The organism is Variovorax sp. OAS795 (assembly GCF_040546685.1).
Classification (GTDB): Bacteria; Pseudomonadota; Gammaproteobacteria; order Burkholderiales; family Burkholderiaceae_C; genus Variovorax.
The window spans coordinates 112549-168497 of the sequence record NZ_JBEPOH010000002.1; the positions used below are offsets into that span (position 1 = coordinate 112549).

General features: G+C 65.5%; 51 protein-coding genes and 3 pseudogenes. 36 read left to right on the plus strand and 18 right to left on the minus strand.

Annotation, left to right across the window (positions count from 1 at the left end; all coding sequences use genetic code 11):
- The first annotated feature begins 21 nt into the window (after nucleotides 1-21).
- Nucleotides 22-1758, plus strand: a complete 1737-nt coding sequence (locus ABID97_RS25945) for a carboxylesterase/lipase family protein (protein ID WP_354402014.1) — start codon at nucleotides 22-24, stop codon at nucleotides 1756-1758.
- Between the two features lie 129 nt (nucleotides 1759-1887).
- Nucleotides 1888-2415: a hypothetical protein gene (locus ABID97_RS25950; RefSeq protein ID WP_354402016.1), complete on the plus strand. Its 528-nt coding sequence runs from the start codon at nucleotides 1888-1890 to the stop codon at nucleotides 2413-2415.
- A 173-nt stretch (nucleotides 2416-2588) separates the two neighbouring features.
- On the opposite strand, the gene ABID97_RS25955 is transcribed toward ABID97_RS25950, so the two are convergent.
- From ABID97_RS25955 to ABID97_RS25980, 6 genes are all read right to left on the minus strand, one after another.
- A complete protein-coding gene (locus ABID97_RS25955) occupies nucleotides 2589-3269 on the minus strand; it encodes a hypothetical protein (protein WP_354402018.1) in 681 nt (226 codons plus the stop codon).
- Nucleotides 3270-3397: 128 nt separating this feature from the next.
- Entirely contained in the window at nucleotides 3398-3619 is a 222-nt protein-coding gene (locus tag ABID97_RS25960) for a TonB family protein (RefSeq protein ID WP_354402019.1), read from the minus strand.
- Nucleotides 3620-3632: 13 nt separating this feature from the next.
- Entirely contained in the window at nucleotides 3633-4718 is a 1086-nt protein-coding gene (locus ABID97_RS25965) for a MaoC family dehydratase (protein ID WP_354402020.1), read from the minus strand.
- Between the two features lie 14 nt (nucleotides 4719-4732).
- Nucleotides 4733-5599 carry an HTD2 family dehydratase gene (locus tag ABID97_RS25970; protein WP_354402022.1) on the minus strand — a complete coding sequence of 289 codons (867 nt, stop codon included), beginning with the start codon at nucleotides 5597-5599 and terminating at the stop codon, nucleotides 4733-4735.
- Nucleotides 5596-6831: a CoA transferase gene (locus tag ABID97_RS25975; protein WP_354402023.1), complete on the minus strand. Its 1236-nt coding sequence runs from the start codon at nucleotides 6829-6831 to the stop codon at nucleotides 5596-5598. Before ABID97_RS25975 ends, ABID97_RS25970 begins: the two co-directional genes overlap by 4 nt.
- A gap of 146 nt (nucleotides 6832-6977) precedes the next feature.
- Complete coding sequence (locus tag ABID97_RS25980; protein ID WP_354402025.1) at nucleotides 6978-7940, minus strand: LysR family transcriptional regulator; 963 nt, start codon at nucleotides 7938-7940, stop codon at nucleotides 6978-6980.
- Nucleotides 7941-8090: 150 nt separating this feature from the next.
- Between ABID97_RS25980 and ABID97_RS25985 the strand changes: the two genes are divergently transcribed.
- The 13 genes and pseudogenes from ABID97_RS25985 to ABID97_RS26045 all read left to right on the plus strand — a co-directional run bounded on the left by ABID97_RS25985 (nucleotide 8091) and on the right by ABID97_RS26045 (nucleotide 22314).
- Nucleotides 8091-9332 (plus strand): CaiB/BaiF CoA transferase family protein, encoded by a 1242-nt coding sequence (locus tag ABID97_RS25985; protein ID WP_354402027.1) that lies wholly within the window; start codon nucleotides 8091-8093, stop codon nucleotides 9330-9332.
- A gap of 26 nt (nucleotides 9333-9358) precedes the next feature.
- Complete coding sequence (locus ABID97_RS25990) at nucleotides 9359-10849, plus strand: aldehyde dehydrogenase (RefSeq protein WP_354402028.1); 1491 nt, start codon at nucleotides 9359-9361, stop codon at nucleotides 10847-10849.
- A gap of 31 nt (nucleotides 10850-10880) precedes the next feature.
- Nucleotides 10881-11669: an SDR family NAD(P)-dependent oxidoreductase gene (locus ABID97_RS25995; protein WP_354402030.1), complete on the plus strand. Its 789-nt coding sequence runs from the start codon at nucleotides 10881-10883 to the stop codon at nucleotides 11667-11669.
- 27 nt (nucleotides 11670-11696) lie between these two features.
- Nucleotides 11697-12680, plus strand: coding sequence for a quinone oxidoreductase family protein (locus ABID97_RS26000; protein ID WP_354402031.1), 984 nt, complete (start codon nucleotides 11697-11699; stop codon nucleotides 12678-12680).
- A gap of 24 nt (nucleotides 12681-12704) precedes the next feature.
- Nucleotides 12705-13454, plus strand: a complete 750-nt coding sequence (locus tag ABID97_RS26005; RefSeq protein WP_354402033.1) for an SDR family NAD(P)-dependent oxidoreductase — start codon at nucleotides 12705-12707, stop codon at nucleotides 13452-13454.
- A 45-nt stretch (nucleotides 13455-13499) separates the two neighbouring features.
- Nucleotides 13500-14660, plus strand: a complete 1161-nt coding sequence (locus ABID97_RS26010) for an ABC transporter substrate-binding protein (protein ID WP_354402035.1) — start codon at nucleotides 13500-13502, stop codon at nucleotides 14658-14660.
- Nucleotides 14661-14791: 131 nt separating this feature from the next.
- Nucleotides 14792-15662 (plus strand): annotated as a pseudogene (locus ABID97_RS26015) (branched-chain amino acid ABC transporter permease).
- 1 nt (nucleotide 15663) lies between these two features.
- Nucleotides 15664-17637 carry a branched-chain amino acid ABC transporter ATP-binding protein/permease gene (locus ABID97_RS26020; protein ID WP_354402036.1) on the plus strand — a complete coding sequence of 658 codons (1974 nt, stop codon included), beginning with the start codon at nucleotides 15664-15666 and terminating at the stop codon, nucleotides 17635-17637.
- Between the two features lie 11 nt (nucleotides 17638-17648).
- Nucleotides 17649-18371: an ABC transporter ATP-binding protein gene (locus tag ABID97_RS26025; RefSeq protein ID WP_354402037.1), complete on the plus strand. Its 723-nt coding sequence runs from the start codon at nucleotides 17649-17651 to the stop codon at nucleotides 18369-18371.
- Nucleotides 18372-18392: 21 nt separating this feature from the next.
- Complete coding sequence (locus ABID97_RS26030; RefSeq protein ID WP_354402038.1) at nucleotides 18393-18719, plus strand: DUF1330 domain-containing protein; 327 nt, start codon at nucleotides 18393-18395, stop codon at nucleotides 18717-18719.
- Nucleotides 18720-18738: 19 nt separating this feature from the next.
- Complete coding sequence (locus tag ABID97_RS26035; RefSeq protein ID WP_354402040.1) at nucleotides 18739-20406, plus strand: GMC family oxidoreductase; 1668 nt, start codon at nucleotides 18739-18741, stop codon at nucleotides 20404-20406.
- A gap of 11 nt (nucleotides 20407-20417) precedes the next feature.
- Nucleotides 20418-21407, plus strand: coding sequence for an HpcH/HpaI aldolase/citrate lyase family protein (locus ABID97_RS26040; protein WP_354402042.1), 990 nt, complete (start codon nucleotides 20418-20420; stop codon nucleotides 21405-21407).
- Nucleotides 21408-21471: 64 nt separating this feature from the next.
- Nucleotides 21472-22314 carry an HpcH/HpaI aldolase/citrate lyase family protein gene (locus ABID97_RS26045; RefSeq protein ID WP_354402043.1) on the plus strand — a complete coding sequence of 281 codons (843 nt, stop codon included), beginning with the start codon at nucleotides 21472-21474 and terminating at the stop codon, nucleotides 22312-22314.
- A 188-nt stretch (nucleotides 22315-22502) separates the two neighbouring features.
- On the opposite strand, the gene ABID97_RS26050 is transcribed toward ABID97_RS26045, so the two are convergent.
- Complete coding sequence (locus ABID97_RS26050; RefSeq protein WP_354402045.1) at nucleotides 22503-23282, minus strand: IclR family transcriptional regulator; 780 nt, start codon at nucleotides 23280-23282, stop codon at nucleotides 22503-22505.
- A gap of 205 nt (nucleotides 23283-23487) precedes the next feature.
- On the opposite strand from ABID97_RS26050, the gene ABID97_RS26055 reads away from it, so the two are divergent.
- Genes ABID97_RS26055 through ABID97_RS26075 form a run of 5 tightly spaced genes read left to right on the plus strand, consistent with a single transcriptional unit; the run spans nucleotide 23488 to nucleotide 27535 of the window.
- A complete protein-coding gene (locus ABID97_RS26055) occupies nucleotides 23488-24510 on the plus strand; it encodes a TRAP transporter substrate-binding protein (RefSeq protein WP_354402047.1) in 1023 nt (340 codons plus the stop codon).
- A 5-nt stretch (nucleotides 24511-24515) separates the two neighbouring features.
- Nucleotides 24516-24974, plus strand: coding sequence for a type II 3-dehydroquinate dehydratase (locus ABID97_RS26060; protein WP_354402048.1), 459 nt, complete (start codon nucleotides 24516-24518; stop codon nucleotides 24972-24974).
- 1 nt (nucleotide 24975) lies between these two features.
- Entirely contained in the window at nucleotides 24976-25548 is a 573-nt protein-coding gene (locus ABID97_RS26065) for a TRAP transporter small permease (protein WP_354403059.1), read from the plus strand.
- Nucleotides 25545-26822 carry a TRAP transporter large permease subunit gene (locus ABID97_RS26070; RefSeq protein ID WP_354402049.1) on the plus strand — a complete coding sequence of 426 codons (1278 nt, stop codon included), beginning with the start codon at nucleotides 25545-25547 and terminating at the stop codon, nucleotides 26820-26822. Before ABID97_RS26065 ends, ABID97_RS26070 begins: the two co-directional genes overlap by 4 nt.
- Nucleotides 26823-26830: 8 nt before the next feature.
- Nucleotides 26831-27535 (plus strand): hypothetical protein, encoded by a 705-nt coding sequence (locus tag ABID97_RS26075; protein WP_354402050.1) that lies wholly within the window; start codon nucleotides 26831-26833, stop codon nucleotides 27533-27535.
- Between the two features lie 43 nt (nucleotides 27536-27578).
- On the opposite strand, the gene ABID97_RS26080 is transcribed toward ABID97_RS26075, so the two are convergent.
- Both ABID97_RS26080 and ABID97_RS26085 read right to left on the minus strand, forming a co-directional pair.
- Complete coding sequence (locus ABID97_RS26080; RefSeq protein WP_354402051.1) at nucleotides 27579-28373, minus strand: LytR/AlgR family response regulator transcription factor; 795 nt, start codon at nucleotides 28371-28373, stop codon at nucleotides 27579-27581.
- Nucleotides 28370-29434, minus strand: coding sequence for a sensor histidine kinase (locus ABID97_RS26085; RefSeq protein ID WP_354402052.1), 1065 nt, complete (start codon nucleotides 29432-29434; stop codon nucleotides 28370-28372). Before ABID97_RS26085 ends, ABID97_RS26080 begins: the two co-directional genes overlap by 4 nt.
- A gap of 232 nt (nucleotides 29435-29666) precedes the next feature.
- On the opposite strand from ABID97_RS26085, the gene ABID97_RS26090 reads away from it, so the two are divergent.
- Nucleotides 29667-30848 (plus strand): alpha/beta fold hydrolase, encoded by a 1182-nt coding sequence (locus ABID97_RS26090; RefSeq protein ID WP_354402053.1) that lies wholly within the window; start codon nucleotides 29667-29669, stop codon nucleotides 30846-30848.
- A 142-nt stretch (nucleotides 30849-30990) separates the two neighbouring features.
- Nucleotides 30991-31440, plus strand: a complete 450-nt coding sequence (locus ABID97_RS26095; protein ID WP_354402054.1) for an SRPBCC family protein — start codon at nucleotides 30991-30993, stop codon at nucleotides 31438-31440.
- A 10-nt stretch (nucleotides 31441-31450) separates the two neighbouring features.
- On the opposite strand, the gene ABID97_RS26100 is transcribed toward ABID97_RS26095, so the two are convergent.
- A complete protein-coding gene (locus ABID97_RS26100) occupies nucleotides 31451-32347 on the minus strand; it encodes a LysR family transcriptional regulator (RefSeq protein WP_354402055.1) in 897 nt (298 codons plus the stop codon).
- A 152-nt stretch (nucleotides 32348-32499) separates the two neighbouring features.
- Between ABID97_RS26100 and ABID97_RS26105 the strand changes: the two genes are divergently transcribed.
- From ABID97_RS26105 to ABID97_RS26115, 3 genes are all read left to right on the plus strand, one after another.
- A complete protein-coding gene (locus ABID97_RS26105) occupies nucleotides 32500-33405 on the plus strand; it encodes a sterol desaturase family protein (RefSeq protein WP_354403061.1) in 906 nt (301 codons plus the stop codon).
- Nucleotides 33402-34853: a coniferyl aldehyde dehydrogenase gene (locus ABID97_RS26110; protein ID WP_354402056.1), complete on the plus strand. Its 1452-nt coding sequence runs from the start codon at nucleotides 33402-33404 to the stop codon at nucleotides 34851-34853. Before ABID97_RS26105 ends, ABID97_RS26110 begins: the two co-directional genes overlap by 4 nt.
- 108 nt (nucleotides 34854-34961) lie before the next feature.
- Nucleotides 34962-35306 carry a hypothetical protein gene (locus tag ABID97_RS26115; RefSeq protein WP_354402057.1) on the plus strand — a complete coding sequence of 115 codons (345 nt, stop codon included), beginning with the start codon at nucleotides 34962-34964 and terminating at the stop codon, nucleotides 35304-35306.
- 51 nt (nucleotides 35307-35357) lie between these two features.
- Here the strand turns inward: ABID97_RS26115 and ABID97_RS26120 are convergent, their stop codons facing one another.
- Nucleotides 35358-36689 (minus strand): alpha/beta hydrolase, encoded by a 1332-nt coding sequence (locus ABID97_RS26120; protein ID WP_354403062.1) that lies wholly within the window; start codon nucleotides 36687-36689, stop codon nucleotides 35358-35360.
- A 242-nt stretch (nucleotides 36690-36931) separates the two neighbouring features.
- On the opposite strand from ABID97_RS26120, the gene ABID97_RS26125 reads away from it, so the two are divergent.
- The 3 genes and pseudogenes from ABID97_RS26125 to ABID97_RS26135 all read left to right on the plus strand — a co-directional run.
- Nucleotides 36932-37864, plus strand: coding sequence for an ABC transporter substrate-binding protein (locus tag ABID97_RS26125; protein WP_354402059.1), 933 nt, complete (start codon nucleotides 36932-36934; stop codon nucleotides 37862-37864).
- 56 nt (nucleotides 37865-37920) lie between these two features.
- Nucleotides 37921-39567 carry an amino acid ABC transporter permease/ATP-binding protein gene (locus ABID97_RS26130; protein WP_354402061.1) on the plus strand — a complete coding sequence of 549 codons (1647 nt, stop codon included), beginning with the start codon at nucleotides 37921-37923 and terminating at the stop codon, nucleotides 39565-39567.
- A gap of 24 nt (nucleotides 39568-39591) precedes the next feature.
- A pseudogene (locus ABID97_RS26135) lies at nucleotides 39592-40830 on the plus strand (acetamidase/formamidase family protein); the annotation flags it as partial.
- On the opposite strand, the gene ABID97_RS26140 reads toward ABID97_RS26135, so the two are convergent.
- Nucleotides 40817-43225: an acetamidase/formamidase family protein gene (locus ABID97_RS26140; protein WP_354402065.1), complete on the minus strand. Its 2409-nt coding sequence runs from the start codon at nucleotides 43223-43225 to the stop codon at nucleotides 40817-40819. The pseudogene ABID97_RS26135 and the gene ABID97_RS26140 sit on opposite strands and share 14 nt — an antisense overlap.
- A 110-nt stretch (nucleotides 43226-43335) precedes the next feature.
- Here ABID97_RS26140 and ABID97_RS26145 point away from each other — a divergent pair, with 110 nt between their 5' ends.
- Nucleotides 43336-43734: a RidA family protein gene (locus tag ABID97_RS26145; protein WP_354402067.1), complete on the plus strand. Its 399-nt coding sequence runs from the start codon at nucleotides 43336-43338 to the stop codon at nucleotides 43732-43734.
- A gap of 16 nt (nucleotides 43735-43750) precedes the next feature.
- Here ABID97_RS26145 and ABID97_RS26150 read toward each other — a convergent pair whose 3' ends face one another.
- On the minus strand, nucleotides 43751-44404 hold the full coding sequence (locus ABID97_RS26150; RefSeq protein ID WP_354402069.1) for a TetR/AcrR family transcriptional regulator: 654 nt from the start codon (nucleotides 44402-44404) through the stop codon (nucleotides 43751-43753).
- Between the two features lie 99 nt (nucleotides 44405-44503).
- On the opposite strand from ABID97_RS26150, the gene ABID97_RS26155 reads away from it, so the two are divergent.
- The 3 genes from ABID97_RS26155 to ABID97_RS26165 are packed head-to-tail and all read left to right on the plus strand — an operon-like array spanning nucleotide 44504 to nucleotide 46818.
- Nucleotides 44504-45673, plus strand: coding sequence for an NADH:flavin oxidoreductase/NADH oxidase (locus tag ABID97_RS26155; protein ID WP_354402071.1), 1170 nt, complete (start codon nucleotides 44504-44506; stop codon nucleotides 45671-45673).
- A gap of 59 nt (nucleotides 45674-45732) precedes the next feature.
- Nucleotides 45733-46122, plus strand: coding sequence for a nuclear transport factor 2 family protein (locus ABID97_RS26160; protein ID WP_354402073.1), 390 nt, complete (start codon nucleotides 45733-45735; stop codon nucleotides 46120-46122).
- A gap of 48 nt (nucleotides 46123-46170) precedes the next feature.
- Nucleotides 46171-46818: an NAD(P)H-binding protein gene (locus ABID97_RS26165; RefSeq protein ID WP_354402075.1), complete on the plus strand. Its 648-nt coding sequence runs from the start codon at nucleotides 46171-46173 to the stop codon at nucleotides 46816-46818.
- Here ABID97_RS26165 and ABID97_RS26170 read toward each other — a convergent pair.
- The gene (locus ABID97_RS26170; protein WP_354402077.1) at nucleotides 46808-48877 is read right to left on the minus strand and encodes a hybrid sensor histidine kinase/response regulator; all 2070 of its coding nucleotides are present in this window, start codon (nucleotides 48875-48877) and stop codon (nucleotides 46808-46810) included. The two genes, ABID97_RS26165 and ABID97_RS26170, sit on opposite strands and share 11 nt — an antisense overlap.
- Nucleotides 48878-49092: 215 nt before the next feature.
- On the opposite strand from ABID97_RS26170, the gene ABID97_RS26175 reads away from it, so the two are divergent.
- The 3 genes and pseudogenes from ABID97_RS26175 to ABID97_RS26185 all read left to right on the plus strand — a co-directional run.
- Nucleotides 49093-49518, plus strand: coding sequence for a phage protein NinX family protein (locus ABID97_RS26175; RefSeq protein ID WP_354402079.1), 426 nt, complete (start codon nucleotides 49093-49095; stop codon nucleotides 49516-49518).
- 261 nt (nucleotides 49519-49779) lie between these two features.
- A complete protein-coding gene (locus tag ABID97_RS26180) occupies nucleotides 49780-49995 on the plus strand; it encodes a hypothetical protein (protein ID WP_354402080.1) in 216 nt (71 codons plus the stop codon).
- 86 nt (nucleotides 49996-50081) lie between these two features.
- Nucleotides 50082-50225, plus strand: a pseudogene (locus tag ABID97_RS26185) (SDR family NAD(P)-dependent oxidoreductase); the annotation flags it as partial.
- 127 nt (nucleotides 50226-50352) lie between these two features.
- Here ABID97_RS26185 and ABID97_RS26190 read toward each other — a convergent pair.
- The 4 genes from ABID97_RS26190 to ABID97_RS26205 form a co-directional block, all read right to left on the minus strand.
- On the minus strand, nucleotides 50353-51675 hold the full coding sequence (locus ABID97_RS26190; RefSeq protein ID WP_354402081.1) for a type II toxin-antitoxin system HipA family toxin: 1323 nt from the start codon (nucleotides 51673-51675) through the stop codon (nucleotides 50353-50355).
- Nucleotides 51675-52058 carry a helix-turn-helix domain-containing protein gene (locus ABID97_RS26195; protein ID WP_354402083.1) on the minus strand — a complete coding sequence of 128 codons (384 nt, stop codon included), beginning with the start codon at nucleotides 52056-52058 and terminating at the stop codon, nucleotides 51675-51677. The genes ABID97_RS26190 and ABID97_RS26195 overlap by 1 nt, the downstream gene beginning before the upstream one ends.
- A 148-nt stretch (nucleotides 52059-52206) precedes the next feature.
- Complete coding sequence (locus tag ABID97_RS26200) at nucleotides 52207-52665, minus strand: (2Fe-2S)-binding protein (RefSeq protein WP_354402085.1); 459 nt, start codon at nucleotides 52663-52665, stop codon at nucleotides 52207-52209.
- A 10-nt stretch (nucleotides 52666-52675) separates the two neighbouring features.
- Nucleotides 52676-54865: a xanthine dehydrogenase family protein molybdopterin-binding subunit gene (locus tag ABID97_RS26205; protein WP_354402087.1), complete on the minus strand. Its 2190-nt coding sequence runs from the start codon at nucleotides 54863-54865 to the stop codon at nucleotides 52676-52678.
- Between the two features lie 169 nt (nucleotides 54866-55034).
- On the opposite strand from ABID97_RS26205, the gene ABID97_RS26210 reads away from it, so the two are divergent.
- Nucleotides 55035-55757, plus strand: a complete 723-nt coding sequence (locus ABID97_RS26210; protein ID WP_354402089.1) for a Crp/Fnr family transcriptional regulator — start codon at nucleotides 55035-55037, stop codon at nucleotides 55755-55757.
- Nucleotides 55758-55949 lie beyond the last annotated feature (192 nt).

Consider the following 55949-nt stretch of genomic DNA (forward strand, 5'->3'; position numbering starts at 1 on the left):
CGGTAGATCGACAGGAGACATATGCAAGAAGACGCTCTTCGCGCCGCGGCCACACGCCGGCGCTTCCTGCTTTCAGGTGCCGCTCTGGCGAGCGCCTCCCTGGTGGGCTGCGGTGGTGGCGGCGGCAGCGGCGCCAGCGGCATCGGAATCGTCGGCGGCGCGGGTGGCACCGTCGGCACCGGTGCTGGCGGCGATGACAGTCTCGTCGCATCCACCGCGTCCGGCCGTTATCGCGGCCGGCAGCAGGACGGCGTCGCTTCGTGGCTGGGCATTCCCTACGCGCAGCCGCCGGTGGGGCCCCTGCGCTTCCAGGCGCCGCGGCCCGTCCAGCCTGTCACCGGCATCGTCGACGCCGCTGCCTTCGGGGCAGCCAGCCTGCAGACCGTCGGGGGCATGGTGTCCTGGATCTATCCAACGCCGGAGCTTCAAAGCGAAGACTGCCTGACGCTCAACGTGTGGAGCCCATCGGGCGCCCAGCGGCTGCCGGTGATCGTCTGGTTCCATGGAGGCGGCTTTCGCACCGGCGCCACCGGCATGCCGCTCATGAACGGCAAGTTGCTGGCGCAGCGCGGCGTCGTCGTGGTCACGGCCAACTATCGCCTGGGCGCGCTCGGCCTGCTGTCCCATCCGGACTTCGCCGATGCGGGCAATGGCGCCACGGCCAACTGGCAGTTGCAGGACATGGACGCGGCGCTGCGTTGGGTGCGCGACAACATCGGCGCATTCGGCGGCGATCCGGCAAGAGTGTGTGTCGTGGGCCAATCGGGCGGCGCCATGCACACGGCGATGCTGGCGCAGAACCCTGCGTACCGCGGCACCTTCCAGAAGGCCGTGCTGCTGAGCCCGCCGAACGTGGCACCGCCCGCCTCATTGACCGTGACGGACGCGGCGGCCTACACCGAGCTGCTCGCAACAAAACTCGGCACCACGCCACGCGGGCTGCGGGACGTGCCCGCAAAGGCGCTGCACGATGCGGAGCTGGCCCAGAATGCGGCGCCGCTGCCGGCGGGATTCGCCTCGGGGGCATCGCCCTACAAGCTCGCGCCGCTTATCGACGGCAAGACCTACCTGGGCGACTGGACCCGGCGCGACTGGCCCGCGGACCTGCCCGTGGTGATCGACTACACGCTCGACGAAGGCGCGTTCTGGTGGGACCTGTACGACCCGGCGAGCAACAGCATGCTCACGCCGACGCCTCCCGGCACGCTGCCCGCCGTTGGCGCCGCGCTGGTCGCCCAGCTCGGCGGCCGAACCGACGCTGCGAACACGGTCATCGACGTGTATGTTCAAGCCGCGCTTGCGGAAGGGCGGCCGACGACGCCGTCGCTGCTGTGGACGGACATCTTCGGCGACCAGTTGCTGCGCAATTTCGGAACCCGCTATGCAGCCCGGCTTTCCGCGGCCGGCGTGCCGGTCCGTCTTGGCACCTACATGCATGCGGTCAAGGCGCCGGGGCGCGGCGTGCCGCACTGCGCCGATGTGCCCATGCTGTTCGGCACCTACGGACTGAACTACTACCGCGACAAGCTCGGTGCCACGCCGCAGGAGGCCCAGTTGTCCAACCAGTTCATGGCGGCCATGGTGTCGTTCGCCAGCGAGGCCCAGCCCAGGCTCGGCACCGGCGAAGCCTGGCCGCTGTACCGGCCCGGAACCGCGACTTCCGTGCGCTGGGGCGAAGGCGCGACGGGCGACACCGTGCTGGGTGCGGTGCCAAAGCTGGACCAGCTGAAGGTCTGGGACGCGGTGCTGGGGTATTGAGGGGCGCTGCGATACTCGAGATATCGCGTTTGCTGTCAAAGTGCCCCCGGCCGAGCCGCCGTGATCGTCCTCTGGGCAAGTGTGGTGCAAGCAGGGCCCGATTGGCAAGACCAACCTGGAGTAAACCGGATGATCCACGCACAGCGCGGCAAGTCTCATGGGTCGATGACCGGACCCCGAGCATCGAAACGATGCGGGTCTGCTGCCTTCGGGCATTTGTTCATTCTTTTCGCGGCGCTTGTTCTTTCGAGCACGGCAGCCGCTCAAGAGATTCGCTTCTTGCCGACTGTGACCAACGCACAAGATTTCCCGGACAAGACCATGGTTGGCAGCGGGCACCTGAAGTGCCGCGATTTCCTCGCGATGCTGGACGATCCGAAACGGCAGGCAGAAGTCGATTCGGCGCTCTCGTGGCTTGAAGGCTATGTATCCGCGGTGAATCATCTGGATTCTTCGGTCGGAGGTGCCATCGAACTGCCGGTGCTCCTGCGCAGCCGTCAGTTTCTTCTTGAGCAGACGAAGGCAGCATGTGACCGGCAAGGCCCATCGCAGCAAGGAGCGGACGGCACCCTGCTGGATGTGGCAAAACTCGTGCGAGGAGCGGTGAACGGGGAGAAGAGAAACGTACTCTCTGGAAGGTCTGCGCCGCCTCGCTGACCTTGCGCTGGGGTGGGGCGAGGAGCGTGACCTGGTCGCCCAGTTCGGCCGGCGCCATCTCGTCTACCGCGACCAGGTCGGGATGCTGCTGCCCAAGCGCAGCAGGCGCGCCCGCAAGACGCCCACGGGGCCCTGAGCGAGCGGCTGCTCCAGGCCCCGTCCGACCGCCAAGGTCAGTTCGCCGCGAAGCAGTACATCAGCCCGGCGCTGCCGCTCGTCTTGAGTTGGTCGACGCTGCAGCCGCGCGTGCCGTGCGAAGCGTTCCACGAAGCATTGGCGACCGGATCGGGGTTGGTGCCCTTGCGGTCGTGGTGACCCACGATGGCGGAGCCGCCGTCGCTCTTGGTCCAGTTGCCGCATGTGGTGTCCTTGCCGGGATCGGGCACGGCCAGGGTGCCGTCAGGGCGCGAGCCGGTGAGGATGTCATGGCGGTTGACCGGATCGCCGAAGCCCGAGACCACCTCGCCCTTCTCGGTCAGCGACGTGTCCTTGCCGACCTTGGCGTTGGCGCTGTGCAGGTCGGCCACGCTGGTGGCGACGACCACTCCCTTGACATTGGTCCAGGGACCCGCGCCGATTCGATCGCGCGCATTGACGGCCGGCTGGCCGTCCGCGGGTGCGGCGCTCAGATAGGCACGCCACGTCTTGTTGCCCGCCCCCGCACTCGTGGCCAGCGACTGGCAGAAGCGGTCGGCTCCAGCCAGGCCTCCGAGGTCGCCGCCCTTGCCGGGGTTCACGCTGGTGATGAAGAAGCTCATGGGGTTGCCGCCTGATGCACGCATGGCTCCGCAACCGACGATCAGTGCGGTGGCTGCGAGGGCGGCGCCAGCGGAAAGAATGAAGCGACGAGGCATCGGGAGTCTCCTGGCAGTATTGGAGCCGAGAGGCTACCGCACCGTCGTGCCGGCGGCAATCCGAGCCGGCCCCGATGCGTCTGCGCACTGCACCATCATTGCGGCGGAAGGACGGGGGGGTCGCCTTCTCAGCAGTCCAACGGACTCACGCCGCGGCATTGCGCAGAGGCCTTGACATTCATCGGCATCAGCGTGGTGACCGGTATGGCCGCGCCCGCTTCGCGGTAGGGGACGAACCTGGCAGCAACAAGCGCTCGCGCGGCGGCTCCATCGAGCGCTGCGCTTCCGCTGCTGCTGACCAGCAATGTCTTGCGCACTGCGCCGCGCTCGTCCACATGCACGCGCAGCACGGCGAGCTCGGACTCAACGCGCCAGCGACGCTCGCGGGATGGCGACAACGTAGTCCAGGTCAAGGACGACGTGAGTGCGCTGTTGGGTGTTCGCCTGTGCAGCCGCGTGAAAGTCGAGCGGCTTGTCGGCACCGTGGTTTCGCAGGCCGAGCGTGCGGAGCCGGAGTGCTCCGACATCGCTTCGACCAGGAAGCTTCACCTTCTCCAAGACCTGGGTGCGCGCGTACAAGGTGTCGCCGGCGACCGTGGGTGCGACGTGCGAGCCGCCGTTGATGGCAAGGATGCTCGTCGCGTTCTCCATTCCGTCGTAGCAAAGCGCCCGGCAGATGGAGATGACGTGGCCACCATAGACCAGTCGCTTACCAAGGGGCGAGCTTGCCATGTGCAACGCATCGAAGTGGGGCTTCGAGTTGTTCTGGTAGAGCCGCGTTGCGGACATGTGGTCCGCGTCCTCGATGGTCATTCCCAAGGGATGGACGATGACCTCCCCTGGGCTGTAATCGTCCCACAGGTCATTTGCCCCGGAGAGCTCGCACCACTCTTCAAGCGCATCGGAGGACTCCAGCCGGCACGCGGAAGTCAGGTCTTCCAGCCGAACGGATACCTGAAGACTTGGAACGTGTGCACCACCCGCTTTGGCGGCGGGATCGGCCTTGTTGACCATCACCCAACGAACCCAGCTGAGAACGTTGCGTCCAGCCTGGTTGCAACAGGTGGACCGGACGTACACGAGGCCTGTCTTCCTGTTCGAGTTCTCCTTCAGGCCAATGACCACGCTCTCGCAACGCAATGTGTCACCCGCGAACACGGATTCGGTGAACCGAACCTCGGCATAGCCAAGGTTGGCCACTGCGTTCAGCGACACGTCCGGGACCGTCTTCCCGAAGGCGATGTTGAACACAAGCACGTCGTCGAGAGGTCGCCGGTCCAGGCCCATGAGCTTGGCGGCCGTCGATGCCGAGTGCAGCAGCTGGCGTGCGCCGGTCAACGCGATGTAGACGGAGGCGTCGCCCTCCGTCACCGTGCGCGGTGTCCCGTGTTGGATGACCTGGCCTAGCTGGAAGTCCTCAAAGTAGTTGCCCCGTCTATCTTTCTGCATAGTCTCCTCGTTGTTTACTCGAGCAAGGCGGTGCCGACGGTCGCCTCGGCGCCGTCGAGGTCTGAAACCCATAGCGCAAGGCTGCCTGGTTCACGCTGATGTCCGCAGACTTGAAAGCTATGCGTATCCATGATGGGCTTCTGCGCTTTGAACGTGAACTGGCGAATGCCCGCGTCAGGCAACTCGCGGCGGACCAGGTCGAGCATCAAGGTCGCCAGCAGCGGGCCATGAACAACCAGTCCGGCGTAGCCCTCCACCTCGGTGGCGTACGGCCTGTCGTAGTGGATGCGATGGCTGTTGAACGTCAGTGCCGAGTACCTGAAGAGGAGCGGCGCACTTGGTAGCACCGCGCGAGACCACAATGCCGGTGCTGTCCGCGGCGCAGCCTGGTGTGCGGCCTTGACCGCAACAGGGGCCGCGTCGCGATACACGATGTCCTGATCTTCGACGACCGCAAGAATTCCGTCGCAGAAGATCTCGTGGCGGACGTTCACAAAGAACATGGAGCCGCTGCGGCCTTCCTTGGGTTTGATGTCAGCGACCGTTGAGGTTCGGCGAAGTGCGGCCCCGATGCGCAGGGGGGCGTGGAAGGCCACCTGGCTGCCGGCCCACATGCGACTCGGCTTGGGGATGGGCGGTAGGAAGCCCCCTTTGTGGGGATGGCCGTCTTGCGAGAGTTCCGACGTGGGCGCACGCGGCAGGAAGTACAGCCAGTGCCAGAGCGGAGGAATGGCGGCTCCGACGTCGAGCGGCGTGGGGTGGTCGAGCGTCGCGGCCATGGCCCGAACCGGGGCCAGGGTGGCGACGTCGAGGCTCTCCTCGCTGCGACCAATCCAGCTGTCGTAGTCAATGGGGCTCGCGGCCTCGTGCGCCGTGGTCACGCTTGGCTTCCAGAAGCATCGGCGCCCGCAACGATGGCTTCATCATGGAGGCGTCCCACTTCGGCGGCGCTCAATTTCAGGACGTCGAGCAGGACCTCATCGGTGTGTTGTCCCAAAAGGGGGGCAGGAACAACGGGATGGCGGGTCGCTCCGAAGATGCGGGTTGCGGCGCCGGCCGCAAGGTGGTCGCCGACCCCCTGCGTTGTGACACGGTTGAATACTTCGTTTTGGGTGCTCAGCCGAGGATCCGCGGCCACGGCTTGTGCAACCGTCTGGTAGGGGCCCCAGCACACGCTGTGGGCGCGCAGCTGAGCGGCTACTTCATCGAATGTGCGAACGGCGCTCCAGGCCTGGAGGAGGGCCGCGATCGGCTCCCTGGCAGTGAAACGGTCTTCTTCCCTGCCGAAGTCGAAATCCAGCTTTTCCTCGAGGGCCCGGATGGCCGATTCCTGGCCGCTGGCTGCGACAAGGCTGCGCCACTGGTTCATGGAGATGGCAGCCACGTAGAACCGCTCACCATCGAGGGTGGTCAGGTCCTTGCCGAACGCGCCATAGAGGTAGTTGCCCGTCGACCTGCGGCCGGCGCCGAGAAGCTCAACCTCGGCTGTGAGGCCAAGGTTGGCGATGGTTGCGAAAGCGAGGTCCGATAGCGCAAGGCGAATCTCTGCGCCTTGGCCGGTGGCGCGTCGATTGGCTAACGCAGTGGCAATCGCGAAGGCTGCGTTGTACGCGCAAGCGACATCCCATGCGGGAAGTACATTGTTTACGGGTTCGCTGGGGTCCCCACTGCCTGTCAACGCGGGGTAACCCACGGCGCAGTTGACCGTGTAGTCGACAGCCGTCGAGCCGTCGGAGTTTCCTTCGATGGTGCAACTGATGAGGTCGGGCCTCGCCTGGGCCAGGGATGCGTGCGACAACCAGGGTGCCCCCAGGTTGGTGAGCAGAACACCGCCGTTGCTGCCCTCCTGTGCGATGAGCGCGCGGACGAGCTCACGCCCCTGCGGCTTGCGCACGTCGATTGCGACCGAGCGCTTGTGCTTGTTCAGCCCAGTCCAATACAGGCTCCTTCCGGCAGGCGAGAGGGGTTGACGGCGGTAGTCGATGCCGCCTCCTGGCACGTCGATGCGGATGACATCGGCCCCGAACTGCGCCAAGGCCATGCCGGCCAGTGGCGCGGCAATGAATGCCGAACTCTCGACCACGCGGATGCCGCCGAGCAGGTTGTAGTTCATGTGACTCCTTCGTGTGCATCAGCCCTTGGCGAACCCTTTCGAGGCTGTGCGGTGCGGAGGAATCTATCGGGCGGTCACTGCAAGCGCAATCGAAATTATCTGAATAACTGTGAAGAATAAACGCACAGTAGGTCAACGGAGCTGCGTCACTCATCGGCCACCACAAGTTCGCGCCCGGTGCCAGGGCGTTCGTCAGCGTCGGGGATGAGTTCTTTTAGCAGGCGCACGAGCTTCAATGACGCGGGCGACAGCTTGTGGCCCCGCAGAGTGTTGATGCACACCGTGCGCGACAAGGTGGGATTGGTGATGCGCAGCACGTAGGTGTTGGGGTCGCCGCGAGAGGGAAGGGTCACCTTCGGCAGGATGGCCGCCCCCAGGCCGGCATTCGCCATCGAGATGAGCGTTTGAGCTTGGGAGAACACGTATCGGGTGGTGAACCGAAGGTGGCGCTCTTTCATCGCATCTTCCAGCATGCCGCGCAGCGCCGTCGCCTTGCTAAGCATGAGCAGTGGCACGTTGCTCAGCGTCGCAAGCGAGATGGTCCGCTTTGCCGTCTTGAGGTATCGCCGGGGGACGAGCGCGTAGAACGGGTCTTCCATCACAGGCTCCATCAGGAACTCGCTCGACTCGATGGAGGGACCGATGCCGAAGTCCACCTCGCGCTTGCGGATGCTTTCAAACTGGGCGCCCGATGTCATTTCGTGCACGGCGACATCAATGCCGGGGTGTTCGCGCTCGAACGCGGCCAGCACCCGGGCAAGGCGGGTTTCCGCCACAGTCGGAGAGCATGCGAGGACAACCTTGCCGTGCTGGATGTCCGCGGTCTCGCGGATCTTGCGCAGGCCGATCTCGACCTCGTGGTACGCCCGGTGCGCGCACTCCATCAACTGCTCGCCCTCCGGCGTGAGGTAGACGTTGCGCGTTGTACGGTGGAACAGCGGGACGCGCAGCTGCTCCTCGAGTAGGCGAATCTGCGCGCTGACGGCGGATGCAGACCGAAACGACTTCTCGGCCGCCGCCCGAAAACTCCTCTCCTCCGCCACCAGCATGAAGGTCTGCAGTAGCTTGAGGTTGACGTTCATGGAGGCTTGTGTGTTCGGCGTCAGCATCGTTGTCTTTCTTCAGGGCATAGCGGAAGGCGTTTCCAGATTGTGCTGGAAAACTTCGGAATTGAACGAATAAATGCGATTGCCCGACGCGAGCTTGCTGCCTAGAGTTCGCTCCGTCAAAGCAACAAGCGTCAATGGGGACAACCGAAAATGAGCAACAGCGCAAACCAAAGCGGCCAGACGAGCTCGGTACGCGATGAACACACAGGGGCTATGCAAGGCCTGCGGGTCCTGGACATAGCGACCTTCGTGGCGGCTCCGTTCTGCGGAACCATCCTTGCGGATCTCGGGGCCGAGGTCATCAAGGTCGAACAGCCCAATGGTGGTGACTCGCTGCGCAAATTCGGCACCATCACCGAGTGCGGTGACAGCCTTGTCTGGCTCAGCGAAGCACGCAACAAGAAGGCCGTCACGCTGGACCTGCGCAAGCCGGAGGGTGTAGCGCTGTTCAAGCAACTGGTCGAGAAGTCCGATGTTGTCTTGGAGAACTTCCGTCCTGGCACCCTTGAGAAGTGGGGCATCGGTTTCGAAGACCTGCGCAAGCTGAATCCCAAGCTGGTCATGCTGCGCATCAGCGCGTACGGTCAGACCGGCCCGAAGCGCGGAGAACCAGGTTTCGCACGCATTGCACATGCGTTTGCCGGTCTGTCCTGGCTAGCAGGAGAAGCCGACGGCCCGCCAGTGGTCCCCGGTTCGACCTCCATGGCCGACTACATCTCCGGTATGTGGGGTGCCATCGGTGTGATGGCCGCGCTGCGCAACAGCGAGATCACCGGCCGCGGCCAATTCATCGACATCGGCTTGTACGAGTCCGTGTTTCGGCTCCTGGACGAGGTGGCACCAGCCTTCGCGAAGTACGGCATCGTGCGTGAGCGGATGGGTGCGGACACGGTGAACGTGGTTCCGCACAGCCACTATCAGACCGCCAGCGGAGAGTGGGTAGCGCTGGCCTGCACGAACGACAAGATGTTCGAACGGCTGGCCGTGGTGATGGACAAGCCCGAGTTGGCGAATACGTACCCAACAAGCGTCGTTCGCGTCGAAAACCGCGCGCTCGTCAATTCGCTGGTCGCCGAATGGATGGCGACGTACACGCTCTCCGAGGTCTTGGAGAGGACGCGTGACGGTGGTGTCCCTTGCGCCCAAATCTATTCCATCAAGGACATCTTCGAAGACGAGCAGTACCGCGCACGCGGCAACCTGCTCCACGTCTACGACCCGCGCGCTGGCGAGTTGGTGCTCCCGGCGCCGATGCCGCTCCTGTCAGAGACACCACCGCAGTTTCGGCATGCCGGCAGGGCGCTGGGTGCCGACAACGCCGAGATTTTTGGGGAGCTGCTCGGTTTGTCGGAGAAGCAACGTTCGGACGCTACCGCCGCGGGCGTCATTTGAAGCGCAATTGCACAAAGGAAACTGGAATGAACGCAGAAGAAATCAAGACCTACCGCATGTTCATCAACGGCGAGTGGGTGGACGCTGCCGATGGCGGCGCATTCGACACCTCGGAGCCGTACACCCGCAAAGTCTGGGCGCGTATTCCGCGCGCCCGGAAGGCCGATGCAGACCGTGCGGTGCATGCCGCGGCAGCGGCCCTGGACGGACCCTGGGGCAAGCTGACAGCGAGCGCGCGCGGCCTGTTGATGTTCCGCGTGGCCGACCTGATTGCGCGCGATGCCGAGAAGCTGGTCCGGATCGAAACGCGCGACAACGGCAAGCTCATCTCGGAGATGCGTGCCCAGGTCGGGTACCTGCCCCAATACTTCCGCTACTTCGGCGGGCTAGCCGACAAGATCGAAGGTGCCGTTTTGCCCATCGACAAGGCTGATACCTTCAACTACACAACGCACGAGCCGCTCGGCGTCTGCGTAGCCATCACCGCCTGGAACTCGCCGTTGCTCCTTGCGGTGAACAAGTTGGCACCGGGCCTGGCTGCAGGCAACACCTTCGTGCTGAAGCCGTCGGAGTTCACCTCCGCATCGGCCCTTGAGCTTGCCGCGCTATTCCATGAAGCAGGCTTCCCGCCGGGCGTGGTCAACGTGGTCACCGGATTCGGTGGCGAGGTCGGCGCGCCTCTCGTCGAGCATCCGAAGGTTGCCAAGGTGGCGTTCACGGGCAGCGAGACCGGGGGGCAGCGCATCTATGAAACGGCTGCACGCGACTTCAAGCATGTGACGCTGGAACTGGGCGGCAAGTCGGCCAACATCGTCTTCGAGGACGCGAACCTGGAAAACGCGGTCAGGGGTGCCATCTCGGGCATCTTCGCCGCGACGGGCCAGACCTGCGTCGCGGGCTCACGCCTGCTGGTCCAGCAGTCCATCCACGACGAGTTCGTGGAGCGCCTGGTCGACTTCGCCAGGAAGGCGCGCATCGGTGACCCGCAGCTGGACACCACGCAGGTCGGGCCAGTCACGACGTCGCCCCAGTACGAGAAGATTCTCGACTACATCAACATCGCCAAAGCCGAAGGTGCGGTTTGCCGCCTGGGCGGCAAGGCGGCCACTGGCCCCGAGGTTGGTGTCGGCCAGTTCGTCGAGCCCACCATCTTCTCGGGCGTGAGCAACTCCATGCGCATTGCACAGGAGGAGGTGTTCGGCCCGGTTCTGAGCGTCATCCCGTTCAAGGACGAGGACGAAGCAGTGGCTATCGCCAACGACAGCCTGTATGGCCTGGCCGCGGGCATTTGGACGCAGGACCTGCGCCGCGCCATGGCCATGCCGAAGCGGCTGAAAACCGGCATCGTCTGGGTCAACATGTATCGGGCTGTGAGCTACATGTCGCCCTTCGGCGGCTACAAGCGCTCGGGCGTCGGCCGCGAGAACGGCATGGACGCCGTGCGGGAGTACCTGCAGACCAAGAGCGTCTGGATCAGCACATCGACCGAGACCGCGGACCCCTTCGTCATTCGCTGAGCCACCCGCCACCAACTACAGAGACAACGCCATGAGCACTTCCTCTATCCAACCCATCCTGCCCGGCTTTCGTCTGAACGGCCGGCGCGCTCTCGTGACCGGCGCGGGTGCTGGCATCGGTGCCGCAATCGCCGCGGCACTGGCGGAGGCCGGCGCTGAAGTCGTGATGATGTCGCTGCGCGAAGACGAACTGAACGACACCGCTGGCCTCATCCGAAGCGCCGGCGGCTGCGTTACGACCTGCGCCTGCGACGTCACCGACTCGGCGATGGTCCGTCGCCTCATCGGCGGCCTGCCGAACCTGGACATCATCGTCAACAACGCAGGCACCAACATTCCCGAGCCGTTCCTCGAGGTCAGCGACAAGAACCTGGACTTCATGAGCAACCTGAATGTGCGCGCTGCGTTCGTCGTTGCCCAGGCCTCAGTTCGCAAGATGCTGGAGGACACCGAGCGGGCGACGAAGGGAGGTGTTGTCATCAACATCACGTCGCAGATGGGCCACGTGGGCTCGCCAGGCCGCACCGTGTACTGCATGAACAAGCACGCGACGGAAGGCCTTACCAAGGCCATGGCGGTCGAACTGGCCCCGCAGAACATCCGCGTGAACAGTGTGGGGCCGACTTTCGTGGACACCCCTCTGGTGCGCAGCATTGTCGATACCGAGGAGAAGAGGCAGTTCCTCTTCTCGAAGATTCCGATGGGCCGCCTTGCCACTGTCCAAGACATCGCCGCTGCGGTTCTGTACCTCGCTTCGCCTGCAGCGGCCATGGTGACCGGCGCCGCGCTGCTGGTCGATGGCGGCTGGACCGCCCAGTAACCCCCTTTTGCATTGATTGGAGAGAACATGAGCAAGTACGGACGGATCGTTGTCGAGACCACGGGTGTGCCCGACGTGATGCGCTGGGTAGAGGATGAAGCGCGCTCGCCCGCCCAAGGCGAGATCCGCGTGCGCCACGAAGCCATCGGCGTCGACTACATCGACACTCAGATTCGATCGGGTCTGTTGCCCGCAACTCTGCCCACGGGCCTGGGCTTCGCTGGCGTGGGCATGGCGGTGGAAGTCGGCGCTGGCGTCGAGCACATCAAGGCCGGCGACCGCGTTGCCTACATGTACTTCACCGCTGGAAGCTACAGCGAAGAGCGCATCGTGCCCGCCGAGCGCGCCATTGCTCTGCCTGACCAGTCGCTCGCGGCAGACTTGGCCGCCGGCGCGCTGTTCCGCGGTCTCACCGCTTGGTACCTCTCGACCCGCCTGCGCCCTATCGGCAAGGGCGATGCGGCACTCGTGCACGCGGCGGCAGGGGGTGTAGGCCTCATCCTGTCTCAGTGGCTCAAGCACCTCGGCGTCACCGTCATCGGTACGGTCGACACCGAGGAGAAGGCCGCCGTCGTACGCGAGTACGGTTGCCAGCATGCGGTCGTTCTGAGCAAGGAAGACTTCGTTGCCAAGGTCAATGAGGTAACGGGCGGCGCCGGCGTGGCCATCGTCTACGAAGCCATCGGCAAGGAAACCTGGGAGCGCTCTCTGGATTGCGCACGCCGCTTCGGTCTCGTGGCCTCGTACGGCTGGCCCTCCGGTGACCCCGGCGAGGTGTCGCTGATGAACTTGCGCACCAAGGGGTCGCTGTTCGTGACGCGTCCCACGGTCACTCAGTACACGGCGGAGGCGGACGACTTCCGCACCGGTGCCGCAGCTCTGTTCCAACTGGTCAAGGACGGCGCCATCCGCATCAAGGTCGGCAACTCCTACCCGCTGAAGGAAGCGCACCGCGCGCACACCGACATCGTGGCCGGCCGCACCGTCGGCTCCGTCGTGCTGATCCCCTGATTGCACTGGTTCAAGGAGACATGCATGTTATTGAAGAACAAAGTTGTAGTGGTGACGGGAGCGGCGTCTCCTCGTGGCATCGGCTTCGCCACCGCGCAGCGGTGCGCAGAGGAGGGCGCCCGGGTGGCACTGCTGGACCTCAACCAGGCAGCTGCCACCGCAGCCGCGGAAGCCATCAGCGGGAGCCACCGAGGCTACGCATGCGACGTGAGAGACGGCGAGTTGTGCCGCCAGGTCGTCCAGCAAATCCTCCAGGACTTCGGCCAGATCGACGTTCTGGTCAACAACGCAGGCGTCAGCCAGTCCAAGCGTCTCATGGACAGCACGGTCGAGGACTACGACCTGGTGATGGACTCGAGCCTGCGCGGCACCTACAACATGTCGCGCGCCGTGGTCCCGCACTTCCGAGAACGCAAGAGCGGCAGCATCGCCTGCATGGGCTCCATCGCCGCGCAGCGCGGTGGTGGCGTGCTGGGCGGCCCGCACTATGCGGCAGCGAAGGGCGGCGTGCAGTCCCTGGCGAAGGCCATGGCGCGCGAGCTGGCACCCGATGGCATTCGCGTCAATGCTGTCGCTCCAGGCCTCGTCGATACCGAGCTCCTGGTCGGAAAGATCGACGACGCCGGAAAAGCGCGCGTCGCTGAGGGCACACCGATGGGCCGCCTCGCAACGCCGACGTGCATTGCGAACGTGTTCATCTTCCTGGCCAGCGACCTCTCTCGATACGTGACCGGCTCCGTCATTGACGTGAACGGTGGCCTGCACATTCACTGAACTTTCAACCTGGCTCGAACGAGCCGCCCACCCGAGGAGACAACAATGAAGTTCAAGCTTTCCCTGAGCAAGACCGTGCTCGCGCTCGCATTGGTCGCAGCCGGCGCCGCGCACGCCCAATCCGGTGAACCCATCAAGGTCGGTTTGGCCGGCCCATTCACCGGAGGCTCCAGCCCGATGGGCGTTTCCATGCGCGACGCCATTCGCATGGCTGTCGACGAAATCAACGCTGCGGGCGGTGTGATCGGCCGTCCGATTCAGCTCGTCGAGCGTGACGACGAAGCCAAGAACGAGCGCGGCGTGCAGATTGCCCAGGAGCTCATCCACCGCGAGAAGGTTGTCGCGGCCCTGGGCTTCATCAACACTGGCGTGACCATGGCGGCCGCACCGATGTACCAGGAAGCGCAGGTACCCATCATCACGCCTGGTCCGACGGGTACGGCGCTGACGCAGCAGTTCCCGGGCTATGTCTTCCGCGTGTCGCTGCCCGACTCGATTCAGGCGGACATGATCGCGGAGGAGGCGGTCAAGCGCCAAGGCTTCAAGAAGATCGCCATCTTGGCCGATTCCACGAACTACGGTCAGCTCGGTCGGGAAGACATGGCGGCGGCGCTCGCCAAGCGGGACATCAAGCCGGTGGCCGTGGAAAAGTTCAACGTACGCGACGTCGACATGACGGCCCAACTGCTGCGCGCGAAGAACGCGGGCGCCGAGGCCATCCTGACCTATGCCGTCGGCCCCGAGCTTGCGCAGATTGCAAACGGTATGTCCAAGCTCGGCTGGCAGGTGCCCATGATTGGCAGCCACACGTTGTCCATGCCCAACTTCATCGAGAACGCCGGCAAGAACTCCGAGGGTGCCATCTTCCCGCAGACCTTCGTGGAAGGTCAGACGGCGAAGGGGACTGCTTTCGTCGCCAACTACAAGAAGCGCTACAAACTCGACCGCATCGCGGCGATGGGCTGGGCTGCTCCCGGCTACGACTCGGTCTACCTCCTGGCCGCCGCGATCAAGCAGGCCGGCTCCACGGACGGGCCGAAGCTGCGGGCCGCGCTCGAGAACCTCAAGGAGCCGGTCGATGGCGTGCTGATGCGCTACCAGCAGCCGTTCTCCAAGGACAGCCACGAACTGTTCCGCGATTCGTCCAAAGCCCTGATGGCCACGATTCGCAATGGTCAAGTCGTCAAGCTGGCTGACAGCAAGTAAGGCTTCCTCCGAAAGGCTTCGCTGGTGCCCTCGTGAAAAGGGGGCGCTTTGAAACAACACGCATCGAAGGCGCGCCCCGGCTGGAAGTTCCGCCGGGAGTGTGAGCCTGAGTGCAACTGAGGTCCACTCAAATGGAAATCTTGCTGCAGATCCTGTTCAGCGGCTGCGCTGTAGGAATGATCTACGCCGTCATCGCATTCGGCTACCAACTGACGTTCGCGACATCGGGAACCTTGAACTTCGGGCAGGGCGAAGCACTCGCCATCGGCGCGTTGGTGGGCCTGACCTTGAGCAGCTACCTCGGTTACTGGGCGATGATTCCAATCGTCCTGGCGTTCGGTGCATGCTACGGACTGTTCGTCGAGCGCGTGGGTGTTCGGCCCGCGATGAAGCTCAAGTCCGAAGGCTGGATCATGTCGACCATCGCCATCGGCATCATCCTGAAAAACGAAGCGGAGAACCTCTGGGGCCGCGAGGACATGCGTTTCCCATCGCCGGTTTCGGAGCAGGCATTCCAGATCGCCGGTGCACGCGTGATGCCTATGGAAATCCTGGTCGTGCTCGGTGCGCTGGCCATGATGCTCGGTATCGAGTTCTTCAACCGCAAGTCCATCTACGGCAAGGCGGTTGTCGCGACTGCAGTGGACCGTGAAGCCGCTGGGCTGATGGGCGTGAACACGGGCAAGGTCATCTCGTTCTCCTATGCGCTTTCGTGCGCTACTGCCGCCTTCGCCGGTGTGCTCATCGCACCGCTGACGTTGGTTGGTGCCGGCATGGGCGCCTCGCTGGGCCCTGAAGGCGCTCGCCGTAGCCATCATCGGTGGGCTCACCTCGGGCCTGGGCGTCATCGTTGGCGGCCTGATTCTGGGTCTCTCCGAGACCGCGACGGGCTTCTTCTTCTCCACAGGCTACAAAGACGTGCCTGGCCTGCTGTTGCTGCTCCTGGTCCTTTCGGTAAAACCCGATGGCCTGCTCGGCAAAGCACTCATCAAGAAGGTGTGAAATGAGCATCCGGCGTGCATCTGTGTTCACCGCGGCGGTGGCTGCCCTCGCAGCAATTCCGCTGTTCACCACCAACCCGTACTACATCCACCTGCTGGTCGTCATTGGCATCTACGCCATCCTGCTGTTCGGCATGGACGTCGTTGTCGGCTACACCGGCGAGGTGTCGCTCGGTCATGCCGGCCTGTTCGGCATTGGCGCCTACGCGGCTGGGCTCATCTTCATGAAGCTGGGCCTGCCCTTCTGGGTTGGCTTGATAGCGGCAATCGGGATCACCGCCGCGTTCGGCCTGTTGCTGGCGCTGCCTGCACTGCGGGTTACAGGCCCCTACCTGGCGATGGTGACGCTTGCCTTCGGAACCATCCTGGCGATTCTCTTCAACGAGATGGACTTCTTGACCTCGGGACCTCAGGGACTGGTGGTGGCAAAGCCCTCCATCTTCGGCATAGAGAACAAGGGGGTGGGCTTCTACTACTTCACGCTCGCGATGAGCGCGCTGTGCTGGATCGGGGTCACGCGCTTGCTCAAGTCGCACTTCGGCCGCGCGTTCATCGCGCTGCGTGGAAGCCCCATTGCCGCGGACTGCATGGGGGTGTCGGTCTACAAATACAAGGTTGTGGCCTTCGTCATCAGCGCAGCCATGGCTGGTCTGGCCGGCGGCATGTTCGCCTTCAGCGAGGGCTACATCGCGCCGAACAATTTCACCGCCGAGCTTGCCATCCTGTTCCTGCTGGCCCTCACACTTGGTGGGCGCCGCTCGCGCATCGGTTCCGTCCTAGGTGCCGCCGTCATCGTGGTGCTCCCGAACCTGCTGTCCGACATTGCATTGTTCCGAATGCTGGCTGTCACGCTTGCAGTCGTCATCACGGGCTACGCCATTTACCGCGTGGCATCGAAAGGCCTCGGCCTGCTGACGGCAGCGATTCCGGTCACGATCGTCATTGGCATGGCAGTGTTGTCGTTCACGCTGACCGACATTTCCGAGCGCCGCCTGACCATCTTCGGTCTGCTGATTCTGGGCGTCGTGTACTACATGCCGGACGGCATCGTCGGCTTCATTCGCTCCGCAACCAAGGGGCTGCGCGCCAAGCCCAAGAAGCATGCGGTGGTCACCACCAGCGTGGTCGCCACACCGTCGCAAGCCATCCAGGCGACGACGTCGGGATGGCAAGGCGCCATCCTGCAGGCGAAGGGGGTGGTCATGCAGTTCGGTGGCCTGAAGGCGGTCAACCAGCTGGACATGGTGGTGGAGCAGGGTGCCGTACATGGCCTTATCGGGCCGAACGGCTCGGGCAAGAGTACGATGATGAACGTGCTCACCGGCATCTACGCGCCCACCTCTGGCGACGTTGTGTTCGAAGGCAATCGCATCAACGGCAATACGCCTTCCAGCATTGCGCTCGGAGGCATCGCGCGAACCTTCCAGAATGTGCAGTTGTTCGGCGACATGAGCGCGACGGAGAACATCCTCGTCGGTCTGCACCACACCTTCAAGTCAACTCTTCTCGATGTCGTGCTGCACACGAGGAGGTACCGGGACGAGGAAGCTGCGGCCCTGCAGCGTGCCCAGGCGCTCCTGGACTTCGTCGGGCTGTCAAGAGACGCGGAAGAGGAGGCACGCAACCTGCCATACGGCCGCATGCGGCTGCTGGAGATTGCGCGCGCCCTGAGCCTGGGTCCTCGCTTGCTGCTGCTTGACGAGCCGGCTGCCGGGCTTCCGCCAGCGGAACTGCCGGACTTGGTCCAGATGATTCGCAAAATCAAGGAGCACGGCGTGGCCGTCATCCTCATCGAGCACCACATGGACGTGGTCATGAGCATCTGTGACCAGGTCACCGTGCTGGACTTCGGACAGAAGATTGCAGAGGGCACGGGCTCCGAGGTGCGAAGCAATCCGAAAGTGGTCGAGGCATACCTTGGGGCCGAAGTCGTGCACGAACCCAAGGGCGCTGGCTTCGCTCCCGCCATGGCTTGAGAGGTACTGACATGCTGCAAGTAAAAGATCTGCATGCGGGTTACGGGCCCACCAATGTGCTTCATGGTGTCTCGCTCGAAGTGCCAAAGGGCAAGGTGGTGAGCCTTATCGGGTCGAATGGCGCCGGTAAGACAACGACCATGAGAGCCATCTCTGGAATGCTCAAGCCGCGCTCGGGTTCCATCAAGCTGGAAGACAAGGAAATTGCCGGCTTGGATTCCCATCACATCGCGCGGCTGGGGCTGGCTCACAGCCCGGAAGGGCGACGCGTCTTCTCCAACCTTAGCGTGCTCGACAACCTGCGACTGGGCGCGTTCCCGCGCTACACCGGTAGCCGTCCGAAGGGCGACGTCGAGTCGGACATCCAAAGCGCCTTGGAGCTGTTCCCCCGGCTGAAAGAGCGTCAACAACAAGCTGCAGGCACCTTGTCCGGGGGCGAGCAGCAGATGTTGGCGATGGCCCGCGCGGTGATGCTCAATCCCGATGTGATCCTGCTGGATGAGCCTTCAATGGGCCTGGCGCCCAAGCTGGTCGAAGAGGTATTCCGCATCATCCGCAAACTGCGCGCCCGGCACGTCACGATGCTGCTTGTCGAGCAGTTCGCAGCCGCTGCGCTTGATGTTTCCGACTACGCCTACGTGCTCGAAAGTGGCCGCATTGCGCTGGAAGGACCCGCCGAAAAACTGAAGGGCGACCCGGCGGTCAAGGCTGCCTACCTGGGTGGTTCCCACTAAAACATCACAAGGAGATTGAACATGAACGGGCAAAAAGGCTACATCTACGCAGAGCTGAACGTACATGATCCCGAGCTCTTCAACACCGAGTACGCGCCGCGCGTGCAGCCTGTGCTGGAGAAGTACAAGGCGCGGTTCTTGGTGGCCGGCGGTGCACCAACAGTGCGCGAGGGTGAGCGCGACGTGCAGCGAATCGTGTTCCTGGAGTTTGACAGCCCCGCGCTGGCCAAGCAGTTCTATGACTCGCCGGAGTATCAGGACGTCATCGCCTACCGGTTCAAGTCGGCCACGACGCACCTCTACATCCTTGAGGGCGCCAAGCACAACGACCCCACCATTCGCCCGTAAGTGGCACAGCGGACCTGAAATGGAAACCAGCAAGTTCGACTTCATCATCGTGGGTGCCGGCTCGGCCGGCTGCGTCCTCGCAAACCGGCTGACTACGGACCCGAGCGTCCGTGTCCTCCTCGTGGAGGCGGGCGGCGAGGACCGTAACGTCTGGCTCAAAGTGCCCGCCGGCGTGCCGAGGGTGGTCGGCCACCCTGGGCTGACCTGGGGCTACGTTTCGGAGCCGGAGCCGGGCTTGAACAATCGCACCATCATCTGGCCACGCGGCAAGACCTTGGGCGGCAGCAGCTCCATCAACGGACATGTCTACATGCGTGGGACTGCCGCGGATTACGACGGCTGGCGGGAGCTGGGCAATACTGGCTGGGGCTGGTCCGACGTGCTGCCTTACTTCAAACGTGCAGAGCGGCATTACCTTGGTGAGACAGAGCTCCACGGCGGCAGTGGTGAACTCACCGTATCGCCGCTGCTCGAGCCACACGTCGGGTCGCAGGCCTTCGTCGAAGCGGCCACCCGCATCGGCGTGCCGCGCAACGATGACTTCAACGGAGCGACGCAGGAAGGCGTCGGATACCTGCAGTTCGCCATCCGCGAAGGCGTCCGGGCCTCGGCGTCTGCGGCGTTCCTGCACCCGATTCGCAACAGGCCCAACCTCACCTTGGTGACGGGCGCGTTGGTGGAGTGCATCTTGCTGGAAGGCCGCACCGCGGTCGGCATTCGCTACCAGCAGGGTGGCACGGTGCGCGAGGCGAGGGTCACCAGGGAGGTGCTGCTCGCTGGCGGTGCCATCAACTCGCCTCAACTGCTCATGCTGTCGGGCATCGGTCCGAGCGAGCAGCTGCTCTCCCATGGGATCCAGGTCCGCCAGGCGCTCGAAGGCGTCGGGCAGAACCTGCAGGACCACATCTACGCCCACTGCCTGGCCAGCGTCGACCCCGTCTTCTCCATCAACAACAAGATCTCGAGCAACGTGAAGATGATTCCGGACGTGTTCCGGTACCTGCTGACCCGTCGAGGTCTGTTGACATCCGCCGCCGCGCAGGTCGGAATGTTCCTGCGCTCCGGCCCCCACACCGATGTTCCCGACCTGCAGGTGCAGATGCGGCCCTTCAGCATGATCAGCAAGGCTGGCATGTACAAGGCCAACAGTGAGCCGGCGTTGACCGCGTCGACCACGCTGTTGCGCCCGTACTCCCTGGGTTCTGTGACCCTGCGGACCTCGAAGCCGCAAGATGCGCCGAAGATGCTCGCCAACTACCTGACCGACCGCCGCGACATCCAGCCCCTCATCGAGGGCATTCGCATCATCCGGAAAGTCTTCAACACGGCGCCCTTCAAGGATCACTTCAAGAGCGAGATGCTGCCGGGCGTCGATTATCAGACCGACCGTGAGCTCGAGACCTACCTGCGCGCGAATGCGCAGTCGATGTACCACCCGGTCGGCACATGCCGCATGGGCAACGGGCCCGACGCCGTCGTGGACCAGGAGCTTCGCGTGCGGGGCATCGGGCAATTGCGGGTCATCGACGCCTCTGTCATGCCACGCATCCCGTCGGGCAACACCAACGCACCGACCATCATGATTGCAGACAAGGCTTCAGACCTTATCTTGCGTGGCAAGCCGGGTAGTGATGCGACCGTTGTTCTCGGCCCGTCGGCCCGCGCAATGGCGCAGGCCACGACCTGAAGGAGGGCAATATGTCTTCTCTTGTGCACCCAGACCGCGCCCTCTTCGCTGGCGAGAAGTTGGCACCGGCGCTTGCAAGCTGCGAGCACTTCGCTGGAAGCGAAAAGCTCATCTTGAAGGCACTGAGCCTGCAGGAGTCTCTCGGGACCATCTTCGATATCACGTGTGACTGCGAGGACGGGGCCAGGGCTGGCGAGGAGCATGAGCATGCCGAAATGGTCGCCCGGGTGATGCTGTCCGACGCCAACAAGCATCACCGCCTCGGGGTCCGCATCCACGACCACACGCACCGCTCTTGGAAGCAAGATGTGGACATCGTTGTGGGCCAGGCGGCCTGCCGTGTAGCCTACGTGACCATCCCGAAGACCACGCGAGTCGATGCGGCCGCTGAGGTCATTGCGTACGTCCAGGATGTCGCAAAGCGAGCGGGGCGAAGCACCCTCGTCCCCGTGCACATCCTCATTGAGACGCATGGCGCCCTGGAGCATGTCTTCGCACTCGCGCGCCTTCCTGCTGTGGAGGTCCTGGACTTCGGTCAGATGGATTTCGTGAGCGACCACCACGGCCTGATCCCGGCTACGGCCTTGCGCAGTCCTGGCCAGTTCCAGCACCAATTGCTCGTGCGCGCAAAAGCCGCGGTGGTCGCCGCGGCCGCGGCGGCCGGTGTCGTGCCGGCACACAACGTCTGTCTGAACCTGAAGGACGAGGGCGTTGTTCGCTCCGACGCTGAGCGAGCCAACCGCGAGTTCGGGTTTCAGCGCATGTGGAGCATCTACCCGGCGCAGATTGAACCTATCGTAGCGGCCATGCGGCCGGCGTTCGGCGAGATGGAGGATGCTGCTGCGATCCTCGCGCTTGCGCAAGACGCAAGCTGGGGCCCGATTCAGTTCAAAGGCGAACTGCACGACCGCGCAACGTATCGGTACTACTGGAGCCTGCTCAAACGGGCCCGCGCGACCGGCATGGGCATTCCAGACGACGCTGACGGACGGTTCTTCTGAACCGCGTTTGCCGCTGCGGCAATGAGCCGCAGCATCGACTTCCCGGAACCAGAGGCCCTTCATCGTGCTATCTCCCAGCCCCGTTCGCAGCGCCGACGCGCGCACCTTTCTTTTCGTTCCAGGAGACCGGCCCGAGCGCTTCGACAAGGGATTCGGCAGCTCAGCGGATGCCCTCATCTTGGATCTCGAGGATGCCGTCCTTCCTGAGAAGAAGACCACCGCGCGCGCACTGGTGGCAAGCTGGCTGCATCCCGACAGGCCGGTTTGGATTCGCTGCAATGCCGCTGGCACGCCATGGTTCGCGCAGGACATGGAACTTGCGGCCCTTCCGGGCATTGCCGGCGTCATGTTGCCGAAGGCAGAGGCCATTCCAGGCGGGCTCGCCGAGCTGTCGGCCAGGTTGGCGTTGCCTATCATTCCGCTCATCGAGACGGCCGAAGGTCTGCACCGAGCGCTTGATACCGCCCGTTGCGCGGGTGTTCTCAGACTGGCATTCGGGTCGATCGACTTCCAAGTCGATCTCGGACTGGATGGGGAAGACGACGCGTTGCTGTTCGCGCGCAGCCAGCTGGTGATGGTGTCTCGCCTCGCACAGATTGGACGTCCACTCGACGGAGTGACGGCGGATGTTCGGAACCAAGAACTGCTTCGTAGCGAAACGCTGCGGGCTCGTCGGCTGGGCTTTGGCGGGAAGCTCTGCATTCATCCCGGCCAAGTGGCCACGGTGCACGAATGCCTGGCGCCTTCGTCAGAGCAGCGCGCATGGGCTGAGCGGGTTCTCGCGGCGGTGCGTGAGGGTGCGCCAGGTGCAACTACCGTCGACGGGAAGCTTGTGGACTTACCTGTGGTGAAGAAGGCCGAGCAGATCGCCGCGATGGCTTCTGCATCGACTGGTGACACTGCGTAGGTCCGCGTCCGCGCCAGTCCTTTCGCAGCTCACCCGCGACGTTGGAAAGGCTGTGTTCGTCCACGCAGAGCCGCAGGAAGTGGTGAATGCGTTCGATGCTCCGCACAAGTCCTCCGAAAGCAGACTCCGGACGGCGGTCACTGGCCCTCGCGCGAGCAGATGTCCATTCGCGATCCCCCCGGCGCTCGTCAGGCCCGCTTCTTGAACATGGCCGACGCACCGCTCGCCGCACGAATTCTTTCAGCAGCGTCCAGCAAAGCTTCCGACAGCTCCTCCATGCGCGCCTCGGTCAGGCGCACCAATGGGCCGGCGATGGTGACCACGCCTATCGCGCCCCTGCGTGACATCACCGGTGCGGCCATCGCCGTCATCTGCGGTGCGAACACTTCGCTGATCATGCTGAAGCCGCGCTTGCGTGTTGCGTGCACATAGGCCAGCAGCGCCTTGACGGTGGTGGGGGCCTTGGGGCCGAAGTCCTTGGGTAAACCGAAGCCCTGCCTGGCAACGAGGCGCATGCCTTCTTCGTCGCTCATGGTCGACAGCCAGGCGTGACCGGCGGAGCTGCACGAGAGTGGCACCGACAGGCCCATGTCAGGGTCATAACGCAGGCCGCGGCGTGCGCCCTGGGCCTTGGCGACAAAGGCGAGGTCGTCACCGTCGACCACGGCCAGGCGCACCAGCTCGCCCGATTCCTCGGCCAGGCTGTCGAGCAGCGGCTGAGCCACATCGACCACGCCCGACGCGCTCAAATAACCCAGGCCCAGCGATACGAGCTTGATGGTCAGAACGTATTCGCCCTGCTCACGCACCTGCCGCACATAACCGCAGCGGCACAGCTCGGCCAGCAGCCGGTGGGTCGCGCTGAGCGGCATGTCGAGCGTGGCGGCAATCATGGAGACGGTTTGCCCCTCGGGGTGCGCGGCCAGCTGCTCGAGCGTCTTGAAGCTTCGTTCGAGAAGCATGCTCATGGGGAAATGACGGTTTCAGGCAAGGGCATGGTGGTATTTGGCCGACGCTTTGCGGCCAGGGCAATCGGAAAATGGTAATGGTTTTCCATATTGGAAAGACTTTCCAACATGATTCATGATCCAGCCTGCCTTGATGGTGGCGCGCGCAGTGGCGCTGCCCGTTCGCTCACTTTTCAGTATTCAAATCCGACACAAAGGACCTGCCATGACGTCGATCCGCTTCACCCGCCGCACCCTCGCCTTGGCCGCAGCCGCCCTGTTGGGCCTCTCGACTGCCGCCGTGGCGCAGGACATCCAGGAACGCACCATCAAGTTCGGCCACCTGAACAACCCCGACCACCCCACCAGCCTGGGGGTGCGCAAGTTCGCAGAGATCGTCGCCGCCAAGAGCGGCGGCAAGATCAAGGTGCAGGAATTCGCGTCCTCCCAGCTCGGCAACGAGTTGCAGCAGCAATCCGCACTGCAGGGCGGCGTGCAGGAAATGCTGGTGGCCTCGACGACGTCGCTGAACGGCATCGTCAAGGAGTTCGGCCTGCTCGACTTTCCGTTCCTCTTTGCCAATGCGAAACAGGCTGACGCGCTGGTCGACGGCCCCCTGGGCAAGATGCTTGCCGCCAAACTGCCTGAAAAGGGCGTGATCGTGCTGGGCTTTTTCGACCTGGGCTTTCGCAATGTCACCAACAGCAAGCGCCCCATCATGAAGGGCTCCGACCTGGAAGGCCTGAAGCTGCGCGTGATACCGAACCCGGTGTTCCTGGAAACCTTCAAGACCTTCAAGGCCAACCCGGTGCCGATGCCCTTTGCCGAGCTGTACGGCGCGCTCGAAAGCAAGGCTGTGGATGGCGAGGAAAACCCCTTCGCGGTGATTGCCTCGAGCAAGTTCTATGAAGTGCAGAAATATGTGAGCGGCACCAACCACGTCTATGCGACCAATCCGGTCCAGATCAGCAAGCGCTTCTGGGACAAGCTCTCGGCGACGGAGCAAAAGATCCTGCAGGACGCAGCCACCGAAGCCCAGAACTGGCAGCGCGTGGTCAGTCGTGACGTCTCGGCCAAGGCCCTCGGCGAACTCACGGCCAAGGGCATGCTCTACAACGACGTCCCGCCCGCCGAGCTCGCCAAGATGCGAGCTGAAGTGCAGCCCGTCTACGCCAAGTTCTCCGCAGCCTACGACCCGGCCATCGTGACCCTCTTCAAGTCCGAGCTGGAACGGGTGTCGAAGTTCTGAATGCCATGAAGATACTTGTCCTCCACGGGCCGAACCTGAACCTGTTCGGCCGCCGGGAACCACACATCTACGGCACCACCACGCTCGCACAGATCGACGCCATGCTGGCAACACTGGCCGGGGAGCTGGGCGTGACGCTGGCCACCCTCCAGTCGAACCACGAAGGGGCGCTGATCGATTTCCTGCACCAGCACATCGACACCGCGCAGGGCGCGCTGGTCAACCCCGCCGGCCTCACGCAGCATGGCGTGCCGCTGCACGACGCGATCAAGGCCATGCCCTTCCCGGTGGTTGAGGTGCACATGTCCAACCTGGCGACACGTGAGACCTGGCGCCACCACTCGATCATCTCGCCGGCCGTGAAAGGAACGATCCAGGGCTTCGGCCCGCGCTCGTACCTGCAGGGCCTTCGTGTCGTGACCGACATCGCGCGCGAAGCGCAGCCCCTTGCCGCGAAAAGCTGACATGGGCAAGTTCGTCGACACGGTCTGCAAAGGCATCGAGTTCCTCATCGCCCTCGGCCTGGCCATCATGGTCGTGCTGGTGTTCGGCAACGTCGTGTTGCGCTACGGCTTCAACTCGGGCATCACGGTGTCCGAAGAGCTGTCACGCTGGCTGTTCATCTGGGGCACCTTTCTCGGAGCGCTGGTCGCACTGCGTGAGCACGCCCACCTCGGCATCGACATGGTGGTGGGGCGGCTGCCCGTCATCGGCAAGAAGATCTGCCTCATCATCGGCCACGCGCTGATGATCTTCATCGTGGTGCTGCTGGTCATGGGCAGCTGGGAGCAGGTCAAGATCAACCTGGACGTCACAGCGCCGACGACCGGCTGGTCCATGTCCATCGTCTACCTCTCGGGTCTCGTGTTCGGCGTGCTGGCGTGCGGCCTGCTGCTGCTGGATCTTTGGAAGGTCATCACCGGCCAGCTGTCGGACGATGAACTGGTCATGGTGCAGGAGTCGGAAGAGGCCGTGCAGCTCAAGCAGGTGCTCGACGATGCGCGCCAGCCGGAGACCTCCGCGGGAGCACGGCCATGACCATCTTCATTTTCATCGGCTCGCTGCTTGCCGCCATGGCCCTGGGCATTCCCATCGCGTTTGCGCTGCTGGCCAGCGGTGTCGCGCTGATGTGGCACCTGCAACTGTTCGACGCGCAGATCCTGGCGCAGAACCTGGTCGGCGGCGCCGACAGCTTCCCGTTGCTGGCCGTGCCGTTCTTCATGCTGGCCGGCGAGATCATGAACGTCGGCGGCCTGTCGCGCCGCATCGTCGACCTGGCGCTGGCGCTGGTCGGCCACGTCAAGGGCGGGCTGGGCTACGTGACCATCATGGCGGGTTGCCTGCTGTCGGCACTGTCGGGCTCGGCCGTGGCGGACGCAGCCGCGCTCACCGCGCTGCTGCTGCCGATGATGGTCAAGGCCGGGCACAACAAGGTGCGCGCGGGCGGCCTGATTGCATCCGTGGGCGTGATCGGCCCGGTGATCCCGCCGAGCATCGGGCTGGTGATCTTCGGTGTGGCGGCCAACGTGTCGATCTCCAAGCTCTTCCTCGCGGCCATTGTGCCGGGCCTGCTGATCGGCGGCGCGCTCTGGGTCACCTGGGCCTGGCTCGTGCGGCGCGAGGACATCGTGCCGCCGCCGCGCAAGTCGGCGACGGAGATCATGAAGGCGTTCCGCGACGCCACCTGGGCGCTGGTCCTGCCGGTCATCATCCTGGTTGGCCTGCGCATGGGCGTGTTCACGCCCACCGAGGCGGCCGTGGTGGCTGCGGTCTACGCCCTTTTCGTCTCGACCGTGATCTACCGCGAACTCAAGCTCCCGCAGCTGTACGGCGTTTTCGTCGCCTCGGCCAAGACCAGCGCCGTCGTGATGTTCCTGATCGCCGCGGCCATGGTCAGCGCCTGGCTGATCACCGTCGCCAACCTGCCGCGAATGGTGGTGGACCTGCTCAAGCCCTTCATGGACAGCCCGATCTTGCTGATGGCCGCCATCATGCTGCTGGTCATGGCCGTCGGTACGGCGATGGACATGACGCCCACCATCCTGATCCTGACGCCGGTGTTGATGCCCGTCGTCAAGGCCGCAGGCATCGATCCGGTCTACTTCGGCGTGCTGTTCATCATCAACAACTCGATCGGGCTCGTGACGCCGCCGGTGGGCACGGTGCTCAATGTGGTGGCGGGTGTGGGCAAGATCAGCATGGACGATGTCACCAAGGGTGTCATCCCTTTCATGATCGCCGAGTTTGCGGTGATGTTCCTGATGGTGGTTTTCCCCAAGCTGGTCACGGTTCCGGCAGGCTGGTTCTACTGAGGTTCGACATGGCACTTCCAGGCAATGCTGCAGTCGCGATGTGGTGGGACATCCTGCCCCCGCAGCGCGAGGAGTTCCAGGAGTGGCACTCCCGCGAACACTTTCCGGAACGCATGGGCATCGAAGGCTTCCTGCGCGGCTCACGCTGGTCGAACATCGACGGCGGAACGGGTTTTTTTGTGCTGTACGAGCTGGCATCGTATGAAACCCTGACCTCTCCGGGCTACCTGCAGAGCCTGAACAACCCGTCGCCATGGTCGACGAAGATGATGCCGCACCACCTGCACATGGTTCGCAGCCAGTGCAAGCTGCTCAGCAGTTTCGGCGCCGGACTGGGCCAGGCGGTGCTGACGATTCGGCTGTCCCCTGCGGCTGGCCAGGCAGGGCCTTTGCTGGCCTGGCTTGAAAAGCTGCTGGCGCGCCAGGCAGAAAGCAGAGGCATCGTCGGGGCGCACCTGCTGCAAACCCGCACGCCGGAGGCAGCCATGACGCAAGAGCAAAAAATCCGCGGCGGGGATGCCGCCGCCGACTGGATTGTCTTGCTGGCTTCCTATGAGACGCAGGCCCTGCAAAACGCCCTGGCCAACGACCTGTCGCCGCAGCGTCTCCAGGCTGCAGGCGCCCTTGCGGCCATGACACACGACATCTACGCCCTGTGCCATTCACTGGGCAAGCATGACTTGCAGCCTGCCGCGCAAGGCGGGGCAGCGTAAGTCCCAGAGGCATCGCCGCCCACGCCACGCATCGCAATTCGCGCTACATGGCCCGGAACAGGTGCCCGAACGCACGGCTGACCTTGAGCGATCGCTGGAGGCCCCGCACCGACAGGCTGTAGCTCCCGTTCTCTTCGCGGGTGGCGCTCACGATGCAGTGGGTGTTGACGAGCACGCCGCGATGCACCTGCGTGAAGTCGGCCGCGTCGATCCGCGACACCAGGTCGCGCAGGCTCATGCGCACGAGCGCCTCGCCTTGGGCCGTGACGACATTGACGTACTTCTCGGCGGCTTCTAGGCAGATCACCTCCGTGACCGGGATCATCCGCACGGTGTTGCCTACGCCAGCGCGGATCACCTTGATCTTCTCGGGAGCGTCGGGCGCATCGGTGATCGACTGAACGCGCTGCATCAGGGCCGCCATGCCGCCGGCAGCCGGTGTCAGGGCGCGCTCGTGCAGCCTTTGCTTCAGGCGTTGCACGCAGACCTGCAAGCGTTCGGGCGTGGCCGGCTTGAGCATGTAGTCCATCGCCGCATGCTCGAACGCCGAGATCGCGAAATTGTCGTACGCGGTGATGAAGACGAAGAGCGGTTCAGCCCGGTCGTCGGGCCACTCGTCGGCGACGGCCTCGGCCACTTCCAGGCCCGTCTTGCCGGGCATCTTGATGTCCAGGAACATCACGTCAGGGGCCAGGGTCTGGGCCAGTTCGAGCGCCCTCAGGCCATCTTCGGCGACGCCCGCGATCGTCAGCTCGGGCCAGGCCTGGAGCAACAACCGCTGCAGTGTTCTCGACAGCACCGGTTCGTCTTCGGCAATCACGGCGCGCCACGCGTTCATGATGGGATCCTCACGACCGCGCGAACGCCGCACGGCGATCGAGCTTGCAGGGTCAGGGACGCACGCAAGCCATAGAGGGCCTGGAGGCGGTCGCGCACGTTCTCCAGGCCGGAGCCGCAAACAGTGCCGGCATCATCGCCACGCCAAGCGGGCGGGTGCGGCGACAAGCCCAGGCCGGTATCGTCTATCGAGACTTCGATGCGCCCCTCGATCGACCGCGCCAGCACTTCGATGCTTCCTGCACCCAGCTTCGGTTCCAGGCCGTGCTTGATGGCATTCTCGACCAGCGGCTGCAACAGCATCGGCGGGATGGCGATGCGCTCCAGTTCGGCGGGCAAGTCGAGCCGGTAGGCCAGCCTGGGCCCCATGCGCAAGGACATGATGTCGAGGTACGCCCTCAACTGCGAGAACTCCGACTTCAGCGTTGTCGCTTCGTCGCGCGACGCTGCATGCGTGCTGCGCAGGTAGACGATCAGCTGGTCGATCATGCGCTCGGCCTGTCGCGGGTCCTCGTCGACGAGCGAGCGCAGGTTCGCCAGCGTGTTGAACAGCATGTGCGGCTCGAGTTGCGCGCGCAGCAGCCGCAATTCCGATTCGGTGGCGAGGCGCTGGGCATCGGATCGCGCAACGGCCTCTTTGGCGAGCTGGTCACGCGTCGCAGCGACGTAGAGGACGAACGCTGCCAGCACCAGGCCGAATGCGAACGCCACCATGTAGTCGGTTCCATGACCCACGACGCCGCCGACCGGTTCGTCCAGGATCAGGAGCGCGACCATGTGCCCCCCGAAATATCCCGCTGGGATGGCGATCGCGCCGGTGAGAAGCCAGCGGGGCAGGGCCTGCATTCGCATCAGCCGTCTCGAGCGGCCAAGCACCGCGACGCACGCGATGAACACCATGCCGACACATTCGATGAAGACGAACAGGCGAGACAGCGTCCCGAGCGCAGGAGCAGCCCAGAAGAGCAACACGGCCGCGATGGCGCACAGCAGGAACGACCCGGCCGTCAGCCGCGCCGCGCCCAGCCAGCGGGCCGGAATGGAGGAATCAACGCTGATCACTGGCACAAGCGGGTTGCATCGCGGAACTGTAAAGGTAGGTGCGCCATGCCGCTACTGATTGGAGGGCCCGTGGCGCGGATTTGTCCTCGAGCCGTCGGTTGGGGCGACCGAACGGCGACCGCTCGATACCGCCTGGCGACTGCTCGCGCCCTCGGCCGGGCGTTTGGGCGCCAAACCGGATGCGCGCCTGGCGACGACCGCCGAAAGTGCGGACCTCACCACTGGAGTCTCCATGCAACGATCCTCTCTTTCAAATGCGCTGCTTTGCGCCGTGGCCGCCGTCTGCGCAGCCGTCGTCACGACGAACGCACAGGCCTTCGACGGCATCGTGGAAAAGCAGGTGTTCAACCTGCCCGCCTACACGACCGTCAACGGCCAGCCCATCAAGGGCGTGCGCATCGGCTATGAAACCTATGGCCGCCTGAATGCTGCGCGGGACAACGTGATCCTCATCAACCACTTCATCACCGGCACCTCGCACGCTGCCGGCCGGTATGCGGCAAGCGACGCCGCGCCGGGCTACTGGGACACGATCATCGGCGCCGGCCTGCCGATCGATACCGAGCGGTTCTTCGTCATCGCGACCGACGCGTTGGCCAACCCCAATCGCGCATCGGCGACCGTTGTCAGCACCGGCCCCGCCAGCATCGATGCCGCCACCGGCAAGCCGTATGGCATGCGCTTCCCGGTGCTGGCCGCGCGGGACACGGTGGAGGTGCAGAAGGCGCTGCTCGATTCGTTGGGCGTTCGAACCCTCTACGCGGTGGCTGGTGCTTCGGCTGGCGCCTGGATGTCGGTGGAATGGGCCTCGGCCTACCCGGACCGCGTGCAGCGCCTGGTGTCCATCGTGGGACCTGGCGTCGACAGCCCGGCCTACGCCATCGCCAAGATGAGCTCGTGGGGTGCGGCCGTGAGGCTGGACCCGAACTGGGCCAATGGCGACTACCACGGCAAGGCCGAGCCGCTGGCGGGCATGACGCAGGCCATGCGGCAGGTCACGCTCGACGCGCTCAGCTTCGCCTGGGCCGACAAAGCTTTCGGACAGAAGTGGGCCGACCCTGGCAAGAACCCCGGCGACGCGGCGGCGAATCAATTCGCGGTCGATGCCACCCTCGAGAAGATCGGCGAAGCGCGTGCCAGGGGCATGGACGCCAACAGCTGGCTGTACACGCTGAAGGCCTTGCAGTTGCCCAGCGCCAAACCAGACCGCATCAAGGCCAGGTCGCTGTTCGTGGGTATCAGCTCGGATCAGATCTTTCCGCCGCACTTGTCGAAACGCGCAGCCGAGACCCTCAAGGCGCAAGGCACCCCGGCAGAGTATGTCGAGTTGAACAGTCCCGGTGGCCATGCCGACGCACTGGGTGCCACGGTCGCCCAGGCCGGGCCGGCGATTGCGTCGCTGCTGGCCAGGTAGGCACGCGGTGAGTGGACCCGGATGCGCCGTGGCCGCGGCCCCTGGGCTGCTGCAAAATGAACGATCGTCCCGTGTCGACTGTCCGCGGGCTCGTTCGTCGTGTCGGTAGAGGGTCGTCCTCTGCACTTCAGGAGAAATCACCATGGTCACCACCAACACCGTCCGTCTTCACCGAGTGCTGCGCGCACCGCCGGAGCGGGTCTACCGTGCCTTCGTCGAACCCGGCGCGTTCGAGCGCTGGCTGCCGCCTTTCGGGTTCACGGGCAAGGTCCACGGCATGGATCCCGTGGTCGGCGGTGCCTGGCGCATGTCCTTCACGGCGTTCGCAAGCGGCCATAGCCATTCTTTCGGCGGCAAGTACCTCGAACTCGTGCCGGGCCAGCGCATCGCCTACGACGCAAGCTTCGACGACCCCAACCTGCCCGGCACCATGAAGACCACGGTGACGCTGACCGCGGTGTCGTGCGGCACCGAGATGTCGGTCGTGCAGGAAGGCATTCCCGACGTGATCCCTGCGGAGATGTGCTACCTGGGCTGGCAGGAATCCCTGGTGGCGCTGGCCCAGTTGGTCGAGCCCGAGATTCCGGGTTGAACGGCGCCGGTCAGCCGCCGCTGGGCAACCGGCCGATGATGAGCTCGGCCATCGGCGAAGGGGTTCGGCCCCGCACCGTCACGACGCCCATGGCCGAGGATTGCTCCGGAAGGTCCGTGACTTCCAGCGCGTGAAGGCGGCCTGACGCGACCTCGTGCGCCACCGCGGCATGCGGCGCGGCAAGAACCGAATCGCACGCGAGCGCTACCGCCTTCAGCACCTCCACGTCGTCGCACTCGAGCGCGACGGCGAGCGCGTCCGGCGAGGGGAGGCCGAGCAGGCGCGAGACCACGGCCCTGACGCCGGCCGGCAGCCGCACCGAAAGAACGCCATGCGACCAGAGTTGCTGCAGCGTGACGGGTTTTCGCGGCTTCAGAAGCGGGTGGCCGTGGCGCACGTAGAAGCCGCCGGGCTCGCGGCGCAGGGCGCGCACATGCAGGTTCGGGTCCGGCGGCAGGTCCCGCGTGTCGGCGACGAAAAACTCGATGTCCTCCTCGCGCAGGCGCTTGAGCAGCAGCTGCCAGTTGCTGATCTCCACGCGCAGGTTGATGCCCGGGAATTCGCGCCGCATGTCCGCCATCAGCTGCGACAGGAAGGTCGCTGCCGGGAACGGGCCGACGCCGAAGGCCGTGTCGCCCAGGCTGCGGCTGCGGTAGAGCTCGACATCGCGTTGCAGGCAACGGCTGTTGAAGACGAGCTGCCGGGCACGCGCAATGACGAATTCACCGGCGGGCGTGGCGACCACCTCGCTGGTTCCGCGGTCGAACAGCCTGAGGCCCAGTTCCGCTTCCGCCGCCTGGATGCTGCGGGTGAGGGCCGGCTGGCTCAGGTGCACCTGCTCGGCCGCGCGGATGAAGCTTCGCCGGTCGGCAAGGGCGACGACATGGGTCCAGCGCTTGAGGTCCATCAGGGCCGCTCCTTCGGAGTGATTGCATCCATTGCATCGATTCTGGGTTCAATATGCATTGGACTCAATCGGTGTTCACCAGAAGAATTGCACCGCAGGCCATCGGTGTTCACGCAGAGGAACCGGGCCGCCATTCCAACCAAGGAGACAACCTGGTGAACCTCGTTCAGAACGTCGTGCTGGTCGCGATCATTCTCTTTTTTGCGGTGCTGGAGATTCGCTCCCGCAAGCACGAACACTTTCACGCCACGGCGGACGACACCAAGCTGGAACTGTTCATGTTCCTTGCACTGCTGGCGGTCTCGCAGCCCTTCATCTTCGCGGTGACGGCCAAGCTGGCTGCCGTGGCGATGCCGGCGCAGCGCGACGCCTGGGCCTGGCTGCCGTGGTGGGCCATGGGCGCCATCCTGCTGGTGGCCGACGACATGACGCAGTACTGGTGGCACCGTGCCTCGCACTCGCCGCTGCTGTGGCCCTTGCATCGGGCACACCACACGGCGCACTACATGAGCATCCGCATCACCTACCGCAACAACTTCTTCTACTACCTCATGATGCCGGGGCTGTGGGCCTCGGGCGTGCTGATCTACCTGGGCCTGGGCAATGCCTACCTGGTCTACATCGTGATCAAGCTCGCGGTGATCCTCGGCGCGCACAGCGCGGTGCCGTGGGACGCGCCGCTGTACCGCGTGAAGTGGCTGCACCCGCTCGCCTGGGTGCTGGAGCGCACGGTGGTCACGCCCGCCACGCACTGGGCGCACCATGCACTCACCAACGACGACGGGATCGGGCACTACAAGGGCAATTTCGGCAACCTCCTGTTCATCTGGGATCTGCTCTTCGGCACGGCCAAGATCACCCGGCGCTACCCGCCCAAGGTCGGTCTGCAGGATGATCTGCTTTTTGGCAAGGAGCGCTGGTTCGTGGAAATGTTCTATCCCCTGGTCCATTCGCGCCGGGCGCACTCGGCCCTGGTGCCCGGCGGCCGGGCCTACGAAGAGGCGAAGCCCCACGGCGACGCGATGCAGCACGTCCCCGCGGCGGAGCCCCGGCCATGAATGCCGTGCCCGTGTCCATGATTCCCCACGCAGGCGATGCGGCGGAGATCCAGCGCATGCAGTGGGTGTTCGACAGGCAGCGCACGGCGTTCGAGGCCGCTCCATTTCCCGAACTCGCGGCGCGCAGGGCCAAGCTGCGCCGGCTGATCGACATGCTGCGCCGCCACCAGAACGACATCGTCGCGGCGGTGAACGCGGACTTCGGCGTGCGCGCCGGTGCCGAGACCAAGCTGGTCGAGGTGATGGGGCCGATTCTCGAGGCCCGGCATGCCTTGTCGCACATGCGCCAATGGATGAAGCCGCGCCGGCGCAGCACCGAACTGCTGTTTCTCACCAACAGTGCCTGGATCGAATACCAGCCCAAGGGCGTGGTGGGCATCATCGGCACCTGGAACTTCCCGTTGTACCTGACCCTCGGGCCTCTGATCGCGGCCTTGGCCGCGGGCAACCGCGCGATGATCAAGACCTCGGAGTTCTCGCCGCGCACCACCGCGCTGCTGCGCACCATGCTCGGTGAATGCTTTGCCGAAGACGAGGTGGCCGTGGTGGGCGGCGCGATCGATGCGGCGCAGGCCTTCAATGCGCTGCCGTTCAATCACCTCGTCTTCACCGGCTCGCCGAGAATCGGCCGCGAGGTCATGCGGGCGGCGGCCGCCAATCTGACGCCGGTCACGCTCGAGCTCGGAGGAAAGTCGCCCGCCATCGTCGGCCCCGATGCCGACCTGCGCGACGCGGCGCTGCGCATCGCCCACGGCAAGGCCTTCAACGCGGGGCAGATCTGCGTGGCGCCCGACTACGCGCTGGTGCCGCGCGGCAAGTCGGCCGAGTTTGCCGCCGCCGTGCGCGATGCGTTCGGCAAGCTGTACCCGCGCATTCGCGGCAACGCCGAATACACCAGCATCGTCACCGAGCGCCACGCGGCGCGGCTGCGCCAGCTGCTCGACGACGCCCGCTCCAGGGGCGCCACGCTGCTGACGTGCGGCGACGTGGTGGGCGCCGGCCGGCAGATGGCGCTGACCGTCGTGACCGGCGTCGACGAGCACATGCAGTTGATGCAGGAAGAGATCTTCGGCCCCATCCTGCCGGTGCTCGAATACGACAGCCTGGACGATGCGCTCGCGCTGGTGCGGCGCGGCGAGCGGCCGTTGTCGCTCTATGCCTTCGGCCTGGGCCGCGGCGACCAGCAGCGCGTGCTGCGGGAAACCCATGCCGGCGGCGTCACGCTCAACGACTGGGGCTGGCATGTGTTCCAGCACGACCTGCCCTTCGGCGGCAGCGGCAATTCGGGCATGGGCACCTACCATGCGGAAGAGGGCTTTCGCGAACTCTCGCACGCGAAGTCCGTGTTCAAGCGCAGGCGATGGTTCCCGGTCGGCCTGTTCTACCCCCCGTACGGCAACTGGGTGCAACGGCTCTCGATGCGGTTCTACCTTGGCAAAGGGGACTGACGCGGCCCCCTGTAGGCACCCTCCGACAGCAACCGAGGTCCATCGCGCACGGCGCGTCCCGGCGTCGAGCGCCAAATCGGGACGTTGTTGGCTTCAAGGAGATGCACGATGTCCATGACCGGCAGAGCACTGGGCGCAACGTGCCTTGCGCTCGCATTCTTCGGCGCGGCGGCGCAGACCGGAACGACGGGAGCGCCCCCCACACACCCGGCGACCGGTGGCAGCGACGCCACATCCACGCCGAGCCCGACCACCCCTCCCACGCATCCGGCCGGCGGCACCAGTGCCGCCACGCCGGAGGCCGCGCGCGAGCAGAACCCGATCCTCAAGAACTCGCCCTCGTCGGACGATGCCAAGCAAGGCGCGGGAAGCAGTGCCACGCGCGCCGGCACGAATCCGGATCCGACGTCGAAGGACGGCATGCCCACGCACCCCGCGGTGCAATCGAAGTAGGCCGCCGGCACGGATCTCCGGTGCCGTCCTCTGCGCCGGCAAACGGGAAGGTCAGGGGGCGCGCGCCGGCACGCGGCTCTCCAGCGCGGGCGGCAGCCAATCGGGGCGAATGTGGCAGCCGTTCTTGCCGTCGATGTCGTAGCGCGGCGCCAGCGATGCGCAGCGCTGCGCAAGACCTTGGGGCGTGGGCTTCTCGCCTTTGTCGATCCAGTCGAGCAGCGCGTCGAAGAGCGCGGGGTATTCCGAGTCGCTCAGGTAGCTGTGCTCGCGCTCCGCACTGAAGCTCTGCACCAGCTGCCCACCGGTGCCGGCCGCATCGCGGATGCGGCGGTAGGCACTCTCGAGTTCGACGAATGCGGTCGGGTCGTCGATGGCGTGCAGGCTCAGCGTGGGCAGCGCGGTGCGTCCGGTCGGCTGGCTGTCCGCCGCCAGCGCGCCCTTGGCCTGCGGATCGGCGGCATAGCGCAGCACGCCCGCATTGAGCGCCGCATCGTCGGCCGAGCCCTGGTAGACCACGCCGATGTTGCCGAACGGATTGCGGCCGCCCAGGCGTTCCTGCACCAGGTCCTGGAACAGCCAGGTCGCCCAGTTCAGATGGCCGATCAGCGAGCGCTCCTGGATCTTCACCACTGAGAGAATGGCCGCGAGCCGCGCGGCCTGTTCGGGCGTGCGCTGTGCTGCGGGCGTGCCGAGCCCGGTGCATTCCCCGACGCGCGCGGCGAGCTCGGCGCGCGTCAGCTTCGAGCCGGTGGGCAGGCCCATCCACAGCGGGTACTGCGGCTCGTCCGGGCGCGGATGGTTGCGGCACACGTGCTGGTAGACCACGCGCAGGTCGAGCCGGAAGTCGTACGCGCTGTTGCCGCCGCCGAGCACGCCGCTCGTGAGCAGGAGGCCGTCGTACGGCGACTTCGCGCCGCCTGCGGGCGCATAGAGCTCGGCCGCCTTGGCCGCCACCCCGGCGCCGTAGCTCTGGCCATGCAGCAGCGTGCGGCGGGGCTGGCCGAAATGGCGCACGACGATCTGGCGCAGCCGCTCGGTGTCCTCGGCCGCCATCGTCACGCCGTAGCCGCCGCGGCGGTAGGTGGAGCCGGCCCACGCATGGCCGGCCTTCACGGTGATGGCCCAGCGCTTGAGGTCTTCCTGGCTGCGCGCCAGCGTGGGCGGCCCGGTCTCGGGGCCGCCGTGGGCATGCATCACGAGCACGCCGCGGTTCCAGTCTTTGGGCATTGCGATCCAGTAGAACGCGCCGCGGCCGTCTTCGCCCGTGTAGCAGCGTGCGTCCTCCGGAACGGGCGCGGGGCAGGCCGTGGCCTTGGGCGCCGAGGTGGCCGCACCTGCGGCATGCGGCAGCGCCAGGCCGAGCAGCGCGCAAGCGGCCAGCATGAAGAGTCGTTTGTGCAATGGAGTCTCCCGATTTCCAGCGCCGCGTTCGTTCCTGCCGTGGAGACGAAACCGAGGACGCCGCTGCCGAAGATGATAGGACCCTCGCGCCCGGGGCGCGCACAAGCAGTCGTGCGCCCATGGACAAGTGCCGCGGCGGCGCAGCTCCTACGCTCGGATGGTGCGGTGCAGCAGGCTGGCGTGGTGCCAGCCGGCTTGCGCCGTCTCCACAGGAGCCTCGGACCATGCCACACCTTCCCCTCCCGGCCGGACGCTGCGTCCGGCTTCGCGCTTTCTTGCGGGCCCGCCTGCGCGGCGCGGCCGTCGCGGCGATCGGCCTCTCGGCCCTTGCGCTGGCCGCCGCGCCGGCGCATGCCGAGGCTTTCAAGGCGCCCGCCGAATGCGCCGCGCTGCAAGCCAAGTACCCGCAGTTCAAGGGCAAGGCGCTGGTCAACGCGATCAACCCGCACACGCCCGGCTACGAAACCATCGACCCCAAGGATCCGAACAAGTACATCGGCTTCGACATCGACCTGGGCGAGACCATCGGCGGCTGCCTGGGCTTCACGCTGACCTACAAGCCCGTGACCTTTGCGGCGCTGCTGACCACGCTGCAGGCGGGGCAGGCGGACATCGTCATCTCCGACATCTACGCCACCGAGGAGCGCGCCAAGGCGGCCGACTTCATCACCTACTCGAAGGTGTTCGACGGCGTGCTGGTGGCCAAGGGCAACCCGAAGAAGATCACCGGCATCAACCCGTCGCTGTGCGGCACCGTGGCGGCCGAGAACACGGGCTATGTCGAGGTGCCGCTGATCCAGGCGCTTGCGCCGCAGTGCAAGGCGGTGGGCAAGCCCGAGCCCGAGATCCAGCTCTACGACAACAACCAGAACTGCATCCAGGCCATCCTCGCCGGCCGCGCCGACACCTACATCAACGACGTCAACACCGTCGACAGTGCCGTCAAGGCCTATCCCGACAAGCTGGAGAAGGCGGCCGCGGTCACGCTGCCCTACTCGGTGGGTATCGCCGTGCCCAAGGGCAAGACGGACTTCCGGGACGCCGTGATGGCCGCGCTGGTGGCGATCCAGAAGGCCGGGATCCAGGCCGAGCTGCTCAAGAAGAACGGCCTGCCGGTCGAGAACCTCGAGGCGCCGCGCCTGCTCGTGGCCAAGTGACATGAAGCCCCCACGCGCACTTCGTCCGCTGCCCCGCCAGGCGGGGCGCAACTGACATGGACCTGTTCCTCCATTACCTCTCCATGCCCTACCTGATCCAGGGCATCGTCTTCACGCTGGCAGCCACGGGCATCGGATTGGCGGGCGGGATGGTGGTGGGGCTGCTGCTCGCGGCCATGCAGCTGAGCCGCTTCAAGCCGCTGGCGGCCTTCGCCCGCGGCTATGCGGTGATCTTCCGCGGCACGCCGCTGGCGCTGCAGATGATCTTCGTCTACAACGCGCTGCCGCATGTCGGCATCGTGCTGCCCGGCCTGCTGGCCGCGGGCGTGGCGCTGGCGTTCAACGAGGCCACGTTCATTGCAGAGATGTTCCGCTCGGGCGTGGTCGGCGTGGAGCGCGGCCAGGTGGTGGCCGGCCAGGCGCTGGGCATGACGCCGCGCGTGCTGATGCGCCGCATCGTCGCGCCACAGGCCCTGCGCTCGATGATTCCCGCGATGGGCAACGAGGCGGTGAGCACGCTGAAGAACTCCTCGCTCGCCTCGGTGATCGCGGTGCAGGAACTCACGCTGCGCAGTTCGCAGCTGGCCTCGTCGACCTTCGATTTCTTTTCCGTCTTCTTCGCCTCCGGGCTGATCTACCTGGTGCTGACCGGTGCGATCAGCCTCGTGCAGCTGGCGCTCGAAGCGCGCTTCGACCTCGACCGCCCGGCCGCGCCGCGCGGGCTGGCGCGGTGGCTGCCGTGGCAGCGCGCCGCGGCCCCCGTGCGTGCACAAGAAGCTGCTGCGCCGGACATGCACGCGGCCGCTTCCGACAATGCGGCACCGGTCACGACGCCGGCCTCCGGGATGCCCGCTCCCGAACGCGCCGCGCGCGCTGCGCGGCTGGCCGCCGCACCGGTCGCCTTGCGCATCGGCGGCGTGTCCAAGGCCTATGGGCAGCAACCCGTGCTCAGGGACCTGAGCCTCACGGTGCAGGCCGGCGAGGTCGTGGCCCTGCTCGGCCCGAGCGGCTCGGGCAAGAGCACGCTCCTGCGCTGCATCAACCATCTCGAAAGCTGGGACGCCGGACAGATCCACGTCGGCGGCCACCGGCTCGGCTTTCGCCCCGACGGCCAGCTCATGAACCCGAGCGACCTGGCGCGCGAGCGCGGGCGGCTGGGCGTGGGCATGCTGTTCCAGCAGTTCAACCTGTTCGCCCATCTCACGGCGCGCGAGAACGTGGCCGGCCCGCTGCGCTGGGTGCATGGCTGGACGGCCGAGGACGCCGATCGGCGCGCGCGCGAACTGCTGGCGCGCGTGGGCCTCGCCCACCGCGTCGACGCGCTGCCGCGCCACCTGTCGGGCGGGCAGCAGCAGCGCGTGGCCATTGCCCGCGCACTGGCGCCCGGACCCAGCGTGCTGCTGCTGGACGAGCCCACCTCGGCACTCGATCCCGAACTGGTCAACGAGGTGCTGGAGGTGATCCGCCGCCTTGCGGTCGAGGAAGGATTGACCATGGTCATCTCCACCCACCAGCTGCGCTTTGCCGCCGAGGTGGCCGACCGCGTGGTCTTTCTTTCCGGCGGCCGCATCGTCGAGAGCGGTCCGGCGCTCGAGGTGCTGCAGCACCCGCGCCATCGCGAGACCGCCCGTTTTCTCAACGTGATGTCGGCCGACGTGCTGCCGGTCGGCTCCCCGCCCATGCCAATGCCCGTGCCCGCCTGAGCGCCGCCCCAAAAGGATTTCATGAAGCATCACATCCTGCCCGTCTCTCCCCACACCGTCCACTGGGGCTATTTCAGCAAGGCGGTCGCGCCCTCGCTCGTCGTGAAGTCCGGCGACCGCGTGACGATCGAGACCCTGACCCACCACGCCAACGACGACCACGAACGCATGGTCGCCGGCGACCCGGGCGCCGAATCGGTGTTCGCGTGGACGCGCGAGCACAAGGCCGTGCCGCGGCGTGGCGCCGGGCCCGTGGAAGGGCCGTTCAAGCTCGGCGAAGGCGAGGGCGTGGGCGTGCACCTGCTGACCGGCCCCGTCGTCGTCGAAGGCGCGGAGCCGGGCGACGTGCTGGAGGTGCGCATTCTCGATGTGCGGCCCCGGCCCAGCTGCAACCATTGCTACGCGGGCCGCTGCTTCGGCTCGAACGTGGCCGCGTCCTGGGGCTTCCATTTTCGCGACCTGATCGAGGAGCCCAAGCCGCGCGAGGTGGTGACCATCTTCGAGCTCGACACTTCGGGCGAGCCCTTCGCGCGCGCCGTCTACAACTACGTGTGGACGCCGCAGACCGACCCCGATGGCGTGGTGCACCGCATGATCGACTACCCCGGCGTGCGCGTGGACCACACGCTGGTGCGCAAGCGCGAAGACATCCTGCGCAACGTCAAGGTGCCGGCGCGGCTGCACTTCGGCACCATGGGTCTCGCGCCGTCGGAGTCCGACTTCGTGAGCTCCATTCCGCCCAGCTACACCGGCGGCAACATCGACGACTGGCGCGTCGGCAAGGGCGCGCGCATGTACTACCCGGTGGCCGTGCCCGGCGCCTTCTTCTCGGTGGGCGACCCGCATGCCGCGCAGGGCGACAGTGAGCTCGGCGGCACCGCCATCGAGACTTCCTTGACGGGCGACTTCGAGTTCATCCTGCACAAGCAGTCCGAGCTGGGCGGCACCTTGCTCGAGGGCCTCGACCACCCGCTGCTGGAAACCGACGAGCTGTGGTCGGTCTACGGCTTCACCTACCCCAACTACCTGGCCGCCCTCGGGCCGGACGCGCAAACGGCAATTGCCGGCAAGTCGTCGCTCGACCCGGCGATGCGCGACGCCTTCCGCAAGCTGCGCCGCTTTCTCATGACGGTGCACCGGCTCAGCGAGGACGAAGCCATCGCGCTGCTGTCGGTGGCGGCGGATTTCGGCGTGACGCAGGTGGTGGATGCCAACTGGGGCATCCATGGTTCGATCCGCAAGAACGTCTTCACGAATCGCTGAGTGCGGCGTCCGGCAGCGCCGGTCGTTGGCGGCCGGCGAACAGCGCCTTGCGGATCACCGCGTGCACGCCCCAGTTGCCGTCGACGACCTGGGTCACGCCGAAGTCGACGGCCACCGACATCAGCGAAATCGCCTCGTCTTCCGTGAGGCCCATCGCGGTCATCAGGAAGCGCCGCGTCTTGCGGAAGGCGTCGCGCATCGCCGGGTCGAGCGATGACTTCTCGTAGATCGCGCTGCGCGCCTTGTCGCCGAATTCCTTCAGGTAGTCCGCATGGCTGAAGCCGTGGACCACCCACTCGTCCGCAGTCTCGACCAACGGGTAGTCGATGTCGGCATAGGGCTTGCCGCGCAGCTGGTCCGCCTTGTGCAGCACGATCTGGAACACGCCCGTGAGCGAGCATTCGATGGCCGTGCCGCACAGTTCGCTGTCGCCCTGCGACGCGTGCGGGTCGCCGACGGAAAGCAGTGCGCCATCGACCCCGACCCGCAGGTAGAGCGTGGCCCCCTTGGCGATGCGCCAGTTGTCCAGGTTGCCGCCAAAGCATGAGGGCGGCACCGAGTCGACGAGGCCCGTCTCGGCGGGCGCGACTGCGATCACGCCGAAGTGCGGCCGCACCGGAATGCTCACGCCCTGCAGCACGCCGTGGTTCTCGACGATCGATGCGCGGTCGATCGGAATGCCGGGATAGTCGATGGTCGGGTGTAGCACGCCGCTCGGGTCGCGCTGCGGCGTCCAGCGAAAGTTGTAGACGGCGTGGGCGCAGGCATCGCCCTGGCTGCAGTCGACCTCGTAGATCGTCACCACCTCGCGCTGCCGGGGCTCCTCGATCAGGTCGTCGTAGTGAAAGCCCCACCACGCGGCGGCATTGCTGCCGAACGCGCGGCCTTCGTACTTGGCGCTGGCCGCCAGGCGCGGCGCGAGATCCAGGATGCGCACCTCCAGCACGTCGCCGGGCTGCGCGTCCTTCACGTAGACGGGCCCGGTGCAGATGTGCACGCCGAAGCCTTCGCCGCTGCCTCGGCCGTAGATCGACGCATCGGTGGGGCCCGCGCCGCGGCGGTCCACGGCCTTGTGCTCGCGCGTCCAATGGAAGACGCTCTCGGCGCCCGAGTCGCCCTTGATCATGCGCTCGTGGTCGTCGTAGGCGTGCTGCGTCAACGTCTCGATCGTCACGATGTCGCCCGAGGCAATGGTCAGCACCGGCGGGATCGAACGCCCGAAGTAGCCCCAGTGGATGGTTTGCGCAGTGGCCGGCAGATGGTGATGGCGGCCGGTGGCGGCGTCGCCGCCGAGCCGCGCGGCCGATGCCGTGTGCGTGGTGGCCGCAGCGCCGTCGTCGCCCACTGCGCGTGCATCGATGCGGGCCGCCGAAGCCACCGGGTCCTCGGCCGGCGTCTCGAAGTAGCCCGAGGGCCAGCCGCGCCGGATGCGCTTGCGCAGCGACTGCTGGCTCGCCTCGTTGGCCTGCTGGCGGTATTGCCGGGGCGACATGCTGTAGCGGTCGCGAAAGCAATGGCTGAAATGCGCCGGGTCGTTGAAGCCCCAGCGGAAGCAGATGTCCGAGATCGACAGGTGCCCGTACTGGCGGTTGGCAAGATCGGCGCGGCAGCGTTCCAGGCGGCACTGGCGCACGTAGGCGGTGAAGGTCTGGCCCAGGCCCTCGAAGAGCTTCTGCACCAGCCGCTCCGACAGGCGCTCGTGCGACGCCACGGCCGCCAGCGACAGCGATGCATCGCTCAGGTTGGCATCGACGTACTGGCACAGCCGGTGCACCGTGGCGGCGCGCGTGCTGCTGATGGCGGGCGAGGCCGTGTCCTGGTGCGCGGACAGGCTCGTGGCAATGAACTCCGACAGGGCGGATTCCACGGGTGCCACGTCGTCGTCGCTCAGGCTGTCGAAGGTGTCGGCCAGCGCCGTGAGCGTGCCCGCGAACATGCGGCCGAGGCCCGCGCGGCCCGACAGATGGCCGAGCGCGATCCCCGGCCCGCCGGGCAGCCGCGCCTTCAGGCTGGCCCGCGGCATCGACACCATGAACTGCCGGAAGTTGGAGCGGAAATCCAGCCCCGCGCGCGCCTGGGCCGGCCCGAAGACGATGTCGCCGGGGGCCAGTTCGATCGTCTGCCGGCCATCGTGCAGCGCGGCTTCGCCGCTCAGGTGCAGCGCCAGCCAGATGGCATCGGCCGGGTCGCCCAGCCGCTGCAGGGTCTGCGGCGACGAGATGATGCGCGCCATGCCGACCCCGCGCGCCGTGCGTCCCGCAGTCAGGGTGCCGTAAAGCGGTGCTGCCGCCTGCGCCATTTCGGGTCGCAGGCGGTGCAGGTGCAGTGCATCGCGCCAGGCGTGCGGCCGCTGGTGCACCGGATAGGAGTCGGTCGAGAACTGTTCGAACTGCACGGCGGCGCTTTCTGGTTGCTTGCGCAGGGTGCGCAAGACACGTGCCACGCCGCGTGCGAGCCTGGCACGCTACTGGCTTGCCGAGGCGCATGTCGAACTCCGGGTCCGCGATGTCTCCCATCTTCCACATGATCACCGGTGCGCCGGATCCGGTCGCTCCGTTCAGCCACGCCGTCGAAAGCGACGGCTGGGTCTTCGTCACCGGCCAGATGCCGTTCGCCGGCACCACGCTGGATTCTCCCTATCCGGAGGGCATCGAGGCGCAGACGCGCCAGGTGTTGAAGAACCTCCAGACGGTGCTTGCCGGTTGCGGACTCGGCCTGGAGCACGCGCTCTCGGTGCGCGTGTATCTCAGGCACTTCGAGGAGGACTACGCGGCCATGAACGCGGTGTATGCCGAACATTTCGCCAGCGGGCGGCGGCCGGCGCGCACCTGCATCGGCGTGACCGGGCTGGCGAAAGGGGCGCGCATCGAGGTCGATCTGGTGGCACGGCGTGGCGCGGCGTGAGCGCCATTGACCAGCTTCACACCTGGGGCTTGCCGGTCGACCGCTCCGGCAACAGCCTCACCACATGCGCCCCGATCCGGGCCAGCTCGGCATGCACCACGCCGTCGCGGGCGTGGATGGACATGCCTTCCAGCATGGTGCTGAGCGTGGCTGCCAGGGACTTGACGTCGGTCTTTTCGGGAAGCTGCCCGTCCCTGACGCCTTGCCTGATTCGCTGCGCGAAGCGCTTCTTGCCGCCTTGGCGCAACGACTTGATCGCCTCGGAAACTTCCGTGGAATCCGCTGACACATTGATGGCAGCCAGCACCACAAGGCACCCGCAGGGTGCGTGCGGCGACAGGAGGATGCCCGCCGCCTCCTTGAAGAAGGCCTCGACCGCACGGTAGACGTCGGGCTCCTTCTCCAGCGCCGCCCAGGTCGCGTCCCAGTAGGTGCGCTCGTAGAAATCCACCGCCTCCAGGAAAAGCTTGGCCTTGTTGCCGAACGCAGCGTACAGGCTGGGCGGGTTGATTCCCATCGCCGTGCAGAGCTCCACCATGGAGGCGGGTTCGTATCCGCGGCGCCAGAACACATCCAGTGCGCGGATCAGAGCCGCGTCGCGGTCGAACCCGCGGGGTCGACCTTTGCTGCGTGAGGGGGGAGGGAGGGATACGGCGTTTGACATGGTCATCCATCTTCCAGCATTGAAGCGCTTGACACTATCTGTAGTGACTACTATACAATGAAGAGATTCTGTAGCGATCGATACAAATAAATGGTGAATTGGAAAATGAGCAAGTTATTCGAACCCCTGACCCTGCGCGGCGTGACGCTGCGCAACCGCCTGGCACTGAGTCCCATGTGCCAGTACACGGCCCGCAACGGTTTTGTGAACGAGTACCACGTGGCGCACTATGGACGCTTTGTACTGGGCGGCTTCGGCCTGGTGATGGTCGAGGCGACCGGCGTGTCGCTCGAGGCACGGATCACCCATGGCGACGTGGGCATCTGGGATGATGCCCATGTGGAAGGCCTCGCCCGGATCGCGACCTTCGCCAAGGAATACGGTGCGGTCCCGGGCATCCAGATCGGCCATGCCGGTCCCAAGGCCAGCATCCAGCGCGCCTTCGAGGGGAATGGTCCGCTGAACGAGCGTGATGTGGCGCGCGGAGAGCATCCATGGCAGGTGGTCTCTCCCAGCGCGCGTCCGGCGGCCGAGGGATGGCTGGTTCCCGCGGCGCTCGACGCAAGGGGCATCGCGAAGGTCCGGCACGACTTTGCCGCAGCGGCGCGCCGCGCACTGGCCGCTGGCTTCGAGGTACTGGAGATGCACTGCGCGCACGGCTTTCTGTTGAATGCGTTCATGTCGCCCCTGACCAATGATCGTACCGACGACTATGGCGGCAGCTTCGAGAACCGCATCCGTCTGCCGCTGGAGATTGCCCGCGAGTTGCGAGAGATCTGGCCGAAGGACAAGCCGCTGTTCGTGCGCATCTCGGCGGTGGACGGAAGCCGCGATGGCTGGACCATCGACGACAGCGTGGCTTTCGCCCGCGAACTCGCCAAGGTCGGCGTCGATGTCGTCGACTGTTCTTCCGGAGGCTTCGGTGTGTTCGATTACCCGAGCGGCTATGGTTTCCAGGTGCCGTTTGCCGCCCAGATCCGCCGAGAGACGGGTATCGGCACCATGGCGGTCGGCCTGATCGTCGACCCGCATCAGGCGGAAACGGTCGTGGCGTCGGGCCAGGCCGACATCGTCGCGCTGGGGCACAGCGCGCTGCGTGATCCGCAATTCCCGCTGCATGCGCAGCAGGCACTCGGTGCGGCAGATCCAGCGAGTCCCTACGCCGACTGGAACATCCAGGCCGGCTGGTGGCTCAACAACCGCGAAAGCAGGCTCCAGCGGCTGGGGCCGCGAGCTTCCGTCGAAGAACGCACCGCGGAATTGAGCGGCGCCTGAGACTGATTGCCGCCATCTGCGCGATCCGTAAATTTCTAACCTCAACTGAAAGCAAGACCATGAACAAACCCACCTACGTCCACGAGTACAACGCTATCGTCGAAGTGCTGAACAAGTACAACGACGGCTGCAAGCAGGCCAGGAGCAGCATCATGAAGCCCGCTTTCAGCGAGCAGGCAACCATTTTTGGCGTCGGCGCAGACGGCAAGCTGACGGGCGGCGCAATCCAGAACCTGTTCGACGGCATCGACAGCGCCTTTCGCCCGTCACCCGAGGCGCAGGGAGCGATCGTCAGCGTCGACATCGTCGGCACGGCAGCCAGTGCCCGCATCGACACCAACGATGTCTCCGGTTTCTGCTTCACCGATTTTTTCCATCTGTTGAAGGTCGATGGAAAGTGGACTGTGCTCAGTAAGATCTATCACACCCACGTCGCTCCCCAGGCCTGATCGCTCGCCAGCGCCTGAACACCGTCGTGCATCCATGGGGCATCCCTTATGAAACTGTTGCTGCTCGGTGCGACCGGACTGGTCGGACGCCACGTGCTCGCACGCGCGCTGGCCGATCCGCGCGTGGAAGCAGTGGTTGCACCCGGTCGCCGCGAATTGGCGGCGCATCCGAAACTGCGCAGCCCGCAAGTGGATTTCGATCATCTGCCGCCGCACGCCGACTGGTGGCAGGCGGATGCGGTCGTCTGCGCGCTGGGCACGACCATGCGCACGGCCCGCTCTGAGGAAGCGTTCCGCCGCGTGGACTTCGGCTATCCGTTGACGGTCGCCAGGTTGGCGCGCGCGCATGGCACGCCGACCTATGTGCTGAACTCGGCCATCGGTGCGGATGCCCGTTCGCGCTTCTTCTACAACAGGGTCAAGGGCGAGCTGGAACAGGCGCTGGCCGGGCAGGGCTTCGAATCGCTGACCTTCGTGCGGCCCGGCCTCATCGGCGGGCATCGGGAGGAGTTCCGCCTGGGCGAGCGAATCATGCTGATGGGACTGACCTTGACCGACCCGTTGCTGCCCAAGCGCTGGCGCCTCAACCCGGCGCCGAAGATCGCCAACGCACTGCTCGAGGCGGCGATTGGCCCGGCGCCCGGTGTTCATGTCGTGGGCTCGGAGCGAATGGCTGGCAGACGGACTAGCGGCTGACTTCGCCGGCCGTTCCCACTCTCCGTTCGAGTACGTCCAACAGCTCGACGGGGTCGAAGGGCTTGATCAGGTGGGCGTCGAAACCCGCGGCGCGTGCGCGTGCCTTGTCGGCTTCCTGGCCCCAACCGGTGGCGGCGAGCAGAAAGGCTTGCTGGCCCCAGGGCGTGCATCGCACCGCCTGGGCGACCTCATACCCCGTGAGCTTCGGCATGCCAATGTCGAGAATCAGTACGGAAGGCCGCACGGCCTCGGCGATGGTCAGTGCCTGGGCGCCGTCCGTGGCGACGTGCACCTCATGGCCCTCCATGCGCAGCAATTCCGCCAGCAGCGTGACGGCGCTCAGGTTGTCGTCGGCAATCACGATGCTTGCAGCGCGCCGCCCGCCCATCGTGGGCATTGGAAGCGCCTTGTCCGACGCCCGATTCGGCGGGACGTTGCCGACGGGAAGCCGGACGATGAAACGGCTGCCTTTCCCGAGGCCCGCGCTTTCGGCCACGATGGTGCCGCCGTGTGCGGCGCAGATCGCGCGTGACAGCGCGAGGCCAATGCCAAGACCGCCCTCGGGGCGATGCAGCACGGCGCCCTCCTGCGAGAACATCTCGAAGATGCGTTCGAACGATTGCGGCGTCAACCCCATCCCGTTGTCGCTGACCACGAACTCGCACAACTCGCCGGCGCTCGACGCACAGATCTCGATGCGACCGCCCACCGGGGTGTACTTGGCGGCATTCGTCAGAAGATTGGTGATGATCTGTGCGAGGCGGACCGGGTCTGCCTGGAGTGCAAGGTCGTCTTCGACCTTCAAGGTCACGCTGTGATTTCGTCTGCGTACTTCGGAGCCCGCGTTTTGCAACGCCAGCTCGATCGCTGTGCGCGCATGGACGAGCTCCTTCTTGACTGTCATGCGGCCGGTCTTGATGCGGCTGGTATCGAGCAGGTCGTCCAGCAGTCTCGAGATCTGGAAGACTTGCGTGCGGATCATCTCAGCGGTGTTCTGCGTCGCCGGATCGGGCGACTGCTTGAGCATTTGCGCCGCAAGTCCTATGGGTGCAAGCGGGTTGCGCAACTCGTGTGCGAGCACCGCGAGAAACTCGTCCTTTTTCTGGTCGGCCTCGCGCAGATCCTGTTCCATCTGCTTTCTGACCGTCGACTCCTGCACCACGCCGAAGATGCCCGCGACGACACCCGCATCATCGGTTTGCGGCGTTCCCCAAACCGAGAGCCACCGCGGCGGGTGGCTGCCGGCCAGGCGGTACTCCTCGCGGTAGGTCTTGCCGCTGCGAACGCTTGCCTGGACCGCAGCGAGCGTGCGTTCCCGGTCATCCTCATGAATGAGTCGAGCCAGTTCATGCCAGGTGACCGGAGCAACAGGAACACGAAAAAGTGCTGCCGCGCGCGGCGACAAGGAAACCACGTCCGTGGCAGCGCTCCAGCTCCAGTCGCCCATCTCCGCGGCGGCCAGCGCAATGTTCAAGCGCTCGTTGGTCAGCTGGATCGCATGGTGTGCCCGCGTGCGCTGCAGGCTCTCCCAGCATCGGCTGCAGACCAGCTGGACCAGTTCGATCTCGGGTTTGTTCCATCGCCTGGGCGTGCGCTGGTGCACGGCCATGGCCGCCACAAAGCGGCCGTCCTTGTGCAGTGGAACGCAGATCACGGCCTGGATGGCCGTGAGCCGGTAAGCACTCAGATCCATGCCGGCCGCGCGTGGATCGGTATCGATGTCATGGACCACGTAAGGCAGGTTGGCGCGCATGAGCTCAAGGCAATCCAGCCCGAACTGGGAGAACGTGTAGCGGCCCACGATGGAGTCGACGCCGCGGCTGAAATCCCCGGTGAGCGTGAAATGGTCTTCATCGGGATCGACTTCCGCATATGCGCACCGGTTGACCCCCATGTGCGTTCCAAGCAAACGCGCCGTGATCTGCATCACTTCGGCCGGATCGCTCATTGGCTGCGTCGTCCGGGCGAGGCGGTCCAGAAACGCGATCTGCGAGTCCAGGTCCGCGACAGCGCCCGCCGTCGCGTCTGATCGGGAAGGCGGGGCGGCTTCTGAACTCACGGCATGGTCTCTTGTGAAAGGCAGAATTCGATGGCGAGCCCCTGATGGTCGGCCTAGCGAGTGGATCATTGCGGATCTCCGGTCCGTGTCAGCCGAATTCGCTATTTTCGAGACCGGCCGCCAGAGCTGCTGGCCGCCTTGGGGGCGTCCTCCTACGCGCGGTCGGCGGTGCGACCCTCCGGGCAGTCCGCGCACGCTCTGCAGAATGAACCGGCATGAAGGCTTCAGAACTCACCGGCGCGCAGCTCGACCATTGGGTCGCGCGGGCGAACGGCTGGACTGCGGCGCGGTACGACCTGCACAGCGGTTCCTACTACGAGCCGGAACAGATCACCGGCCAGGACCATTGGATCGAAAAAGGCGCAGACACCGAGTACCGGCAGACGATCGACCTCTGGCGGCCTTCAACCGATTGGGCGCAGGGCGGCGTGATCATCGAGATGCTCCTCATCAACTTCTATACCAGCCCTGAAGACCTGGAGATGCCCATCCTGGCACGCATTCCCGGCGGCGGAGATGCCGCGGTTCAGCCTGGCCCGACTCACCTGGTTGCAGCCATGCGAGCCTACGTGGCCTCGAAGTTTGGGGAAGAGGTGGCCCAGGAGCAGGCTCGAGAAATCTTCCATAGGCGATACGGGTAGAGGTGATTCCGGGCCCACTCAGCAGTAGCAACGCTCTCCGGCGATCTGGACCGGCTTTTCCACCGGGTTATCCACTGCCGTGGTGGAGAACTCCCCTCTGAAATTTGAAGTTTACGGCCGAAACGACGCAATGTTGTACACAATTCGTAGTACATATTGCCCATAACCAGTTGACCCCTGCGCCGGCCGACGCGGAACAATCCTCGCTGGCAAAGGGGGGCCCGGCTGGATAAAACGCTGTTCGGAACCGAGGAGAAAGCGATGCCGATGAATTTCCTGTGCCGCATTGAGCACGCTTCCTTTCCCTTGGCCATTCGCGACGAGGCAGACATCCAGTGCGCGGCTGTGCTGGCCGCCGCTGAACTCATTGCGGCGAACCTTCCCGATCCCCGGAACCCAACGGCCGGCGGCGTGATCCTTCGCATCACGCCGCAGGGGCGAGCGGAACTCCAACGACTCCGTAGCTCACAACCCTAGATGTTCGGGTCTTCCTGGATTGCCCGGCCGATTTGCCAGGAGAGCGCCGGCGATGATCTGAAAGAGATGAGCGGCCCGCTGGGCACGTCTTCGCCAATGCCGGGGCTGGAAGCCCGGTTCCGCTTGGCGAGATCACTGCCGAGCACATCGACGAAACCTTCGACACCAATGTGAAGGGCACGATCTTCACGGTTCAGAAGGCGTTGCCGCTGATGGGGCAAGGCGCATCGGGCGACCGAGCTCGCGAAGGCCGCGCTGGGCCCTGGGGACAGCTGATCTTCAAGGACCTGGTCAAGTTCGACGGATGAAGCAGGCCTGAAACTTCCTCGGCGGGATGACGAACCGACTGTGTCTTCGTCACGAGGGATTGGCCGCCTCCGAGAGGAACTTCTTCGCCTGGCTGCGCATGCCCTTCGAGATGGGATCCCAGATGCGTGCAGGAAAGTCCTTGGGCAGTCGTGCCTCGACGGCGCCAAGAGCCTGCGCCACACCATCGACCAGGCCCTGCATCGCTTCCCAGACCACGGGGCCGCCGTTCCGCATGGCCAGGTCATGCCAGTGGCGGGCACGGATGGTGTGGATCTCGTAGTGCGCGTTCTTCGAGCGAAGTGCCATCGCCAGTCGGACCTCTCGCACGTGCAGTTGGCCCCGTCTCGTGCCCACATAGGGCCACACCGACAGGACGTCGTACAAGGGCGTCATTTCGTACGCGTTGCCTTGGCGCAGGAAGATCGAGAAGTTCTTGGCGTGGCCATCGGGCGCCGCCATGAGCCAGAAGGCCAACTGGGCGAGTTGGAAAGCCATCCGGTCTGTCGGTGCATCTGCACTCCCGGCCAGCAGCGTGAGTCCGGCGGCGGTGGACGGCCCGCCGTCGTCTTCGTATTTCAGGCGCGGCGGCAGGCCTAGCGCCTGGCAGAAGTCTTCCTGGGGAAGCCGGGCAATCCACTTTCCGTCTTCCATCCATTCCCGGTCGAAGCGCTCCACGATCAGCACGCGCTGGTCGCCGAACGTGGCCATCTCGGTGTGTGCCACCGGCAGCCCGAGCGCCTGGATGATCTGCGCGCAGAGCCATTCGTTCTCGACGGAGTCGAACATGTCCACTCGGGTCGTGTTGGCGATCAGGCCGAGCGGAAGCTTGAAGATGTGGGTGCTCGGCGTGGCTCCGACGGGACGGCACCACCGCCTGTCGACGCGCACGAAGGCGGTCTTTTCCTGGGCTCCCGCCAAGGAAATCCGGAACGGCGGGGCTTCGTCGATGTGGCGAACGACCGAGTCGTCGGGCACGGCGCGAAGTGCGTCGGCGACCTGTTTGTCGGTCAGCCGATCGCATGCCACGCGGTTCCACCCGTCAGGGGTCGTTCCTTCCGGGAGCAACTGCACTGCGCCGACGCAGTCGCGGCCGATGGCCTCCAGCAAGGCGAAGGTATCGAGTGTCCTGGTCTTGAACCGCCGGCCGATTCGCTCGCGGATTCGTTCGTTGTCGGGCAGCAGGTTGTCGAAGTAGTTCGCAACGACCTCTCCCTTGACCGCCAGGGTGCGGGTGAGTGGCAGCGACAAGGAAAGCGGCCGGGACTTGCCGGACTCCAGCCATGACGGTGCGTACGAAAAGCTGTGAACTCCGCGGTTGAACTGCCAGACGCCGACGAATTCGCCATTCATCCACGCGTTGAGCGCCGCCACTACCAAGAGCCTTTCTTGGGCCGGATGACGAAGTTGCGCCCGGATGTCGGTGTGGCATCCGGGTTCCGGTTCGCGACCGACGGTTGTTTGACCGGCTCGCGGGGTTTGTTGGCCGCAGGAGAAGGAGGCGAGGGTTCTGCTTCCGGTCGATTCGCGGGCACATCGATCGCGTCATCCCTCAGCAGCAGGGATGCGCGCAATGCCGAGAGCACTTTCATCAGCTGGTCGACGCTCACGGCGCCGGGGTTGCTTTCGATCTCGGCGATGCGGGCCTGTCCCACGCCGAGTAGCCGCCCGAGCGCGGCCTGGGTCAGGCCGCGCGCTTTCCTGAGCGCGCGCAGGTGCTCGCGAAGGTGGCTGGTCAGCTGAACGGGGTAGTCCATGCCAATGATCTTATCGGGAATTACCAATATATAAACAATATCCAGTTTTTACCGGATACTGGACAAAGTACATGTATGTACTTTATTGGAAATCCCCGATGTTGTGTCGGCCAGCGCCAAGAGGCGCCATCGAGCGTCCCTCGACGTCCTAGCCCATCATTGCCGCAGCCGCCTTGATGGCCTCGCGCACCCGGCCGTAGGTGCCGCAGCGGCACACGTTCTCGATGGCATCGATGTCCGCGTCGGTGGGGTTGCGGGTGCGCTTCAGCAGGTCGACCGCCGCCATGATCTGTCCCGGTTGGCAGAAGCCGCATTGCGGCACATCGAGGTTCATCCAGGCCTGCTGCACCGGATGCAGCGTGTTGCCGTTGGCCAGGCCCTCGATGGTCGTCACTTGCCGGCCGCGCACGTCGATCACCCGCGTCGAGCAGGCGGTGACGGCCTTGCCGTCCACGTGGCAGGTGCAGGCCTTGCACACGTTGATGCCGCAGCCGTACTTCGGACCGGTGATGCCGAGCTTGTCGCGCAGCACCCAGAGCAAGGCCATGTCGTCGGGCGCCTCGACGTCGACGTGGCCGCCGTTCACCTTGAAAGATTGCACAGGCATGTCGGGCTCCTCAGGCGGGTACCGGCACGGTGACCGGCGTGGGCAGCTTGCCCGGGGGGATGGGGGTGAAATCGACGGGAAAGTTCAGCGGAAAACTTCGCGGCTTCTTGCCGGTGGCGCGCGCGTAAGCGTTGGCGATGGCGCCAGAGCTGGCCGACAGGCCCACTTCGCCCAGGCCGCCGATCGCCTCGCCGCTGGTGGCGGGCATGATGATGACCTTCACGTCCTTCGGATAGTTTTTCATTCGCGCGAAGTGGTACTGCGAGTAGCTGCCTTCCAGCGGCAGGCCGTTCTGGATGTGCAGGCCGGCCGTCAGCACGATGGAAATCGACTCGCACAACCCGCCCTGCATCTGCGCCTCGATGCCCGAGGGATTGATGGGCGTGCCGACGTCGATCGCGATGGTGGCGCGGGTCACCTTGATGTCGGCCGGCACGCGCGCGTCGATCTCGACGATGCACGCGGTGAAGGACTTCGACTCCTGGTGCACGCCCACGCCTTGCGCAAACCCCGGTGGCATGGCCTTGCCCCATTGCGCCGCCTCGGCCACGGCCTTCAGCACCGCGCGGGCGCGCGGCAGGCGCAGGTATTCGAGGCGGAAAGCGACCGGGTCCTTGCGCAGCGCCCTCGCCATCTCGTCGACGAGGATCTCCTCCACCAGGCGCGAAGGCTGGATGTGCACCGAGCGGTAGGAGCAGGTGTTGATGTCCATCGCCACCGGTGTCAGCAGCTTGGTGGTCACGCCGAAGTTGTACGGCGAAGAGACCATGGTCTTGAACATGGCCTGCTCGATGGCGAAGTTGCCCACCGTCTGCGGAAAGCCGTTGGGCAGTGCGATGGCCGCGGCGCCCAGCATCTCGCCGAAGCCGTGGCGCGTATCGAGCCGCACGCCGGCGATGCGCTGCTCGAAAGCAATGACCTGGCCCAGCAGCATCGTCGCGCGCGCCCGGTGGAACATGGGCGGGCGCACGCGGCCGTGGCGCATGTCGTCGGTGCGGTGGTACATCAGGCGACAGGGCCTGCCCAGCGCCTTGGAGATCTGTACCGCCTGCAGGGTCGCGTCCCAGAACAGCCGGCGCCCGAAGGAGCCGCCAGAGGGCACGGCATGCACCTTGACCCTGTCCAGCGGCAAGCCCAGATCGGCCGCGACTGCCTGCTGCGTGACGATCGGACTCTGCAGGCCGGACCAGACCTCGGCCCGGTCGGCGCGCACGTCGGCAATGGCGCATTCCGTTTCCATCGGGCAGTGCGAGACCGCCGCGAACTCGAACTCACCCTCGACCGTCAAAGCGCCCAGCGGTGGCAGCACGAAGGGCAGCAGCGCGGACTTGAGCTTCTGCTGGATGCTGGCGTTGGACTCGGCGGCGACAGCGCCCGCGGTCCAGGTGACGTCGAGCGCATTCACCGCGGCCCAGGCCTGCCCGAAGGTCTCGGCCATCACCGCCACACCGGGCGGCGTGGGCACGATGCCGTTCGTGGCGGGAATCGGCGCGATGCCCAGGACGCCGGGCATGCCCATCACCGCGGTCGTGTTGTTGATGCGAACGAACTGGCCGTTGATGGTTGGCGGCCGGCACACCATGGTCGGCTTCGCGTCGGGCACCGCCTGGTCGAGCGTGAACTTCTTGCGTCCGGTCACGATGTCCAGCGCGTCGAGCCGTGTGACGCGCCGGCCGACCACCGGGTTTGCGGACCCCCCCGCCAGTCCGCCCACCCCGCCGAGCAACGGCATGCCTGCATGCAGTGAACGCACGCTCGAGGAGCCTCCGGTGAGCTGGTTGAACACCAGCTCCGGACTGGCGTCGGCGGAGCCGACCTCGATCGCATTCAACGGCAGGCCGAGCTTGTCGGCCAGCATCATCGCGGCCGCGGTGGCAATGCCCTGGCCTGATTCGAAGCGCGGCAGCTCCAGCCGGACACGGCCGTTCGCAAGGCCGCTCACCTTGACCAGCGGCATGGTCGGCAACGCCGTCACCGTCACCGCATCGCCGATATCGATCAGGTCGGTCGTGTCCGGTGGGGTCATCGGCAATACCGCGGCCCGGGCCGAAGACGGCGCCGCGAGGCCGCCGAGTCCCGCGGCAGCTGAGATCAGCGGTGCAGAGGCCGCGTATCCCAGCAGGTCGCGCCGGCGCATGCCCGGCGGTTCGTCATGAGATGGCGCAGGCGTGGGGCCCGCGCCGGATTCCGGATGTTCCATCCTTGTCTCCAGTCTTATGGTTGTGGCGAACAGGAACCAATATGGCATGATCGCCGCGCCAAAAATGTCTTTCCGAAGACATTACTTACGGGCGTGTTCGCCGGCCTTGCGACGCGGGCTCGGCGCGCACGAGGAGCGAGCAAGCAACAGGCAAGCGAGGGAAGCACGTATGTCGTCGACGGCCATGGAGACCATGCTCCGCGGGAGCTTGTGGGCGCAGACCCTGACGGCCGAGGAGCTCGACCGCGTGGTGCGCGAATCGCATGAGCGCGAAGTGCCGGTCGGCGGTTTCGTCATGCGCCGTGGCGAGCCGGCCGATCTCTGGCTGGGCGTCATCGAAGGCCTTGTGAAGATGTCGATCTCGCAGGCCGATGGCCGCATCTCCACCTTCACCGGCGTGACCACCGGTGGCTGGGCCGGCGAGGGCTCGCTGCTGACGCCGAGCCCCTGGCGTTATGACGGCGTGGCCATGCGAGCCACGCGCATGGCATGTGTGCCGCGCCACACCTTCGAGCGGCTCGTCTCGACGAACCTCGGTTTCAATCGGTTCTTGCTCTCGCACATCAACGCACGCCTGAGCCTGTTCATCGGGCTCGTGGAGTTCGACCGCTTGTTGGGCCCCGACGCGCGTGTCGCGCGCTGCCTGGCCAGCCTGTTCGACCCGATTCTCTATCCGCAGGCGAGCAGTTTCGTGCGCCTGAGCCAGGATGAGATCGGCCTGTTGTCCGCCGTTTCTCGCCAGCGCGCCAACAGGGCACTGCACGCGCTGGAGCGCGCAGGCTTGCTGCGCGTGGAGCACGGCGGCGTCGAGGTGATCGATCTTGGCGGCCTGCGCAGCTACCTTGGAGAGACGGGCGCCCTGGCGTCCGCCGAGCGGCGAAGTCTTGCGTGATGACGGCGGCGCGCCGCGTCCGCAGTTGGGGCCGCGTTTTGAAGCAGCGAGGCCGGCCGCTCAGTCGGCGAAGTAGCTCGCCGGCGCTTGCTCGCGCAGTGCCGCAACGTGTGCGGCGATGTGGGTCGAAAAGCGCGAGTAAAAAAGAGCCCAAGCGGTTGATTTTGCTTAGGGCCTTCGAACTTCTTCCGA

Coding starts and splice junctions, on each gene's coding strand:
- ABID97_RS25945 (WP_354402014.1), top strand. CDS start 22: ATGCAAGAAGACGCTCTTCGCGCCGCGGCCACACGCCGGCGCTTCCTG.
- ABID97_RS25950 (WP_354402016.1), top strand. CDS start 1,888: ATGATCCACGCACAGCGCGGCAAGTCTCATGGGTCGATGACCGGACCC.
- ABID97_RS25955 (WP_354402018.1), bottom strand. CDS start 3,269: ATGCCTCGTCGCTTCATTCTTTCCGCTGGCGCCGCCCTCGCAGCCACC.
- ABID97_RS25965 (WP_354402020.1), bottom strand. CDS start 4,718: ATGCAGAAAGATAGACGGGGCAACTACTTTGAGGACTTCCAGCTAGGC.
- ABID97_RS25975 (WP_354402023.1), bottom strand. CDS start 6,831: ATGAACTACAACCTGCTCGGCGGCATCCGCGTGGTCGAGAGTTCGGCA.
- ABID97_RS25980 (WP_354402025.1), bottom strand. CDS start 7,940: ATGCTGACGCCGAACACACAAGCCTCCATGAACGTCAACCTCAAGCTA.
- ABID97_RS25985 (WP_354402027.1), top strand. CDS start 8,091: ATGAGCAACAGCGCAAACCAAAGCGGCCAGACGAGCTCGGTACGCGAT.
- ABID97_RS25990 (WP_354402028.1), top strand. CDS start 9,359: ATGAACGCAGAAGAAATCAAGACCTACCGCATGTTCATCAACGGCGAG.
- ABID97_RS25995 (WP_354402030.1), top strand. CDS start 10,881: ATGAGCACTTCCTCTATCCAACCCATCCTGCCCGGCTTTCGTCTGAAC.
- ABID97_RS26000 (WP_354402031.1), top strand. CDS start 11,697: ATGAGCAAGTACGGACGGATCGTTGTCGAGACCACGGGTGTGCCCGAC.
- ABID97_RS26005 (WP_354402033.1), top strand. CDS start 12,705: ATGTTATTGAAGAACAAAGTTGTAGTGGTGACGGGAGCGGCGTCTCCT.
- ABID97_RS26010 (WP_354402035.1), top strand. CDS start 13,500: ATGAAGTTCAAGCTTTCCCTGAGCAAGACCGTGCTCGCGCTCGCATTG.
- ABID97_RS26020 (WP_354402036.1), top strand. CDS start 15,664: ATGAGCATCCGGCGTGCATCTGTGTTCACCGCGGCGGTGGCTGCCCTC.
- ABID97_RS26025 (WP_354402037.1), top strand. CDS start 17,649: ATGCTGCAAGTAAAAGATCTGCATGCGGGTTACGGGCCCACCAATGTG.
- ABID97_RS26030 (WP_354402038.1), top strand. CDS start 18,393: ATGAACGGGCAAAAAGGCTACATCTACGCAGAGCTGAACGTACATGAT.
- ABID97_RS26035 (WP_354402040.1), top strand. CDS start 18,739: ATGGAAACCAGCAAGTTCGACTTCATCATCGTGGGTGCCGGCTCGGCC.
- ABID97_RS26040 (WP_354402042.1), top strand. CDS start 20,418: ATGTCTTCTCTTGTGCACCCAGACCGCGCCCTCTTCGCTGGCGAGAAG.
- ABID97_RS26050 (WP_354402045.1), bottom strand. CDS start 23,282: ATGAGCATGCTTCTCGAACGAAGCTTCAAGACGCTCGAGCAGCTGGCC.
- ABID97_RS26055 (WP_354402047.1), top strand. CDS start 23,488: ATGACGTCGATCCGCTTCACCCGCCGCACCCTCGCCTTGGCCGCAGCC.
- ABID97_RS26060 (WP_354402048.1), top strand. CDS start 24,516: ATGAAGATACTTGTCCTCCACGGGCCGAACCTGAACCTGTTCGGCCGC.
- ABID97_RS26065 (WP_354403059.1), top strand. CDS start 24,976: ATGGGCAAGTTCGTCGACACGGTCTGCAAAGGCATCGAGTTCCTCATC.
- ABID97_RS26070 (WP_354402049.1), top strand. CDS start 25,545: ATGACCATCTTCATTTTCATCGGCTCGCTGCTTGCCGCCATGGCCCTG.
- ABID97_RS26075 (WP_354402050.1), top strand. CDS start 26,831: ATGGCACTTCCAGGCAATGCTGCAGTCGCGATGTGGTGGGACATCCTG.
- ABID97_RS26080 (WP_354402051.1), bottom strand. CDS start 28,373: ATGAACGCGTGGCGCGCCGTGATTGCCGAAGACGAACCGGTGCTGTCG.
- ABID97_RS26090 (WP_354402053.1), top strand. CDS start 29,667: ATGCAACGATCCTCTCTTTCAAATGCGCTGCTTTGCGCCGTGGCCGCC.
- ABID97_RS26095 (WP_354402054.1), top strand. CDS start 30,991: ATGGTCACCACCAACACCGTCCGTCTTCACCGAGTGCTGCGCGCACCG.
- ABID97_RS26100 (WP_354402055.1), bottom strand. CDS start 32,347: ATGGACCTCAAGCGCTGGACCCATGTCGTCGCCCTTGCCGACCGGCGA.
- ABID97_RS26110 (WP_354402056.1), top strand. CDS start 33,402: ATGAATGCCGTGCCCGTGTCCATGATTCCCCACGCAGGCGATGCGGCG.
- ABID97_RS26115 (WP_354402057.1), top strand. CDS start 34,962: ATGTCCATGACCGGCAGAGCACTGGGCGCAACGTGCCTTGCGCTCGCA.
- ABID97_RS26120 (WP_354403062.1), bottom strand. CDS start 36,689: ATGCTGGCCGCTTGCGCGCTGCTCGGCCTGGCGCTGCCGCATGCCGCA.
- ABID97_RS26125 (WP_354402059.1), top strand. CDS start 36,932: ATGCCACACCTTCCCCTCCCGGCCGGACGCTGCGTCCGGCTTCGCGCT.
- ABID97_RS26130 (WP_354402061.1), top strand. CDS start 37,921: ATGGACCTGTTCCTCCATTACCTCTCCATGCCCTACCTGATCCAGGGC.
- ABID97_RS26145 (WP_354402067.1), top strand. CDS start 43,336: ATGTCTCCCATCTTCCACATGATCACCGGTGCGCCGGATCCGGTCGCT.
- ABID97_RS26150 (WP_354402069.1), bottom strand. CDS start 44,404: ATGACCATGTCAAACGCCGTATCCCTCCCTCCCCCCTCACGCAGCAAA.
- ABID97_RS26155 (WP_354402071.1), top strand. CDS start 44,504: ATGAGCAAGTTATTCGAACCCCTGACCCTGCGCGGCGTGACGCTGCGC.
- ABID97_RS26160 (WP_354402073.1), top strand. CDS start 45,733: ATGAACAAACCCACCTACGTCCACGAGTACAACGCTATCGTCGAAGTG.
- ABID97_RS26165 (WP_354402075.1), top strand. CDS start 46,171: ATGAAACTGTTGCTGCTCGGTGCGACCGGACTGGTCGGACGCCACGTG.
- ABID97_RS26175 (WP_354402079.1), top strand. CDS start 49,093: ATGAAGGCTTCAGAACTCACCGGCGCGCAGCTCGACCATTGGGTCGCG.
- ABID97_RS26180 (WP_354402080.1), top strand. CDS start 49,780: ATGCCGATGAATTTCCTGTGCCGCATTGAGCACGCTTCCTTTCCCTTG.
- ABID97_RS26195 (WP_354402083.1), bottom strand. CDS start 52,058: ATGGACTACCCCGTTCAGCTGACCAGCCACCTTCGCGAGCACCTGCGC.
- ABID97_RS26200 (WP_354402085.1), bottom strand. CDS start 52,665: ATGCCTGTGCAATCTTTCAAGGTGAACGGCGGCCACGTCGACGTCGAG.
- ABID97_RS26205 (WP_354402087.1), bottom strand. CDS start 54,865: ATGGAACATCCGGAATCCGGCGCGGGCCCCACGCCTGCGCCATCTCAT.
- ABID97_RS26210 (WP_354402089.1), top strand. CDS start 55,035: ATGTCGTCGACGGCCATGGAGACCATGCTCCGCGGGAGCTTGTGGGCG.